This window comes from Paenibacillus sp. 79R4 (genome assembly GCF_013393165.1).
Taxonomy (GTDB): Bacteria; Bacillota; Bacilli; order Paenibacillales; family Paenibacillaceae; genus Fontibacillus.
This window is the reverse complement of sequence record NZ_QJOT01000002.1, coordinates 115,344-173,014: the sequence shown is the minus strand read 5'-3', so window position 1 is coordinate 173,014 and position 57,671 is coordinate 115,344. Positions and strand designations below refer to the sequence as shown.

General features: G+C 47.8%; 58 protein-coding genes and 2 pseudogenes (1 of these 60 only partly in view). 14 read left to right on the top strand and 46 right to left on the bottom strand.

Annotated elements, in window-relative coordinates:
* Positions 1-17: 17 nt before the first annotated feature.
* Positions 18-2,183, top strand: coding sequence for a YhgE/Pip domain-containing protein (locus tag DMN77_RS02785; RefSeq protein WP_179013411.1), 2,166 nt, complete (start codon positions 18-20; stop codon positions 2,181-2,183).
* A gap of 505 nt (positions 2,184-2,688) precedes the next feature.
* On the opposite strand, the gene DMN77_RS02780 is transcribed toward DMN77_RS02785, so the two are convergent.
* On the bottom strand, positions 2,689-2,904 hold the full coding sequence (locus tag DMN77_RS02780) for a hypothetical protein (RefSeq protein WP_068780840.1): 216 nt from the start codon (positions 2,902-2,904) through the stop codon (positions 2,689-2,691).
* Between the two features lie 530 nt (positions 2,905-3,434).
* Positions 3,435-5,981: an ATP-dependent helicase HrpB gene (gene hrpB, locus DMN77_RS02775; protein ID WP_306294230.1), complete on the bottom strand. Its 2,547-nt coding sequence runs from the start codon at positions 5,979-5,981 to the stop codon at positions 3,435-3,437.
* A gap of 403 nt (positions 5,982-6,384) precedes the next feature.
* Here hrpB and gluQRS point away from each other — a divergent pair, with 403 nt between their 5' ends.
* On the top strand, positions 6,385-7,347 hold the full coding sequence (gene gluQRS / locus DMN77_RS02770; protein ID WP_179013408.1) for a tRNA glutamyl-Q(34) synthetase GluQRS: 963 nt from the start codon (positions 6,385-6,387) through the stop codon (positions 7,345-7,347).
* 113 nt (positions 7,348-7,460) lie between these two features.
* Here the strand turns inward: gluQRS and DMN77_RS02765 are convergent, their stop codons facing one another.
* The 6 genes from DMN77_RS02765 to DMN77_RS02740 all read right to left on the bottom strand — a co-directional run bounded on the left by DMN77_RS02765 (position 7,461) and on the right by DMN77_RS02740 (position 11,870).
* Entirely contained in the window at positions 7,461-8,267 is an 807-nt protein-coding gene (locus tag DMN77_RS02765; protein ID WP_179013406.1) for an SDR family oxidoreductase, read from the bottom strand.
* 104 nt (positions 8,268-8,371) lie between these two features.
* Entirely contained in the window at positions 8,372-9,013 is a 642-nt protein-coding gene (locus DMN77_RS02760) for an ABC-2 transporter permease (protein ID WP_068780835.1), read from the bottom strand.
* On the bottom strand, positions 9,006-9,872 hold the full coding sequence (locus DMN77_RS02755; RefSeq protein WP_068780834.1) for an ABC transporter ATP-binding protein: 867 nt from the start codon (positions 9,870-9,872) through the stop codon (positions 9,006-9,008). The genes DMN77_RS02760 and DMN77_RS02755 overlap by 8 nt, the downstream gene beginning before the upstream one ends.
* Positions 9,869-10,255 (bottom strand): GntR family transcriptional regulator, encoded by a 387-nt coding sequence (locus DMN77_RS02750; protein WP_068780833.1) that lies wholly within the window; start codon positions 10,253-10,255, stop codon positions 9,869-9,871. The genes DMN77_RS02755 and DMN77_RS02750 overlap by 4 nt, the downstream gene beginning before the upstream one ends.
* 535 nt (positions 10,256-10,790) lie before the next feature.
* Positions 10,791-10,985: a hypothetical protein gene (locus DMN77_RS02745; RefSeq protein WP_068780832.1), complete on the bottom strand. Its 195-nt coding sequence runs from the start codon at positions 10,983-10,985 to the stop codon at positions 10,791-10,793.
* Positions 10,986-11,045: 60 nt separating this feature from the next.
* Positions 11,046-11,870: a hypothetical protein gene (locus tag DMN77_RS02740; protein ID WP_179013405.1), complete on the bottom strand. Its 825-nt coding sequence runs from the start codon at positions 11,868-11,870 to the stop codon at positions 11,046-11,048.
* A 335-nt stretch (positions 11,871-12,205) separates the two neighbouring features.
* Between DMN77_RS02740 and DMN77_RS02735 the strand changes: the two genes are divergently transcribed.
* Positions 12,206-12,445, top strand: coding sequence for a hypothetical protein (locus DMN77_RS02735; RefSeq protein WP_068780830.1), 240 nt, complete (start codon positions 12,206-12,208; stop codon positions 12,443-12,445).
* Positions 12,446-12,641: 196 nt separating this feature from the next.
* Here DMN77_RS02735 and DMN77_RS02730 read toward each other — a convergent pair whose 3' ends face one another.
* The gene (locus tag DMN77_RS02730; protein WP_179013403.1) at positions 12,642-13,007 is read right to left on the bottom strand and encodes an HAD family hydrolase; all 366 of its coding nucleotides are present in this window, start codon (positions 13,005-13,007) and stop codon (positions 12,642-12,644) included.
* Between the two features lie 164 nt (positions 13,008-13,171).
* Between DMN77_RS02730 and DMN77_RS02725 the strand changes: the two genes are divergently transcribed.
* Complete coding sequence (locus tag DMN77_RS02725; protein ID WP_068780828.1) at positions 13,172-13,723, top strand: TetR/AcrR family transcriptional regulator; 552 nt, start codon at positions 13,172-13,174, stop codon at positions 13,721-13,723.
* Positions 13,724-13,829: 106 nt separating this feature from the next.
* Here DMN77_RS02725 and DMN77_RS02720 read toward each other — a convergent pair whose 3' ends face one another.
* Positions 13,830-15,014 (bottom strand): MFS transporter, encoded by a 1,185-nt coding sequence (locus DMN77_RS02720; protein ID WP_179013402.1) that lies wholly within the window; start codon positions 15,012-15,014, stop codon positions 13,830-13,832.
* 454 nt (positions 15,015-15,468) lie between these two features.
* Positions 15,469-15,945 carry a DUF3939 domain-containing protein gene (locus DMN77_RS02715; protein ID WP_068780826.1) on the bottom strand — a complete coding sequence of 159 codons (477 nt, stop codon included), beginning with the start codon at positions 15,943-15,945 and terminating at the stop codon, positions 15,469-15,471.
* Positions 15,946-16,153: 208 nt separating this feature from the next.
* Between DMN77_RS02715 and DMN77_RS02710 the strand changes: the two genes are divergently transcribed.
* Positions 16,154-17,173 (top strand): YpdA family putative bacillithiol disulfide reductase, encoded by a 1,020-nt coding sequence (locus DMN77_RS02710; RefSeq protein ID WP_082790085.1) that lies wholly within the window; start codon positions 16,154-16,156, stop codon positions 17,171-17,173.
* A 318-nt stretch (positions 17,174-17,491) separates the two neighbouring features.
* Positions 17,492-17,944, top strand: a complete 453-nt coding sequence (locus tag DMN77_RS02705) for a DUF441 domain-containing protein (RefSeq protein WP_179013400.1) — start codon at positions 17,492-17,494, stop codon at positions 17,942-17,944.
* Positions 17,945-17,981: 37 nt separating this feature from the next.
* Here the strand turns inward: DMN77_RS02705 and DMN77_RS02700 are convergent, their stop codons facing one another.
* The 4 genes from DMN77_RS02700 to DMN77_RS02685 form a co-directional block, all read right to left on the bottom strand.
* Positions 17,982-18,653, bottom strand: a complete 672-nt coding sequence (locus DMN77_RS02700; RefSeq protein ID WP_179013399.1) for an HD domain-containing protein — start codon at positions 18,651-18,653, stop codon at positions 17,982-17,984.
* 60 nt (positions 18,654-18,713) lie between these two features.
* On the bottom strand, positions 18,714-20,462 hold the full coding sequence (locus tag DMN77_RS02695; protein WP_256872207.1) for an ABC transporter ATP-binding protein: 1,749 nt from the start codon (positions 20,460-20,462) through the stop codon (positions 18,714-18,716).
* Positions 20,463-21,285: 823 nt separating this feature from the next.
* Positions 21,286-21,489 carry a hypothetical protein gene (locus DMN77_RS02690; RefSeq protein ID WP_179013395.1) on the bottom strand — a complete coding sequence of 68 codons (204 nt, stop codon included), beginning with the start codon at positions 21,487-21,489 and terminating at the stop codon, positions 21,286-21,288.
* A gap of 153 nt (positions 21,490-21,642) precedes the next feature.
* Positions 21,643-22,584, bottom strand: a complete 942-nt coding sequence (locus DMN77_RS02685; protein ID WP_179013394.1) for a phosphotransferase family protein — start codon at positions 22,582-22,584, stop codon at positions 21,643-21,645.
* Between the two features lie 189 nt (positions 22,585-22,773).
* Here DMN77_RS02685 and DMN77_RS02680 point away from each other — a divergent pair, with 189 nt between their 5' ends.
* Positions 22,774-23,292 (top strand): ADP-heptose synthase, encoded by a 519-nt coding sequence (locus tag DMN77_RS02680; RefSeq protein WP_068780822.1) that lies wholly within the window; start codon positions 22,774-22,776, stop codon positions 23,290-23,292.
* A 79-nt stretch (positions 23,293-23,371) separates the two neighbouring features.
* Here DMN77_RS02680 and DMN77_RS02675 read toward each other — a convergent pair whose 3' ends face one another.
* The gene (locus DMN77_RS02675) at positions 23,372-23,671 is read right to left on the bottom strand and encodes a HesB/YadR/YfhF family protein (RefSeq protein WP_179013392.1); all 300 of its coding nucleotides are present in this window, start codon (positions 23,669-23,671) and stop codon (positions 23,372-23,374) included.
* A gap of 508 nt (positions 23,672-24,179) precedes the next feature.
* On the opposite strand from DMN77_RS02675, the gene DMN77_RS02670 reads away from it, so the two are divergent.
* Both DMN77_RS02670 and DMN77_RS02665 read left to right on the top strand, forming a co-directional pair.
* Positions 24,180-25,925: an ABC transporter ATP-binding protein gene (locus DMN77_RS02670; RefSeq protein ID WP_179013390.1), complete on the top strand. Its 1,746-nt coding sequence runs from the start codon at positions 24,180-24,182 to the stop codon at positions 25,923-25,925.
* A gap of 16 nt (positions 25,926-25,941) precedes the next feature.
* Positions 25,942-28,014, top strand: coding sequence for an ABC transporter ATP-binding protein (locus tag DMN77_RS02665; RefSeq protein ID WP_256872221.1), 2,073 nt, complete (start codon positions 25,942-25,944; stop codon positions 28,012-28,014).
* A 134-nt stretch (positions 28,015-28,148) separates the two neighbouring features.
* Here DMN77_RS02665 and DMN77_RS02660 read toward each other — a convergent pair whose 3' ends face one another.
* Both DMN77_RS02660 and DMN77_RS23725 read right to left on the bottom strand, forming a co-directional pair.
* On the bottom strand, positions 28,149-29,318 hold the full coding sequence (locus DMN77_RS02660; protein ID WP_256872206.1) for an MFS transporter: 1,170 nt from the start codon (positions 29,316-29,318) through the stop codon (positions 28,149-28,151).
* 6 nt (positions 29,319-29,324) lie between these two features.
* The gene (locus tag DMN77_RS23725; RefSeq protein ID WP_256872205.1) at positions 29,325-29,849 is read right to left on the bottom strand and encodes an MFS transporter; all 525 of its coding nucleotides are present in this window, start codon (positions 29,847-29,849) and stop codon (positions 29,325-29,327) included.
* A gap of 157 nt (positions 29,850-30,006) precedes the next feature.
* On the opposite strand from DMN77_RS23725, the gene DMN77_RS02655 reads away from it, so the two are divergent.
* A complete protein-coding gene (locus tag DMN77_RS02655; protein ID WP_068780817.1) occupies positions 30,007-30,624 on the top strand; it encodes a TetR/AcrR family transcriptional regulator in 618 nt (205 codons plus the stop codon).
* A gap of 78 nt (positions 30,625-30,702) precedes the next feature.
* On the opposite strand, the gene DMN77_RS02650 is transcribed toward DMN77_RS02655, so the two are convergent.
* The 3 genes from DMN77_RS02650 to DMN77_RS02640 form a co-directional block, all read right to left on the bottom strand.
* Positions 30,703-31,620: an S-layer homology domain-containing protein gene (locus tag DMN77_RS02650; protein WP_372775250.1), complete on the bottom strand. Its 918-nt coding sequence runs from the start codon at positions 31,618-31,620 to the stop codon at positions 30,703-30,705.
* Positions 31,621-31,889: 269 nt separating this feature from the next.
* Positions 31,890-32,027 carry a hypothetical protein gene (locus DMN77_RS02645; protein ID WP_157259352.1) on the bottom strand — a complete coding sequence of 46 codons (138 nt, stop codon included), beginning with the start codon at positions 32,025-32,027 and terminating at the stop codon, positions 31,890-31,892.
* A gap of 202 nt (positions 32,028-32,229) precedes the next feature.
* Positions 32,230-32,568, bottom strand: a complete 339-nt coding sequence (locus tag DMN77_RS02640) for a BC1872 family protein (protein ID WP_179013387.1) — start codon at positions 32,566-32,568, stop codon at positions 32,230-32,232.
* A 189-nt stretch (positions 32,569-32,757) separates the two neighbouring features.
* On the opposite strand from DMN77_RS02640, the gene DMN77_RS02635 reads away from it, so the two are divergent.
* Complete coding sequence (locus DMN77_RS02635; protein ID WP_179013386.1) at positions 32,758-33,414, top strand: CatB-related O-acetyltransferase; 657 nt, start codon at positions 32,758-32,760, stop codon at positions 33,412-33,414.
* A gap of 77 nt (positions 33,415-33,491) precedes the next feature.
* On the opposite strand, the gene DMN77_RS02630 is transcribed toward DMN77_RS02635, so the two are convergent.
* Positions 33,492-33,944: a hypothetical protein gene (locus DMN77_RS02630; protein ID WP_068780813.1), complete on the bottom strand. Its 453-nt coding sequence runs from the start codon at positions 33,942-33,944 to the stop codon at positions 33,492-33,494.
* Positions 33,945-34,075: 131 nt separating this feature from the next.
* A complete protein-coding gene (locus DMN77_RS02625) occupies positions 34,076-35,158 on the bottom strand; it encodes a CobW family GTP-binding protein (protein ID WP_179013384.1) in 1,083 nt (360 codons plus the stop codon).
* A 236-nt stretch (positions 35,159-35,394) separates the two neighbouring features.
* On the opposite strand from DMN77_RS02625, the gene DMN77_RS02620 reads away from it, so the two are divergent.
* Positions 35,395-35,910: a MogA/MoaB family molybdenum cofactor biosynthesis protein gene (locus tag DMN77_RS02620; RefSeq protein WP_068780812.1), complete on the top strand. Its 516-nt coding sequence runs from the start codon at positions 35,395-35,397 to the stop codon at positions 35,908-35,910.
* A 63-nt stretch (positions 35,911-35,973) separates the two neighbouring features.
* Here DMN77_RS02620 and DMN77_RS02615 read toward each other — a convergent pair whose 3' ends face one another.
* The 5 genes and pseudogenes from DMN77_RS02615 to DMN77_RS02595 all read right to left on the bottom strand — a co-directional run.
* Entirely contained in the window at positions 35,974-36,489 is a 516-nt protein-coding gene (locus DMN77_RS02615; RefSeq protein WP_068780811.1) for a hypothetical protein, read from the bottom strand.
* Positions 36,490-36,661: 172 nt separating this feature from the next.
* A pseudogene (fosB, locus tag DMN77_RS02610) lies at positions 36,662-37,098 on the bottom strand (metallothiol transferase FosB).
* Positions 37,099-37,147: 49 nt separating this feature from the next.
* Entirely contained in the window at positions 37,148-37,720 is a 573-nt protein-coding gene (locus DMN77_RS02605; RefSeq protein WP_068780809.1) for a histidine phosphatase family protein, read from the bottom strand.
* Between the two features lie 110 nt (positions 37,721-37,830).
* Positions 37,831-38,367 carry a GNAT family N-acetyltransferase gene (locus DMN77_RS02600; RefSeq protein WP_068780808.1) on the bottom strand — a complete coding sequence of 179 codons (537 nt, stop codon included), beginning with the start codon at positions 38,365-38,367 and terminating at the stop codon, positions 37,831-37,833.
* Between the two features lie 103 nt (positions 38,368-38,470).
* Positions 38,471-38,645, bottom strand: a pseudogene (locus tag DMN77_RS02595) (methyltransferase); the annotation flags it as partial.
* A gap of 81 nt (positions 38,646-38,726) precedes the next feature.
* Here DMN77_RS02595 and DMN77_RS02590 point away from each other — a divergent pair.
* A complete protein-coding gene (locus DMN77_RS02590; protein ID WP_068780807.1) occupies positions 38,727-39,671 on the top strand; it encodes an SDR family NAD(P)-dependent oxidoreductase in 945 nt (314 codons plus the stop codon).
* Positions 39,672-39,736: 65 nt separating this feature from the next.
* Here DMN77_RS02590 and DMN77_RS02585 read toward each other — a convergent pair whose 3' ends face one another.
* The 7 genes from DMN77_RS02585 to DMN77_RS02560 form a co-directional block, all read right to left on the bottom strand.
* Positions 39,737-40,600: a phosphotransferase family protein gene (locus tag DMN77_RS02585; protein ID WP_179013383.1), complete on the bottom strand. Its 864-nt coding sequence runs from the start codon at positions 40,598-40,600 to the stop codon at positions 39,737-39,739.
* Between the two features lie 116 nt (positions 40,601-40,716).
* Positions 40,717-40,845: a hypothetical protein gene (locus DMN77_RS23720; RefSeq protein ID WP_256872204.1), complete on the bottom strand. Its 129-nt coding sequence runs from the start codon at positions 40,843-40,845 to the stop codon at positions 40,717-40,719.
* A 154-nt stretch (positions 40,846-40,999) separates the two neighbouring features.
* Positions 41,000-41,548: a GNAT family N-acetyltransferase gene (locus DMN77_RS02580; protein ID WP_068780806.1), complete on the bottom strand. Its 549-nt coding sequence runs from the start codon at positions 41,546-41,548 to the stop codon at positions 41,000-41,002.
* Between the two features lie 20 nt (positions 41,549-41,568).
* On the bottom strand, positions 41,569-42,078 hold the full coding sequence (locus DMN77_RS02575; protein WP_068780805.1) for a DUF6886 family protein: 510 nt from the start codon (positions 42,076-42,078) through the stop codon (positions 41,569-41,571).
* A gap of 101 nt (positions 42,079-42,179) precedes the next feature.
* A complete protein-coding gene (locus DMN77_RS02570) occupies positions 42,180-42,572 on the bottom strand; it encodes a hypothetical protein (protein ID WP_068780804.1) in 393 nt (130 codons plus the stop codon).
* A 43-nt stretch (positions 42,573-42,615) separates the two neighbouring features.
* Positions 42,616-43,014, bottom strand: coding sequence for a GNAT family N-acetyltransferase (locus tag DMN77_RS02565; RefSeq protein WP_256872203.1), 399 nt, complete (start codon positions 43,012-43,014; stop codon positions 42,616-42,618).
* A 191-nt stretch (positions 43,015-43,205) separates the two neighbouring features.
* Positions 43,206-43,634: a hypothetical protein gene (locus tag DMN77_RS02560; RefSeq protein ID WP_179013381.1), complete on the bottom strand. Its 429-nt coding sequence runs from the start codon at positions 43,632-43,634 to the stop codon at positions 43,206-43,208.
* A 685-nt stretch (positions 43,635-44,319) separates the two neighbouring features.
* On the opposite strand from DMN77_RS02560, the gene DMN77_RS23715 reads away from it, so the two are divergent.
* Positions 44,320-44,451: a hypothetical protein gene (locus DMN77_RS23715; protein WP_256872202.1), complete on the top strand. Its 132-nt coding sequence runs from the start codon at positions 44,320-44,322 to the stop codon at positions 44,449-44,451.
* A 156-nt stretch (positions 44,452-44,607) separates the two neighbouring features.
* On the opposite strand, the gene DMN77_RS02555 is transcribed toward DMN77_RS23715, so the two are convergent.
* The 11 genes from DMN77_RS02555 to miaB form a co-directional block, all read right to left on the bottom strand.
* The gene (locus DMN77_RS02555; RefSeq protein WP_179013379.1) at positions 44,608-45,690 is read right to left on the bottom strand and encodes a Gfo/Idh/MocA family protein; all 1,083 of its coding nucleotides are present in this window, start codon (positions 45,688-45,690) and stop codon (positions 44,608-44,610) included.
* Positions 45,691-45,707: 17 nt separating this feature from the next.
* Positions 45,708-46,628: a helix-turn-helix domain-containing protein gene (locus DMN77_RS02550; protein ID WP_324254272.1), complete on the bottom strand. Its 921-nt coding sequence runs from the start codon at positions 46,626-46,628 to the stop codon at positions 45,708-45,710.
* A gap of 16 nt (positions 46,629-46,644) precedes the next feature.
* Positions 46,645-47,646 carry a Gfo/Idh/MocA family protein gene (locus DMN77_RS02545; RefSeq protein ID WP_179013376.1) on the bottom strand — a complete coding sequence of 334 codons (1,002 nt, stop codon included), beginning with the start codon at positions 47,644-47,646 and terminating at the stop codon, positions 46,645-46,647.
* Between the two features lie 419 nt (positions 47,647-48,065).
* Positions 48,066-49,064, bottom strand: coding sequence for an acrylyl-CoA reductase family protein (locus tag DMN77_RS02540; RefSeq protein WP_179013375.1), 999 nt, complete (start codon positions 49,062-49,064; stop codon positions 48,066-48,068).
* A gap of 172 nt (positions 49,065-49,236) precedes the next feature.
* Positions 49,237-51,543: a thiamine pyrophosphate-dependent enzyme gene (locus DMN77_RS02535; protein WP_179013373.1), complete on the bottom strand. Its 2,307-nt coding sequence runs from the start codon at positions 51,541-51,543 to the stop codon at positions 49,237-49,239.
* 27 nt (positions 51,544-51,570) lie between these two features.
* Entirely contained in the window at positions 51,571-52,578 is a 1,008-nt protein-coding gene (locus tag DMN77_RS02530) for a 2-oxoacid:acceptor oxidoreductase family protein (protein WP_068780797.1), read from the bottom strand.
* 513 nt (positions 52,579-53,091) lie between these two features.
* Positions 53,092-54,555 (bottom strand): nicotinate phosphoribosyltransferase, encoded by a 1,464-nt coding sequence (locus DMN77_RS02525; RefSeq protein ID WP_179013372.1) that lies wholly within the window; start codon positions 54,553-54,555, stop codon positions 53,092-53,094.
* A 111-nt stretch (positions 54,556-54,666) separates the two neighbouring features.
* A complete protein-coding gene (locus DMN77_RS02520) occupies positions 54,667-55,452 on the bottom strand; it encodes an NUDIX domain-containing protein (protein WP_068780795.1) in 786 nt (261 codons plus the stop codon).
* 478 nt (positions 55,453-55,930) lie between these two features.
* A complete protein-coding gene (locus DMN77_RS02515; RefSeq protein ID WP_068780794.1) occupies positions 55,931-56,323 on the bottom strand; it encodes a PaaI family thioesterase in 393 nt (130 codons plus the stop codon).
* A 105-nt stretch (positions 56,324-56,428) separates the two neighbouring features.
* Complete coding sequence (locus DMN77_RS02510) at positions 56,429-56,887, bottom strand: YlbF/YmcA family competence regulator (RefSeq protein WP_256872200.1); 459 nt, start codon at positions 56,885-56,887, stop codon at positions 56,429-56,431.
* A 71-nt stretch (positions 56,888-56,958) separates the two neighbouring features.
* Positions 56,959-57,671 carry the end of a tRNA (N6-isopentenyl adenosine(37)-C2)-methylthiotransferase MiaB gene (gene miaB / locus DMN77_RS02505; protein ID WP_179013370.1) on the bottom strand. The gene runs 841 nt beyond the window's last position, so 713 of the gene's 1,554 nt are visible here — the last part of the coding sequence; the start codon falls outside the window, past its right edge; its stop codon occupies positions 56,959-56,961.

Sequence of the window (57,671 nt, the reverse complement as noted above, 5' to 3'; positions counted from 1 at the left end):
CGAAAATGGAGATCGCTGTGAAAAAGATACTGTTCATCTATGGCTCAGACTTGCGTGGCATTGTTACCAATTGGGCTGCCGCCATCATCATATTAGGCTTAATCTTCCTCCCATCTCTGTACGCCTGGTTTAATATCGGTGCTTCCTGGGATCCTTATGGCCAGACCTCGGGAATCAAGATCGCCGTTGCAAATGAAGATACCGGAACTTCGATGCGCGGGCAATCCATTGCTCTAGGGGAAGAAATCGTCAACTCATTGCATGAGAACCACAACATTGGTTGGGTCTTCACCGACAGGGATAAAGCCATCCGCGGCTTAAAAAATGGAAAGTATTATGCTGTCATCATCATCCCGGCCCATTTCTCGGCTCGGATAGCAACGGTTCTTACCCCTAACCCCGAGAAGGCGGAAATTCAATACTATGTCAATGAGAAAATCAATGCTGTCGCGCCTAAAATCACGTCCAAAGGAGCTAGTTCCATCGTCAGTGAAGTCAGCCAAAATTTTGTGAAAACCGCCAATGGAACCATTTTTCGTATTTTCAATGAAATCGGGGTGGAATTAAGACAGGAGCTTCCTCTGATTAACAACGCCAGGCACCTCGCCTTTCAAATGGTCCAGCTGTTTCCGAAGATTAACGAAGCGGCAAATATCGCTGTAACGGATTTACAAAAAGGTCAGACCATTGTCACAAAAGTGCAAAAAGAACTTCCCTTTGTCGCCGACCTGGCCCAAAAAGGCGAAGGCCTGGTCAGCCAAACCTCCGATTTCCTTGCCCGTAGCAAGGACGCTGTTCAAGCTGCCGGTCCAGTGGCCAAGGAGACACTAGAGCAGCTTAAGCAGATGGCCGACCTGGCCGATCAGACAAGCAACACTTTGTTATCCGGCCTCGATGTAGCTGAAGACCTGGAGCCATTGCAGCTGCCGAAGCATTTAGAGACTGGCCTTACTGCAGCTGCTAAAGGCGCGGATTCATTTGGCAAGCTGCTAAGCCGGTTGCAGTCCATCGCTCCCAGCTCCAGACTCAGTGCAAAAATAGCTGAACTGGACCGCATTGCAGCGGATTTCAAACAGATGGCGCAGATCGTAAAGGATCTCTCCACAGCTGCAGGCCAAGGGAAAGATGTAATACGCCCCTTACTTGAAAAATTCAATGGTCTGGCCAAGGATGCATCCGGGCGTCTTGACGGGCTGATTGGCAGCTTCGACAGTACGATATTGCCTGCGATGACAGCCGCTCTTGAACAAGCACAAAAAGACGCCAACCATACAAAAGGTATTCTGTCGGAGGCTTTATCCGACTTGCCTGTCGTCAGCGGCATTATTAAGGATGCGCAGAAAGGACTCGTCGTGGCAACGACAGAAGCAAAGACCGTACGCGGACGCCTTCCGGAGGCGGAGCGCAAGCTCAAGGAAGTGACCGACCATATCACGGCCCTGGAGAAAAAAGGCTCGCTGGAGGATCTGATCAAGCTGCTGAATTTGAATTATGCCAAGGAGGGCGATTTTTTTGCCGAGCCAGTCATCTTGAAGGAAACCCGGATGTTCCCGATTCCGAATTATGGCTCAGCGATGTCTCCCTTCTTCACCACCTTGTCATTATGGGTCGGCGGCCTGCTGCTCGTCTCCATGCTTACCGTTGAAGTGCATAACAAGACCATTCACGGTGTTCCGCTACGCAGCTATCAAGAGTATTTTGGCCGCTTCTTCACCTTCTTGACGCTGGCATTGCTGCAATCGTTATTCGTCACAATGGGAGATCTGTGGATTCTAGGAACCTATGCCGCGGAGCCGCTTCAATTCATTCTGTTCGGGCTCTTAATCAGCGCGGTGTTTATGCTTATGATCTATACGCTGGTATCCGTATTCGGCAATGTCGGCAAAGCGATGGCCATCGTACTGCTCGTCCTGCAATTAGCCGGTTCGGGCGGTACCTTCCCCATTCAGGTTACACCGCCCTTCTTCCAGGCGATCTATCCTTATCTGCCCTTTACCTACGGAATCGGGCTGATGCGCGAGGCCGTTGGAGGTAGCGTAGCCGGCCTGATTACAAGGGATATCAGTATTCTGCTGATCTATGCCGGCCTATCACTCATCCTTGGGTTAGGACTCAAGCGGTTCGTGAACCGCACCTCCGCAAAATGGGTCAAAAAAGCCAAATCCGGACATTTAATTCATTAAAATCAGGAAGATGCCCGCCCATACAGGAACTACGCTGATAAATCCTGTTTGATTGGAATTGTACTGAAAATCGGATGTCTAAATTCAAACCAGCTGCCAAATCGTTATGCCAGGATTCAATTCAGACGCCCTCCTCTAGGATACTCCCGGTCGAAGCATTCATTTGCAGCATTTGTAGCAAGGCGCCGAGATCTTTGGTTTATCTCACTAACCCTTTAATGGGATAACCATATTCCATGTATTCGTTCCACTGAATTTGCCCTCTCACCAGAGGTAGCGGCATATAAATGAGCGGGAGCGCCAGCTTTGAACAAAAGGAAAGGTCTTTGGAAATTGCCCCTTGTTCTAATCGCTCCATCTCTTTTCGCACCGCGCGCAGCTCCCAGCGCGCGGTGCATTGCTACATGACGGCGGTCGGTCAAACCACATGCGCCCATAAGACTGATCGGGAATACGCTTTGGCTTGTCTCCCCCCCTCCATTCAAGCCCGTTTCCCCGAGAGAGCTTATACACCAACATGCCGCTCGCCGCACACATTACCTGTCATATGTTTGACAATCCTTTTGTACCCATCCTCCTCCTGCCAAATGATAACGGGCCCTCCAGATGGATTGTGATGGTGGAAAAATAGGCTCGTCTCTAAGCGGACCATGCAGACAATAAGGTCTTTCAGAATAATGATCGGCCCCATGCTGCACAGGGCCATAATCGCTAAAACCATGGCCAACATAACGCCTTGCTTGATATATCAAAAGAGCGGATCTCGACTCATCTATACAGGTGCCGGATTCGAGGTTAAATAGCTGGTGAAATAAACGGACCGCACATCCAGAATAGGGGCAGCAAGCCGTATCCAAGGGCCATTCCAGCGGCCATTACTTTTCCTGGCTATTTCAGAGTATTTCAGCATCCCCCGTCAGAGCTCGAAAAAAAATAAGTGATACCTAAGAACAATCATTAAGTCTATTGGGTCGCAATATACCTATGAAAAACAGCCTGTTGCATTAAGCTCAACAGGCTGTTTCCTATTAAGAAGGGCCATGCGGTGTACTCAAGTACATAGAAGCATCTTAACGAAACTGCATAACGTTATTCCCTCGAAAATACGAGGTTAGTAATTTTAACGAAACTACGTATCGTTATTGCCAACAAATCCAGGCCTTGAACGGCTTTTTTGGCAAAATAGCGATACCCTGTTTCGTTAAAATTTTTGGAGGCCGATTTTGGCGTAAATAGCGATATGGTGTTTCGTTAGCGTTTCCGATCAGGGCGGACCCTGCGAGTGGCGGTGGCTCCCAACGGATCATCCGGCCAATAGTGCTTCGGATAACGACCCTTCAGATCCTTTTTGATCTCGAAGTAGGTCCCGCTCCAGAAGCTGCGCAAATCCGAGGTCACCTGGACAGGACGGCTGGCGGGCGACAGCAGATGCAATGTAATCGGGATGCGTCCATAGCCGATACGCGGCGTCTCCATCATGCCGAAAACCTCCTGCAGACGGACTGAGACATAAGGCGCCTGCGGACCCTCGTATTGAACCGGTATTTTGGACCCGCTTGGAACGATCAAATGCGTTGGCGCTTCAGTCTGAAGCTCCTGCATGCGAGCCCAGCCGATCCGATTTTCCAGAATCGTATAAAGCGACAGGCTCTGGAGCTCCGAACGCTTGCGCATCCCGGTCACATATGGCGCTAGCCATTCATGCACATGACGAGCCAATGCCTCATCCGTCAGATCAGGCCAGGCAGGCTCAAGGCGGCGCAGGAACTCGACTCGCGCCTGCAGCTGCTTGGACTTGGCATTCCAGGGCAGCAGCGTATCGATTTGCTCCGCCACCGCACCAAGCAAAGCCTCTGTAATTCGCTCAGCGGTTGGATGCGGATCCGGCTTATCCTGCAGCAGGATGGCCCCTAATGTCAGACGCCGCCGTACCCGCACTGCCCCGGTATGTTCATCCCAATCCGCAAGAGCGCTCTCCTCCATCTGGTCGTGATAATACTCATATACATGCACCTCCGGCAGCGGAGCGGCTAGCAAAATACGGCCCTCCGCACCCTCGTCATCCACCTCTGCAATGGCAATAAACGGCTCGTCGCCGAGCAGTTGCCGGTTTCGGAATACCGCGCCCCGCCCCGAACGAAGCAGGTATCTTCCATCCGGACGCCGCCGAGCGATCCGGTCCGGATAAGCGTAAGAGACAAGCAGCCCGCAAAATGACAGCCAATCCCCGGTCTGCCCACGGATCATTCCGCTGCCAGACTGGATATCAGCGTTCATCTTATGAAGCTGCCGCTCCCATTGGCCGCTGACCTGCAGCAATCGCTGCAAGGCGTAGCGGTCCAGCTCGGCGCTAAGCGCTGCCCCGGGACGCGGGCTTCCCTCTTCGCCAGCGGCCATCACCAGCGATAGGCGCGTGCGCAAATCGCTGTCATTGGCGGCGGCCGACCCGCGGAAGAGGTCGCGCTCTTCGAGCAGCGCGGCCAGGCGGCAGGCCGCGCGGGAGAGCCCGAGCGAGACCCCGCGCAGCAGCATGTGGGCGAGCCGCGGATGCAATCCGAGCGAGACCATCTGCCGGCCGTGCGGCATAATCGCGCCGGCCGCCTCCGATGCGCCGGGCTGGCGCAGCAGCTTGGTCGCTTGGCGGTACTTCGCTGCCGGCGGCTCGTCCAGCCAGGGCAGTTCCCCCGGGCTGGCGCCCCAGGCAGCCAGCTCAAGGGCAAGCGGCGTCAGATCCGCTTCCAGCATTTCCGGCGGCGTGGCCGGCGCCAGCAGCCGATCCTCGGCCTCGCTCCAGAGGCGGTAGCACACGCCCGGAGCGAGGCGGCCCGCCGGGCCGCGGCGCTGGTCGGCCGAGTCGCGCGCCGCGCGCATCGTCGTGAGCCGGCTCATGCCGGTGCGCGGCGAGAACAACGCGGTACGCCGCAGGCCGCGGTCGATGACGACCGTGATCCCGGCCACGGTCAGACTTGACTGGGCGATGGACGTCGCCAATACGATCTTGCGCTTGCCCGCAGGGGGCGCAGCAATCGCTTGCTGCTGCTGATCCTGCGACAGCGCACCATAGAGCGGGGTGATCAGCACGTCGCTGCCCACCCGCTGTGCCTGCTCCAACGCGCTTTGTACACGACGGATCTCCCCGGCACCAGGCAGGAACACAAGCAGACTGCCCGACTGGGCATTTAAGGCCTGCAGAACGACGCGAGCCGCCGCCGCTTCCAGCGGTTCATTCTGCCGCGTTGGCGCGTGAATCGTCTCCACGGGATCCATGCTGCCTTGGCATTGAATCACTGGAGCGTCTTCAAGCAGGCCTGCTACGGCAGCGGCATCCAGCGTCGCTGACATGACCAGAATCCGTAAACCCACGCGCAGCAAGGAACGGCTCTGCATCGCCAGCGCCAATCCAAGATCCGCATGCAGACTTCGCTCATGAAATTCATCAAATATAATGAGTCCGATTCCGCTCAAACCCGGGTCATTCTGCAGCATTCTTGTCAGAATCCCCTCTGTCACAACGGTGATTCTGGTACGGGCGGACACCCGGCTCTCTGTACGGATGCGATAGCCCACCGTCTCTCCCACGGATTCGCCTAATTGCCGGGCCATATAGATGGCCGCAGAACGCGCGGCAAGCCGTCGGGGCTCCAGCATGATTATGCCCTGGCCATTCAGCCACACCTCATCCAACAGCGCCAGCGGCGTTCGCGTCGTTTTCCCCGCCCCAGGCTCCGCCGTCAAGACGGCACGTCCAGACTCTCGCAATTTCTCGATTAGTGTTGGCAACACCGTATCGATGGGCATCGGTTGTGAATTATGCATAAATAACTCCTGTATATTTTCTATTTGTGCTGACCAGTGAACACAAGAACATGTCCCTGCTCTCTATCCTGTAAATAGCGTATAGAATTCACTTGCGCTACGCAAGCTTTCATTCCTCATTCGCTGCAAAATACGCAAGGAACCATGATCGTTATTCAAGCCAAATTGAATCGGCTTGAATAACGTGGATTGTTTACTGAAAATGGGCATCCTGATTCCATAGTAATGAAGGAATTCAGATAGCACTTATTCACAGCTTGCCACGATAGAGTTATAATTGCTAGGAAAGTCTGGGTGCTTCAAATACATATGTAACCGTATAATCACCAGCAAATGATCTGAATGGTCTGAACAAGATTTACGAGTACGAGGAAGTGATTGGAAGATGAGACGAGGACGCTTTGCGCCGACTCCTTCAGGGGATATGCATCTTGGCAACGCCAAAATCGCCCTGCTATCCTGGCTGCAAATTCGTGCAGCTGGTGGACAATTTATTCTGCGAATTGAAGACATTGATATACAGCGCTCCCGACCGGAGATTACGGAGAGAATAATCGCCGACTTGAAATGGCTCGGGCTGGATTGGGATGAAGGCCCGGAGGCAGGCGGCGCCTATGGCCCTTATTGGCAAAGCGAGCGGCTCGAGCTGTACCATGAGGTTTTGGTCAAGCTGCAGGCGAAGCATTGCCTCTATCCTTGCTACTGCAGCCGCGCCGAGCTGCTGGCCGTGGCCGGCGCGCCGCATGGCCTCGCCTCCGAGGGCGTGGCTTACGCCGGGACCTGCCGCTTCCTGAGCGAAGCGGAGCGCATAGAAAAAGCCAAGAGCAAGACGCCTTCGCTGCGTTTTGCTCTTGGCGAGCATGCCACCTCCTTCGAGGATGGCATCTTTGGCCCACAATCGTTCCCGCCCGGCAGCGGCGGGGACTTCATCGTACGGCGAGCAGACGGAATGTATTCCTACCAGCTCGCCGTTACCATCGATGATTCCTTGATGGGCATCACCGATGTTCTGCGCGGCGCCGATCTGCTCGACTCCACGCCGCGCCAGCCCCAGCCCTTCCAGGCGCTGGAGCTGACCACGCCTACCTTCGCCCACGCACCGCTGCTGCTCGGCGAAGACGGACATCGCCTGGCCAAGCGGCATGGCGATCTCAGCATATCCGCGCTGCGCACGGCTGGCGCGAGACCAGAGGCGATCATCGGCTGGATCGCCTACATCTGCGGACTTAACAGCAAGCCGGAGCCCGCCCAGGCTAGCGAACTAATCAGCAGCTTCTCACTGCAGCAGGTTTCGAGGCAGCCTTTTATACTGACACAGCAAATCATCCGGCAGCTCCTGCCCTCCTGAACCCAGGAGTGACAGGGGCTATTTTGTTCAGCGCCTTATCACCTATATTCCCTAAAACCATGCACAGCAGCTTCACAAAATTGTATGCCGCTCCTGTGTTCCTATAGGGCAAGTTACAGCAAGGACTCCGCGCCATCAATCACAATGCGCGCCCCAGTAATATGCGAGGATTCATCGCTGGCCAGGAAAGCGACCAAGTCGGCTACTTGAGCAGGTTGACCCGGACCGTTCGCAAGCGGCTGCGAACCCTCCGGATATTTAACAGGAATCACGATCTCCTTCAGTTCTTCACGGACTTCCGTGGATGAATCAATATTCGTCGAAATAGCACCCGGACAGAGGACATTCACGCGGATTTTATATTTGGCCAGCTCCAGCGCCATCATCTTGGCAAAGGCAACCTGTCCCGCCTTGGTTGTACTGTATGCCGACATGCCAAAACCGGAGAAGCGGTCATTGCCATTGATCGAGCTCGTTATAATGATGCTTCCCCTGTCTTGCTGCTTCAAATAAGGTACGGTATGCTTGACGGTCAGGAAAGTACCGCCCAGATTAATGCTGATCGTCCTCTCCCAATCCTCGAAGCTTAGTTCCTCTACAGGCGCCAGTACACCATTAATGCCGGCATTTGCGAAGACGATATCAATCCCGCCAAAATGATCTGCTGCTTCCTTCACGGCTTGCTCGACTCTGACCGGATCAGCAACATCGACATCAAAAGCTCGTGAATGGCCGTGAATCACTTCATTAATATGTCGCTCTGTGCTGCGAGTACGCTCATCAATCAGATCAAAAAGCGCGACATTGGCTCCTTCCGCCGCTAGCTTCAACGCCGCAGCCCTGCCGATCCCGGAGCCCGCTCCGGTTATCAGCGCTGTTCTTCCACTAAATCTTCCGGACTTGCTCAGATCTTCCGTCATATGGAACACGCTCCTCATTATGATCATGTAACACAAACCAATAACCTCTGTTCATGCAAAAGTCCCTGTCACAAGATTACCCATAATGAGGGGCTATTTAATCATTATAAATCCCTTCTCTTGAAGATGGACAATGAGATTAGATAGGAAATGACGATGATCAGCAGTAATAAGCTTATCCCCAGCGCAATGCTCCCCACCTGATGGGTATTGACCCATGATGTGATCCGTTCAATGTCATTTTCGTCACCCGCAAGGCCCGATATGGCGACATTGCCTAGCATGACTAGCACCATCATAGCTATATTCAGCAGCTGCGCACCATGTATGCCAAGCCAATAATATAAAGGCAAATAGATACTCATCATCAGCAGCACCGAAGCCAGGCTTCCGGCTAATAGAACGTATTCATTAAATACAACCTCCGCGCTAAACTGCCTGATCCCGAAGCTGACGCCAAAGCTAATAATCTCCGCCAGGAAAATGGCCAGGACCGCGGACACATATTTGGCTAACACGATGATACTGCGTTTAATCGGCAGGGTGACCAGGAACTTTTGATTGCCCAGCCGCATATCGCTGCCAACTACGAGAATCAGCATCATTCCCGGGAAGAGGCCATACAGCATATTCGGATTATTCGTCGAGAACATGCCGGAGAACGCGAGTACATAAAGTGCGATAATCCACAGATAACGGCGCTGCAGAATGAAATCCTTGCGGACCAGATTGATAATATTAGACACGGACCTTCCTCTCCTTTACCGTAAAATACATAATATCCTCCAGGGTCGGCTGCTGATACATTACCGCATTGCCGAACATGGAGACCGCACTGCTGCGGTCGGCCGACAATCCTTCAAAGCCCAGGTCCGTCTCTTTGACTCCTACAAAGGCTTGACGCACATCATTATCCAACAGCTCCTTGCCGCCCTTGATAAGCACATACCGCTCCAAAATATCATCCTTCGTATCCGTAAATACGAGCCTTCCCCGATTCAAGAATGTCACATAGTCGGCGATCCGATCCAGATCCGTTGTAACATGAGTTGAGAACAGGATCGTCTTCTGCTCATCCAATATATATTCCGACAACAGCTCCAGCAATTCACGGCGGAACACCGGATCAAGCCCGGCTGTAGGTTCGTCCATAATAAGCAGCAAAGGATTGTGCGCCAGCGCGATTGCAATCGCATATTTCATCTTCATTCCTTTGGAGCAGTCCTTAATCTTCTTGCGCATCGGAAGCTCAAACTGATCCATGTACCTCTGGAAAGCCAGCTCATTCCAATCTTTATAAAATGGGGCTACCACCTTCTTCATCTGTTCCATACTCAGCCAGTCATAAAAAATATTCTCATCGGAAATATACCCGATCTGCTGCTTATATACTGCTTCCACCTTCCCCGTATCCTGCCCCAGTACCCGGATATCGCCCTGATCCGGCATTACAATCCCCATAATCATTTTAATAATCGTACTTTTCCCCGCTCCGTTCGGGCCGATCAGTCCGGTTATATATCCCTTCGGAACCTCAAACGTCACGTCCGACAGCTCATAGTTTTTATAGTTTTTGCCTATTCCCTGAACTTCAATTGCATTCATTCCTCTTTACCTCCCTCTTGATCTAACAGCCTGATCCATTCGATCAGCTCATCGGTGGACACGGAAATTTGATGAGCTCCATCCAGCAGCTCTCTGATCTGCTTCTCCAACTGTCTCATCTGCTGCTCACGGATAAATTCCTGGTTTCCTCCCGATACGAATGAGCCTTTGCCCACTACGGAGTCGATCAGTCCTTCCTGTTCCAGCTCGTCATACGCCCGCTTGGTTGTTATAACACTAATTTGCAAGTCCTTGGCCAGTTGGCGGATGGACGGAAGAGCGCTCCCCGGCGCAAGCTCCCCCTGCAAAATACCGCTGCGGATCTGTCTGACAATCTGCGAATATATGGGTTCTCCCGAAGAGTGGGACAATAAAATGTTCATGCTTCACCTTCTTCTAAAACAATATCGTTTTCGTCTTTAATGTATATATACAATATATACACTATAAACACTTTTTGCAACTTATTTCACTTATTGCTTCAAAACGCCCAAATAGAGGTTCTTCCTTAAGCAAACGATTTTGCTCAGGATCAACCTCTTAATATTTTCAAATCCAGCTTCACATTCGCGAGTAAATTCACGGTACCGGACATTAACTATTTAATGCATTTCAAGGAAAAGACAGGCCTAAATTTCATCGAAAAGGCAATGAGGTTCGCCTTCCGCGTGCAAATAAAAGGTTGGTATTTACCAGCCGGGCCATTCCTGAGTTCACCGATCAGACGGGGTGTTATTCAACTAGGCTCCTTTAACCGCATCTGCAAGAAATTTACCGGTGTTACCCTAGTGAATTCCAGCGGAGCTAGGAGCCAGATTGAAAGTCAGAATGAGTTCTAATCGATTCCAGCGGCAGCGGACACAGCAAAAAAGCCATCACCAAGGTGACAGCCTTTTGGATTAAACCTGTGTGTAGTCTCTAGCCTGCTGTTATAAACTGAAGGACTCCAACCATTATCATGGCTCCGGTTGCAATGATAAAGCCCGTTATAAACCATTTTACATAGTGGCTTGGCCGCGTTGGTTGGCTTCGATACTGCTCAAGCTCTCTTTCCAACCGCTCCACACGCTCGCGAAGATCGCGAACATCATCATCATTGTAAAATGAACTCATTATCTACTCCCCCTATGGTAACAGGTTATTCAACAATTCCCCGTGTGATTACGAAGCACTTTATGAAGCAGGCTCGGTCAGCCAATCCTTAATCATCTCCTGAATATTTCCCATCGAAGTAGGCGTTGCAATCAGCCAGTCCTCATCATGCTTCGCGCTTGATCGAATCAACCAATTTAAATGATGATTACTCATAAATTGTACGCATTGAACTTCCCAGGCATTATTATTCCATAAATAAAAGCGAAGCGAACCCTTGGAAGTATTAGACTTGATGCATCTCGCCAAAGCAATCAAGGCTTCCTGTTCATCTGTAGTATTCGAGAGTTGTTCTATCAATTCCTCTATATCCAGCTGTCTGGCCTCAGATAATATCTCATCAAATTGACTTCTGGACAACATTAGAGCCGGAAGCTCCCCAGGGTTCTGCAGCTTCTGCTCCGTGCAGCCAAATGAATGCACAAGCTCATTATTATCTATGTCCAAATAAGTTAATCGATATTGTCCTTCAGCTTTCCTGAGACATTCGATTCTTATAATTTTATCTTCATGTATATATAGAAACTCCTCATATTCCCGGCCGTCCAATATATACTGCAATAAATAAGCTTTCTTGGCCAGAAAAATATGGCCGAGCGTAATAAGCAGCTGGGCTGAAATTCGAAGCTCTCCATCTGTTCCGGGCATAAAATATCCTCTACGCTTCAGGGATTCTTTACCTTCATACCAGATTTGCTCTGCGGATTCGGATTCGCAGCATCGAAGCACGAAAGCCTCTGTATCTCGATCCGGCAAGCCTTTCTCCCCTAATAGATTAATCATGAAATATAATTCCATAGAGCTTAGGATGAATTCGCCCGGCAGATCTGATTCTACGGTGTCCATTTTCGCACCTCCTTTGTCATTATTTTCTATTTCATTCCACCTCAAAACAGCTGCACAAGAGCGGATAAACTCAGTTGTATCAACTATTTATAAGCAATTCAGGAATTCCCATATAGCAATCTACCATGTTATCAGTAACGGTTCAACTTATTTGACGCAACTTTCTTGAAAATGTTGTGCCTAGTATTTTTTTCTAGTATTATATAAGCAAATATGTATCATTGTCTTACAAGCGTCACAAAAAATTAATTGAAAAATAATGAAATATTAATGTATTTTTAAGCATTCTAACCTACAATGTGTAATATGAAACCACTGTATAGAGGTGATCTGGTATGAGAATCTTAATAAACTTTCAAAATGTTCAAGTTCCCGTATATTTTAATGCTGAGACGAAACAACCCATTCAACGTACATTAAAATTGCTGACAAGCGCTCTCGATAACAAATTGCGAAATGGCAAGAACGCCTTGAAGAAGTGCTTGAACTCCTTGATTAGTATCGAAATTGAAGGATCCGAAGCGATTCTGCATAGCAAGAGCGAATTTGACACTGTGGCACTCTCGCTCTATTAATATCAACATTACTTTACTAGACATAGAAAGACCCGTAAGCGCAATTCGCTTACGGGTCTTTCGTTGTTAAGGCTGGATTAGATTAGCTGCGAATCAACGGGATCAGCTCATTTAATTCATGAGTCTCCTGCCACGGCTTGCCCCCTGGCAGCTGCGCATCCCAACCATGCGCACGGCGAAGCCACACGCCTGGTGCCTATGTTTGCTGCACCCCTATATCATTTCGCGGATGATCGCCTGCGATGATCGTCTCCTCCGCCAATGTTCCCAACCGCTCCAGCGCAATCCTATAAATTTGCGGGTCCGGCTTCTTCATGTCGATATCCTTCGACACAAGGATCGTGCCAAAGAAGGGTCTCAAACCAAGCAGATCTATTTTGCCATGCTGAACCTCGCTTCTGCCATTGGTGATAATACCAAGCTTGAGGCCAAGCGCTTTGCATTGTTCCAGTGTCCGGACAGCATGGTTCATAGCTCTGGCATGCGTCATATCGTGTAATTCATAGTATCTCGTTAATCCGTCCAGATCCGGCCGTTTTACCCAGGGAAGCCTCTCGATCAACTCCCGGAAGAATCCCTGCTTGTCTTACAAGCTATTCAATTACAGCTAGGACAAAACCTCATTTCTGGAGGTGATTACTTTTTCATCGTTGTTTGATTAATCAACGTATGTTTATAATGAGGGATAGACTGCGATTATATTTGGGAAAGCTTGGTGAATGAATCATGTCTAAAGTAGATAGAAGGATAGCGAAAAGCCAAAAAGCCATTAAAAGTGCGGTTACTGAATTAATGTATACAAAGTCCTTTGATGACATTACTATACAAGATATTGCTGATGCCGCAGATGTGAATCGAGGAACCATTTATCTTCATTATACGGATAAATATGATTTGTTGGATAAACTGATCGAAGAACATATTAATGAATTACATGGTATCAGTGAAACATCATGTAAAATAGATTCTGTAGATGGAACCGCAGGCTGGTTCGCTTATTTTGAACAGAATTATGTGTTTTTCTCAGTAATGTTATGCAGTAAAGGAGCTCCTTTCTTTCGAAAACGATTCCTTGCGTTTGTGATTGAAGATATAAAAAATCGTCGGGAGATTAATACTATAGAGGGGCAAAACAAAGGTTTAAATGAAGAGGCTATTTATAATTTTGTTGGAGCAGGTTATGTACAACTTGTGGAGTGGTGGTTTAATAATGAAATGCCGTATCCACCGCATATTATGGAAAAACAACTCGATGTATTAATCGATAGAAATTTATAGAGTTTACTAACCAAACGATAAAGGGTATACGTAAAATTGTTACGCATACCCTTTATCATTTTGTTTTTTGCAAGTCTTTTTAGAGTTCAAATTGAGGTTTAAATAACTAATAGCCTTCTTTTTCATGTGAACGATTAAGTTTAAAGGAAATAATTGAAATAACTATAGCAATTGCGGCTGGAATGGACCCAATCCAACTGATTGCTACAACTGAAGGTCCATCCAGAACTATTCCTCCCATACCAGCACCCGCAGCAACACCAATGTGCACAAAAGAACTATTTAGACTTAGAATAATCCCAGCAGCCTCAGGAGTTATTGTAGCTAGGCTGGTATTCTGTACGGTTCCGAATGCCCAAGATACCATTGTCCAAATCATAAGCAGCATAATCCCGATCGTTACTGCAATGGGTCCGGAAGAGATTGAGAAAAGCGCAGATAATAGTATGAATATCAAAAACTGCATTACGATGGCAATAATAATTGTACGACCATAACCAATTCGATCCCCAATGGTTCCCCCAAATTTAGTTCCAATTAAGCAGCCAATTCCTAGAGCCAAGAAAATACCACTTATTATAAGTTCGCTCAAACCCATAACTGAAGACAAATATGGAGCCATATATGTGTTCAGCATTGAATATCCCGTAAAAACAAAGAAAGTAATTCCTAACGCTAGTGCAATTTTAGGTTGTTTCAAAAATGCGAGTTGCTGACGAAGAGGGGCCGGAGCTTCAGCTCTCGTAACAGGTATATTCTTAATAATCGCTAAAATCCCCATTAGATTTAAGATACCAATCCCCAAAAAGATAAGTTTCCAGTCGTATGCTGCCGCTATTACCCGGCCAATGGGTATGCCAAGTATAAGAGACGCACTGAATCCTGCAAAGATCGTAGCAATCGCTCCGCCCTGACGGTCAGGTGGGACTAAATTTGAGGATACAGTCATTGCGGTAATAACGAATCCTCCAGCTCCTATAGCAAGTATAACCCGCGAGACGACTAATAAGCTAAATCCAGGTAGTACAACTGTCATTAAACTTCCAATCACTATAAAAACAAGAGAAAGTATTAGCAGCCGACGACGCTCCATTTTTGCAGCGATCATCATAAAAACCGGAGTTCCAAATGCAAATCCAATTGAAAAAATAGTTATGAGTTGTCCTGCCGCGGCTACGGAAACATGAGTTGAATCAGCAACTTGATCCAGTATGCCAGCAATAACATATTCCGCTGTTCCCGCTAAAAACCCTAAAAAAGCTAACATGTAGATTTTTAATTTATTCCCCATATTTTTAATGACTCCTTTGATGTATTTAGTTGTTGAAGTGACGTTTTCTATATAGAACCGCCTTATTTGATAAGACTGGATGATCAGTGGTTTTGCAAACTGGTTTATCTAATAATTCATTTTAGCTTTCATATATATTTTAAAATACAAGTGCACTTTTATAGATTCACATCCAATAAACAACAACTGTTTATTATTATACGAAGTGAAAAAATTCTTGCAATAGTCAAATAATGAAGATTTGTACGTTATTGAACAATCTTTTTAAATGTGTTGACTATGCTAAGTTTTATCTGTGCAATCTATAATAAATGCCGGAATGTCCTATCCCTATTCTGCTTCATCTTTGGCCCCCAGTTAACCTCGGCATTGCTTATTTAGGTAAATGTACAATAAAAGAAGCGGAAGCCCGACACGCAGGCTTCCGCTTCTTTTTCAAGTTTATTCAATTGTATTACATGATCTCTTTGCGCCTGTGGGTTAGCAGCATTTCCTGGTCTGTAATATAGAGCGGAAAAGGCGGTAATTCCTTCAAATAATGCTGATCTCTCAGCAGGCGGACATCGACCTGATTATATTGCGAATTGCCCAGCACAGGAATTTTACCCCGTTCCTCTATATAATCATCTACAGCCACCTGAACGATGTCCAGATAATATGGAATTTCCCGATCTGCTTCTTCGAATATTTCGTAGGTCTCCCTTGATAGATAGAACTTCTGATCGCTCATTCCGCCCAAATATCTTGACAAACGCGATAATTCAAGGCTGCCATCCGGCAGCAGCAATGATTTCCGCGAAATACCCTTAGGCATATCAGCTTCGAATTGTAACACGGCCTTCTTGACCTGCTCCAGCGTCACATGGATCGCAGGCTTAGGTTCGGCAAGGGGGGGCTTGCGGCTATTTTTTCTTTTCCAAAATAGAGGCATAATTCTTTCCTCCCTTTACGCTTTATAATAGGAATGCGAATAAACAGAAAGCGTTTACACTTCTAGTGTATCCTTAATTTTATATTTTGAGCGCATTATATGGTAATTGTCACTTTATTGTCAATATTTTTCTTGAAAATGTATTCATTTTTGCACATCTGGATATTAGAGAACTTTTGCTGTAGGATGGATATGGTTTATTCTTTTAATGAATCGCCTATATTTTTATCGTTCTAGGAGGTATCTCATGCAGGATGTTATCATTATCGGAGCTGGCCCATGCGGACTTTCCGCTGCGATCGAATGTCAGCGCCGCGGATTACATACGCTGGTTCTGGAGAAGCATTGCCTTGTCCATTCGATTTTTTCTTATCCCACACATATGCAGTTCTTCAGTACAGCAGAGCTGCTGGAGATCGGCGATATGCCTTTTTCGACCCCGAATGAGAAGCCATTCCGGCATGAAGCCCTGGCTTACTATCGCAAAGTCAGCGAGCAGTATGAAGTCCCTATAGCTTCTTATGAGGAAGCAACCAAGATCGAGCGGCTGCCGGATGGTACTTTTAAAGTGCATTCGATTACCCGCAGCGGTGAGGTCTGGGAATATGAGACACGTTATGTCATTATCGCTACCGGATATTTCGATCATCCTAATATGCTTGGCATTCCTGGGGAAGATACAGATAAAGTATCCCATTATTTTCAGGAAGCCCATCCGTATACGGGGATGAAGGTGGCTATTATCGGAGGCAGCAACTCTGCCGTAGATGCAGCTATGGAGTTGTCCCGTGTCGGAGCAGAGATCACGATGGTTTACCGCGGGGATGAGTTGTCCTCATCCATTAAGCCTTGGGTGAAGCCGCTGTTTGAGAGTCTCGTTAACAAAGAGCGAATCCATCTGATGTTGTCCTCTCGCGTCATCGAGATTAAGGCTGCGGAGATTGTTGTGGAACTGAGCGATCATAGCCATGTCCATCTTCCTAATGATTTTGTGCTTGCCCTCACAGGCTTCCGTCCTGACCGCAAGCTGCTTCATGAGGCCGGCGTAGAGTTAACCGATGAGATGGAAAAACCAAAGTTTAATACGGAGACGATGGAGTCCAATGTCCCGGGGATCTATGTCGCAGGGGTTATTGCTTCAGGACGAAATGCCAATGAGGTATTTATCGAAACTGGACGCGGGCATGGGCGGATTATCGCCGAACATATCATGTCCTCCCTTGGGTGAGAATAACCTCATTCGCTTTGAGTCACGAAGTACCTCATGTAGCTATTCGACTTTGAATCTTGAATTCAGCCGGGATTAAGGACTAAGCAGATGGTAAGGATGTCATGTTTTCTCCGGAAACATCTGTTCCAGGTGCTCACGTACCAACTTCAAGTACATGCTTCCGAAGTCATCTTTACAAAAACGTGGAGCCCCGCTCCTTTCGTCCCCGGTGTCATCCAAGCGGAAGCGTTTTGGAAAATGCACATTGGAAGCCATATGGTTCGGTGTTGAAAAATCGGACTTTATGATCATGCATTTTATTAAGGAGAGCTTGCTATGAATCAGATTGATATGACTTCATTGCTACTGCTATTGATGGCAGCACTCGGAATTTTCAGCAACAATATGCCGATTACCGTCGCAATGATTGTTCTTCTTTTACTTCGGGTGTTGCATATCCAGTTCATGTTCCCTTGGCTGGAGAAATACGGACTTACGATCGGGATTATCGTATTGACGATCGGTGTAATGACTCCGGTCGCCAGCGGTAAACTTTCGCTGCAGACGCTCTTGTCCTCCTTCTTCAACTGGAAGTCGATCCTTGCCATCGGCGTTGGAATGCTTGTGGCCTGGTTAGGCGGGCGCGGTGCCGCCCTGATGGGAAATCAGCCGACGATCGTCGCCGGACTCCTGATTGTCACCGTCCTCGGCGTCGCCTTCTTCCGTGGCGTCCCCGTCGGCCCCCTCATTGCGGCGGGCATTCTATCGCTTCTGATCGGCAAAATGTAAATTTATAGCCTCTGCACTGGTGTGCTAGAGGCTTGTTCTATTCCTCTTCCCCTGACCATTCCCGATAGAAACGCTCTACATATTGCTCCATATAGGAATGTCTCTCTGCCGCGATTTGTTTCGCAGATTCGGTATTAATCAGGTTATTCAATTTAAGCAGCTTCTCATGAAAATGGTTGATCCCTGTGCTTTTCTCTTGCCTATACTGCTCCGCAGTCATCTCGCTTCGCGGCGAAATTTGCGGATCATGAATCGGATTCCCCTTCACCCCTGCATACAGGAAGGCTCTGGCAATAGCAATCGCTCCAATAGCATCGATCCGGTCGGCGTCCTGTACAACTTGCCCTTCCAAAGTACGCATCGGCGGGTTCTTGCCGGCATTGTAGGATAGGTTCGATATAATCTCTATAATATGCTCCTGATCAGCACCCTTAAAGTCATGCTCTGAGAGCCAAGCGCTGACCTTATCTTGTCCGGCCTGCTTCGAGACATTAAGCTTCTCGTCCGCCACATCATGGAGTAATGCTGCAACCGTGCAAATAAATTCATCGGCATTCTCAGCTCGGGCCAGACGCTTGGTCATTTGAACTACCCGCTGGATATGCCACCAATCATGTCCGGTCTGGTCATGCTCTAATTCCGCACGGGCAAACTGCTCGGCCTCCCGAATCAATTGTTCCTGAAGAGCGGACAACTCTTTATTTTCCATTATTCAAGCCCCTCTCACTGTGAAGAATCGCTTTGCTGGGAATATCCGCTATAAGTTTAACTAAACATTCAAATTTTGTATGCTGTACAGTTGTGAGTAGACGCCATCTTTGTGCATTAACTCTTCATGGGTTCCCCGTTCAGCGACTGTACCGTTCTTCATCACGATAATCTGATCCGCATGGGTAATCGTCGACAATCGATGGGCTACGATCAGGGTGGTTCTACTCTTGGACAATTGCTGCAACGCTTGCTGAATCAAGTGCTCGGACTCGAGGTCGAGCGCCGAGGTGGCTTCATCCAGAATAAGTATCGACGGGTCTTTCAAGAACACGCGGGCGATGGCAATCCGCTGCTTCTGGCCGCCCGACAGCTTCACCCCTCGTTCCCCGACTTCTGTATCATAGCCCTGAGTCAGGTTTATAATGAAATCATGGGCGTTCGCCGCCTTCGCCGCCGAAATGACAGCTTCCTCATCGGCCTCCGGGTTTCCAAGCATAATATTATCTCGGACTGTGCCGCTAAACAGAAAATTATCCTGCAGCACCATGCCAACCTTGCTTCGCAGGCTCTCCATCGTCCAATGGCGAACATCTTTGCCGCCAACGATTACCGATCCCTTCTGGATATCATAGAACCTTGGAATCAAGCCAACCAATGAAGATTTACCGCCGCCGCTCATCCCGACGAAAGCAACCGTTTGTCCCGGATTCACCTGCAGTGAAATATTTTTCAGTATCCAGCCGCCATGCTCTTGATATTTGAACCATACATTTCGAAAAGCGACAGCATGGCTGCCCGCCGGCAATTGCTCAGCATGCTGATCATCGGTCATATCATAAGGCTCGTCCAGCAATTCCAGCACACGCTCCCAGGATGCCGAAGCCTGAGTTAGAATCGTCGAGGAGTTGATCAGCCGCTTCAGAGGCGCATACAGACGATCCAGATAGCCGAAGAAAGCGACAAAGGTTCCTAGCGTCAAATGCCCCTGGATGACCTGATATCCCCCATAACCAATAACGAGCAGCGGAGCGATATCCGTCAACGTATTAATCACGGCGAAGGTCCAGGCATTCCAACGGCTATGGGCCATCGCCTTGTTCAGATATTTGCCGTTAATCGCTTCGAATTGCTTACGATCATGCTTCTCCAATGCAAAGCTGCGAATGACCGATATCCCTTGAATCCGCTCATGAAGATACGCCTGAATTCCGGCCAGAGCGGCTGAACGGTCTTTGGTCAATTTTTTGAGGCGTTTATAGAGAACTTTAACGGCGATCGCATAAAGAGGAAAAATGGAGATGGAAACCAGGGTCAACAGGGGATTCAAATAGAACATAAAGCCAAGCACAAACACCAGGGTGAACGTATCCAGCCAGACATTCATCATCCCGATCTCAACGATATTTTTCGTCTGCTCTGCGTCGTTAATGAAGCGGGAGATAATCTCTCCCACCTTTGTATTCTGATAGTATTTAAGTGATAAACGCTGCAAATGGCCGTACAGCTTATTGCGCAGGTCAAACAGTATTTTGGCCGTGATGAATTGCGCGAAATATTGCCGGGCATATTCCACCGGGCCGCGAACAATGACGAATAGCACGAAGGTAATCGCCAGTACAATCATCAGCTGCGACACTTTATGCTCGATATCCATGGCCCCGTTCATCAAAATATCGTCTACTACGTATTTTTGCACCAAGGGCAGCAATGATGGAATTCCAAATTTCAGTATCCCAATGATCAACGTCAAAATAATCCACTTCGTATACGGCTTTACAAACTTAAAATAGGCCTTCCAATACTTCAAATCATGCACATCCCTCATGTCGTTCTTTCTAGTATTAAATCTACTACTCTATCAAACTTTTTACCATACATACCGGCTCTCTGATTTAGAGCCAAATAAATCTGCCCCTAATTCCAACGGAACTGGGGACTGTTATTAGGGCGCAAAAGCCGCTCTCTGTGCACTCTAACGAAACTGGAGATCGCTATTGGGGCGCAAAAACGGTTCTGAATATTCTAACGAAACTGGGGATCGCTATTAGGGCAAATTTGGGGATAAAAGCTACTATTTCCTGCAAATAACGTTACAACGTTTCGTTAAATCTAAAAAGTGGTTAATTATGGGCAAATAACGTTCAGTAGTTTCGTTAGAAGTTTTGGAAGTCCCGGCTGGCCCTTCCGTCTTAACTTCTTTATAGCTTCGTATTGCTTCACATACACTAACAGACTTTTCACCATACGATTGGCCCTCTGAATTATTGCTAGATAGAACTGCCCCAAATTCGAACCAAACTGAGTACCGCTAGGGGACGTCAAAAGAGTTCTGTGCATTCTAACGAAACAAGGTACCGCTATCGGGACGCCAAATGGTTTTGAACATTTTAACGAAACTGGGGATCGCTATTGGGGCGCAAAAACGGTTCTGAATATTCTAACGAAACTGGGGATCGCTATTAGGGCAAATTTGGGGATAAACGCTACTATTTCCTGCAAATAACGTTACAACGTTTCGTTAAATCTAAAAAGTGGTTAATTATGGGCAAATAACGTTCGGTAGTTTCGTTAGAAGTTTTGGAAGCTCCGCGGCTGGCCTTTTTTCCCGTCACAGCTTCATAACTGCGCGCTTAATACTCCACATACTCTATTCCCAGCTTGGCTTTGCCCTTATCGGGCACGTCCTGGACGCCTTTACTGAGGTTTCGCGGCGGCCAGGAGGTATGGGTGATCAACTCTTGCAAGGGCTTGCCTCCGTTGTTGGCCCAATACTCCTTATTGCTCCACATACTCATTCCCGCCACAACAACTTCGCTCTTGTCGCTTCCACCCATTCAGTTCCCATCACAGCTTCGCCCTTATTGCTTCACGCACTCTTTTCCCACCACAACTTCGCCCTTGTCACTTTCACCCATTCAGTTCCCATCACATTTCGCCCTTATTGCTTCACGCACTCTTCTCCCAACCTACCTTCGCCCTTATCACATTCACGCTAGCTTGGCGGCCAGGCTCTCCGCATATTCATCAATCCGCTCTTTGATGATTTGTGTACTTAAACCGGTGAAGCCAAGGTCAATCCAGCCCTGATACACCTCGGGCGGCCCGCACAGGAAGTCGGTCAGACTGAGCATATCCCAATAGACATCTGCGACCTCCTCCGTACTGCTCGGACTGTTCAAATACGCTTCGAGAAAAGCGTCCGCGATCTCGACCCCGTGCAGCTGCACAAGATTCACACGGCAATGCCCCGTATCGATGCCCGCCGGGCCATAGCAAGAATTGACCCAATCTACAATTCCGCTTACTTTTCCGTTCTTCCACAGGATATTGGTCGGATGATAATCACGATGGATGAAGCGCGGTGTGTATACAGGGGCATCCCCTTGAACCCGCTTTATGATTTTCCCCCAGGCTTCTGGAGAACGGGTCCATTCCGGAATCTGGAGCGCATGGATATTATTGTACGTGAAATAGTTCCATCTCATCGGAATTGTATCCGCTTGATGCAGTCCAGCCAAAGCCCTCGCCAGTCCCTCTATCCAGCCTGGCAGCTCTCGAGGCTGCAGAATCACCTCACCCTCCAGCCGTGTCATCAATACGGAAGGAAGGCCGCAGCACTGACCTGTGAAATCACCGGCAATCCACTGCGGTGAAGGAACAGCTGCTTCATAAGCCCGAATCAAGGCCTGGGCTTCATGCTCGGCAAGATCCGGCTCGTGATCCAGCCATTCGCGATCCGTGAATTGTCGAAGCACGTATTCGAACTTCTCCCCTTGCCTCATCCCTTGTATCCCGTACACCGCCGAGGAAATGCCCCCCTTCAAGGCGTTGACCTGCTCGATCACGGAACCTGCTCCCGCCTGTTCCTGCAGCCATTGCATGGTGGCCCCTGACAACGAAAAAGCGGAGTTACTACTTGTAGAACTCATTACATCCTCCCCTTTGTTTCCGAGTTTTTTATGTGAAGACTGTATTTGCCCAGATAATAGTGATATACTCCTAATTATTATCAAATTATTGTCTTCGCGCCCCGCTGATAGAAGTGATGCAGAGAAGCAGGCCTATGAACAAGCCCTTTGCTGCTTATGGAGACAAGTTGCCGCATTAGGAGGAGAATCATGTCACGTAGATTTGTCATTGAAGCCGTGATGGTGGCGATTTACGGTGAATTGTTAATACCGTCTGCACCTGTGGAGTATATCGTTCCTTACAGTACCGTCATGGAACTGTATGAATTCCAGAACAGCCAGGAACCATTAATGCATGATCCTGCTGATGATCTCCATGTCAAACATAAAATCAATGAGCTTATCACTTATCTCGAAGAACCGCTCAATCGCAAAAAAATCGAACGCGCTCTAAGTATTCCCTGGTCCAAAAGTCCGTCCATTCTATTCGGCGACAATATTGTATGGACCATCGTCAACGCGGTCGATAACGAACGATTCGGCGACTTTCTCGATCCGATAGAGACTGAGATTATTCTTACCGCCGAACGGGAACAGGCCCCGATTCTATCTGACCAGCTTGAGCTCATTCGCCGCATTATTGAAGCGGAGATTCCTGTACAAGTGTTCGATATTGGAGATTTTGATTTTGCCATGGAGGACAATATATTCTATAACAAGCTTCGGTAAGCATGACGATAAGCACGATCTAACAAGGCCCGCCTAGAGCGGGCCTTGTATGTATATCCGTATTCCCCATCAGCGAGCGTTATTTGGAGTCAGCTGCCTCATATTCGTACTCAATATCGCCGGCGTCCGCATTATAAGTTACATTGAAATGATACCCTTCCAAATACCATAAATCACGCTCTTCCATGTAAAACTTGATCCCCCCGGCTTCAGTCTGCAATCCGGGAACCGTTAGATCATTAACTTCAATCCCAAGCGAAAATCCGGGATGCACCCCTCCGCCAGAACTATAACGAGGAAAAAATCGAATAGCTTGTCCTTCTTGCAAGTCCAGTTCTTGTTTAAACCACTCAGCAGCTTCATTTGTAATATTTAGCATAGCTTTTTTCCCTCCTATCAAGTTTATTGTAGATGAATCTGTCTACAAAGCCAAATGAAGATTTGATAAACCACTTCTCCAGCTCAAGGCGCCAAAAAATTTAAATTGACATCTTTGTAAAACCAGTGATAAAATCGTCAGAGTAATCGATTGAAATTATTACCAAACCAGAAAGGGTGAATCTCGGTGACTATCTTTAATGCTAATCCTGTATTGTTCCATACGGGGCAACATCAACTGAATACCGAAGCAGCCCTGCAGGTTCGAATAGATTAACTGGACCCCATTGTCTCATGATCAATGGATATAATCGAATTCGGTCATACCACATGCTGCTTCATCTATGAGCAGCGTTAGCGGTATATGCGGAGATCCTTAAGGCATATCGTCTACTGACGGTATGCCTTTTTGTTTGGTTTCCTCAACTGCAGATGCTAAATCATGCAAACTAAAAAGGCTGCCTTAATCACGAACTATGAGATTTTGAACGTAAGGAGGAAACCTGAACATGTTTTCTGTACTAAAAAATTTAGGATGGTTCTTCGGGCGGGAAAAAAAGCGCTACCTGATTGGAGTAACCTTCCTGATTCTCGTCGGCATTGTGGAGCTTGCTCCACCGCGCCTGCTTGGGAACGCCATTGATGAGATCGTCACCGGCTCTATTACCTGGGGCTCGCTAACCAAGTATATCTTGCTTATCCTCGGCGTATTGGCATTTATCTATATGGTTACCTATGTGTGGATGCACAAATTGTTTGGCGGCTCCAATCTGGTCGAACGGCTGCTGCGTACCCGCTTCATGAATCATTTGCTGCGGATGACGCCTCCGTTCTTTGAGCGCAGCCGTACGGGCGATCTGATGGCTCGGGCAACGAACGACCTGCGTGCCGTATCAACGACCGTTGGCTTTGGGATGCTGACCTTGACGGACTCCACGGCTTATCTAACCGTCATATTTGTCGCTATGGGAACGCTGATTAGCTGGAAGCTGACCCTAGCCGCCATCATCCCGCTGCCGTTCATTGCATTAGCGATGAAAATATACGGCAAGATCATTCACGAACGCTACACGCTGGCCCAGGACGCCTTCGGCGATATGAACGACCAGGTGTTGGAGTCGGTTGCCGGCATCCGCGCCATTCGCGCCTATGTTCAGGAACGTAATGACGAGAAAAGATTCGAAGATATTACAAATGATGTCTATAAGAAAAATCTGGCGGTTGCCAAGGTCGATGCTTATTTTGAACCGACGATCCGTTTGTTCGTTGGGCTGAGCTATGCGATCGGTCTTACCTACGGGATCTACCTTGTATTCCAAAATGAGCTGACCCTGGGCGATCTTGTCTCCTTTAATATGTACCTTGGGATGATGATCTGGCCGATGTTCGCGATTGGCGAACTAATCAACGTCATGCAACGCGGCGGAGCTTCGCTCGATCGGGTGAATGAGACATTGAATGTCAAGCCTGATGTACAGGACAGCGATAATCCGGTGCATGTAGGGTCGCCTGACAGTATACAAATTAAAAATGTGACCTTCCGGTACCCTACCTCTACGGTAAATAATCTTGAGCAGGTTGACCTGACGATCCGCCGCGGCGAGACGCTTGGTATCGTCGGTAGAACGGGCAGCGGCAAGTCGACCTTGCTAAAGCAGATACTGCATGAATATCCTCTTGGGGATGGGGATATCCGAATTTCCGGTGAACCGCTGCAGAATATCACCCTGGATCAGCTGCACGGCTGGATCGGTTATGTTCCTCAAGAACAGATTCTGTTCTCCAAGACAGTGCGGCAGAACATCCAGTTTGGCTTGCCGAATGCGCCGGATGAGCAAATTATGGAGGCCATACGCACCGCCGCCTTTGACCAGGATCTGGGAACCTTGTCCGATGGACTGGACACCCTTGTTGGCGAGAAGGGCGTGGCCCTCTCCGGCGGACAGAAACAACGCGTATCCCTGGCCAGAGCATTTATTGCCGAACCGGACATCCTGATCCTGGATGATGCCTTATCCGCAGTAGATGCCCGAACCGAAGCACGCATTATCGATAACATACGAAGCAAACGCTCCGGCAAGACAACACTGATCTCCACCCACCGCCTATCGGCTATTGAGCATGCGGATTGGATCGTTGTACTGGAGAAAGGACGAATCGTAGAGCAAGGCACCCATGAGACTCTGCTGCGAGAAGGCGGCTGGTACCTTGAGCAATACGAACGTCAACAGGTGGAATCAAGCTTGGACGACTAAGGAGGTATCCAAAGAATTGCACACCAATGTTGCTAAATCACTATTTAAATACGCCTTAACGGCTAAAAATACGTTTATACTCGCGCTTGTTATGCTGGCAATCGGTGTAGCCGCCGATTTGGCCGGTCCGTTCATCGCCCGCTCCATGATCGACGATCATATGCTTGCCATCGAACGGCCTTTCTTCGAGACAAACCATCCCGGCGGTTCGGAGACCGTTAAATTCGATGGCCGGTACTTTAAGCGCGGCGACCGGTTCTCGGAGGGAGAAGCAAAAGGAGATGAAGTACGTCTGCTTCAAGTAGGCACTTCCTTCATCTTCGTGGAGCAATCGATCGCAGATGTGACCGGCAAACGAAGCTATCAAGACGGTGCTCTATTGCTGAATAAGAATGGAGAAATTCAGCAGTATCCGGGACAGAAACTAAGCTCCTCCGAGCTGTTTGCCTTCTACAAGCCTGAGATGCCTGGAATTATCCAACTGGTCGGCTGGTATTTCGCCTTTCTGGCGATCTCCATCATGATGGAGTTTGGCAAAACATATTGGCTGCAGTCTTCTGCCAATAAAGTCATCCAGAAACTGCGCATTGATGTATATGCCCATATTCAGCGCCTTCCGGTACACTTTTTTGATAATTTGCCAGCCGGCAAGGTCGTGTCACGCGTTACAAATGATACCGAGGCAGTCAAGGACTTGTTCATCGCGGTATTATCCAATTTTTTCTCCGGGGTTATCAATATGCTCGGGGTCTATGTCGCCCTGTTCCTGCTTGATTTACGCCTGGGACTGATCTGCTTGTTCGTCGTCCCTGTCATTTGGGCCTGGGTTGTGCTGTACCGCAAATTCGCGACTAAATATAATACGATCATCCGCTCTCGTCTGAGCGAGATCAACGCCATCATCAACGAATCGATTCAGGGGATGTCGATCATTCGTATCTTCCGCCGTGAAGATCAGACGCGGGAAGAGTTCGAGAATCTGAATAATGATTATATGAAACATCAGAACAAAATGCTTAATCTTAATGCCCTTACCTCCCATAACCTGGTTAACGTAATTCGCAGCCTCTCCTTTGCCGTTGTATTATGGTTCTTCGGTTCGGAGCAGCTTAGCGGAGCCGGCATCATCTCGCTTGGCGTCCTCTATGCCTTCGTTGATGTTCTGGGACGGCTGTTCCAGCCGATCACGGGGATGGTCAACCAGCTCGCTGCGCTGGATTCCTCCATGGTATCTGCCGGAAGAGTGTTCACGCTTATGGATGAGCCGGGCGAAGAGGTAACAGACGGTTCGATGCCGCGTTATAAAGGGAATGTGGAATTTAAGGATGTATCATTCGCTTACAAACGCGATTACGTCTTGAAGGATATATCATTCGAGGCCAAGCAAGGTCAAACCGTTGCCCTCGTAGGCCATACCGGCTCCGGCAAGAGCTCGATCATCAACCTTCTGTTCCGCTTCTACGATCCGCAAAAAGGAATGATCACGATCGACGGGCAGCCTATCAAGGATCTGCCGAAGCAATGGATCAGACAGCATATGGGCATCGTACTGCAGGATCCTTATCTGTTCACGGGTACGATCGCTTCCAACGTCAGTCTCGGCGACAAGCATATCTCCCGGGAGCGGATAGAGAAAGCGCTGGAAGATGTCGGGGCCACGCGCATTCTGGCCCATCTTCCCAAGGGACTGGATGAGCCTGTCGTGGAGAAAGGCAGTACGTTATCCGCAGGCGAACGGCAGTTGATCTCCTTCGCTCGGGCGCTGGCCTTCGATCCGGCGATCCTGATTCTCGATGAAGCAACGGCTAACATTGATACCGAAACCGAAGCTCTCATTCAAGAGGCGCTGGAGGTGCTGAAGCGCGGACGCACGACCTTTATCATCGCGCACCGCCTATCGACCATTCGCAGTGCAGACCAGATTCTGCTGCTGCATCACGGCGAAATCGTCGAACGCGGCACGCACGACGAGCTTCTGGCCAAAGGCGGACGTTATTATCAGATGTACCGCCTGCAGCATGGGGCGGCTGACATACAGGCTCCCTCCTCCGCTCCCAGCGCTGCCTCATCAGCTTCGGCGATGGTGTAATGCTTTAGGGTGGTTTGACAGAATCAGAGCAAATGACGACTAAAACTATAGAAGAGCAAGCATTAAGGTTTACCCGCCTTGATGCTTGCTCTTTGTGTCTAAAATTAGCGAGAGAGATACTTTGAACGCTTATGCTATGCCACGTTCATCGTCGATCGATCAGCCGATTTGTCCGAATCTTTTTCTGCTCTGCGTTTATCGCTCATCCATGCAAATATAAGCCCCGGCAATAACATGAAGCTGGCGTAAATAAAGGATTTACGGAAGCCATTGACAGAAGCTTGCTTCAAATCCGCTCCGGCTGATGCAAGCAATAGCTTCACTTCCTTCATCTGATCGTCCTGAGCAGCAGCAAATATCTTTTGCTGCTCTGCATTAAGCTTGGCGGCCGCTGCCTCCACCCCCTGTATGATCTGACCAGACAACTCTGCCTCTTGTAACTCGCTGTCTGATCTGGTCTGCGCGCGGCTTGCCTGTTCTTCCACTACAGCAACGAAAACTTCTTTTACAACCGGCATTAGCCTCTGACTCTCTCTCACTTGCTCTAAAATCCGCACCTGCGCTGTTTGCATCTCCCCGATTATACTCTGCTGCAGCAGAGTAACGATGATGGCAACTCCCAATACGCTACCAATTGATTTAGTCATATTCATTACACCTGATGCAATACCGACCTTCTCTTCAGGCACATGACGTACTCCCGCCGACATTAGCGGAGCCAGTGTCAAGCCGAGACCCAGGCCAGCGATAAATAACCGAAGCAGCACAGCGCTTATTGGGGATTGGGCATCCAAGTTGCTCATAGCGTAGATGGCGCCGCAAATGATCGCAACCCCTGTCACTCCAAACCAGCGGCTACCATATTTATTGGATAATCCCCCTGAGACTGCGGAACTGATGATGGAGCCAGCAGCTAATATCGATAATACCAGACCTGCCTTTAATTCCGTCATTCCCATCTCTCTAGTCAGGAAAAAAGATGTCAGCAGGGTTAGGTTGGATAATGCCGCTCCAACTATAAATAGCGCTAATGAAGTGCCGTTAAACTCCTTGATTTTTAGCAACATCAACGGAAGCATCGGCTCCTTTCCCCGTGTCTGCAAATGGAAGAAAAAGGCGGTCAGTATCAGACCTGCGCCGAGTAAGGTATAAAATTCGGCAGAGTTCCAACCATAATCATTTGCTTTAACAAAGGCATAGGTGATACATAGCATACCGGCAGTAATGGAGAGCATGCCGCCATAATCTACCGACTTGCCTGCCATTTCATCCCGTGATTCTTTAATGAACAGAAGGGTCAGCAAGATGCTTCACAGACCTAGCGGAACATTAACATAGAATATCCATTGCCAATTCAGTTTTTCCGTTAAAATCCCACCCAGCGATGGCCCGCTGGCTGCGGCAAGTCCTGCAACCGCTCCCCATATACCGATGATTATCCCATGCTTTTCTTTTGGAAAAGTCGTCGTCGTCAATGGAATCGTTACAGGCACGATGATGGCTCCAGCTAATCCCTGGATTGCCCTGAACAATATCAGCATGCCAAGCGAGTTGGATAGCCCGGATAGCAAAGAAGACAACGTAAACAGGACTAATCCTAAAATAAATACTTTTTTGCGTCCGAACTGATCCGCCAGTCTGGACGCCGTCAAAATCAGTGCGGCAAAAGCCAAATTGTAACCATTCATCACCCAGGAAATTTGCGAAACCGTGCCACCGAAGTAACTTGTCATTTCAGGCAGAGCAATGTTAACTATCGTTGTATCAAGTAAGGCCATAAAATATCCTAACAAAATGGCTGAAAAAGCCAGTACAGCTCTAAATCGTGTATTCATCTCCCTCACCCTTTTACAAATATGAACTTAAGTTCGCTTTTTATTATATGAACTTTATTTCACATTTGTCAATAAAATTATGAACTATAGTTCATCTTTTGTTGACAGGCCTATTATTCTCACCTACAATCGTAATTACAAAGGGGGCAATGGAGAAGTGACCGATAATGAGAGCAAAATCCGGATACCGCGGCAAGAACGAAGCATCAAAACAAAAGAAGCCATTTTACAAGCAGCGTTGGAGCTTTTTTCCGAGAAAGGATATCATAATACCAACACGAAAGAGATCGCTGCTGCGGCGGGTGTATCCACCGGTAGCTTCTATTCCTATTACAAGGACAAACGCGACGTATTTTTGGATTCGCTTATTATTTATAACAATACTCTCATGGAGCGGATCGATACTTATCTTGACGGTGTTGACCTACATTCCATGGACAAGATTGATTTTATTCGGGAGGTTATCGATAGCCTTATTTTCTCTCACAAGGCGTTTACCAAGTTCCACAAAGAATTGGCCGTGATGTATAATTCAGATTCTGAAGTTCAAACGCTTATGGATACACAATTTGAACTCGGACGCCGGAAAACTCTCGATTACTTATTAATGAACCCTGAGGATCTCAAAGTGGACAATCTTGAAGCTGCTTCTGTCGTCGTCTTCGAGACACTGAACAGAGTCGTGGATATCATTGTCTTTTCTCCTCAAATTGTCGATGTCGAACTGCTAAAAACCGAGCTTGCGAAGATGCTCGTAGCTTATTTATATAAATAATGATCTGAAGCCTTGTTATAAATGCAAACAACGCAGCCCGACTCGGCTGCGCTGTTTGCATTTATGCTATCGAATTGTTTATTTCATAGGTTTAAGCTCCGTCGGTGAAGTGTCATGAACCAGCGCGACTTTATAGAAGCTGGAAATATAGGTTTCCGTTTTCGTCGTCGTAATAACCTGTGGATACATTTGCCCCGGCTTGGGAGAGAGCAGCTCATAATAAATGGTTGCTACCTGATCTTTGCCGAAGTCCACTTTGGTAACCGTAATCCCGTAACCTGGATTTGGCTGGTTCTCACGCTGTAGAATTACTTTGTTGATCTGATCATTCACTTTTTCCACACTATACGTGACTTCGTCCTGCATCGAATCATCCGCTTTCCCGTGATTATCTACAAACTCGCGACTGTTGTAGATCCATTTTGCTGCTTCTATTCGGGTGAGCGGCTGTTTGGGGTGGAATTTGCCCGCATCATCCAGCTTAGTAATCTTCATAAGCAGCAAAGCTTGAACACTGTTAAAATAACTTTTCGTCACTTCATCGGCATCCGCGATCTGAATAAGCATGGCGATGAGCGGATATTCACCGGTCGCATGGATCCCTTGCTGGAGCAGGAAGGCGAATTGTTCCCGTGTAAGCTCCTTGCTGACCGAGAAACCTTGTGGCCATACGATGCCATTGTCCGCCGCGATCGCCAGCGATTCATCATACCAATGCCAATTTTTAGCTTTGCTTTGCGAACTCGCCTGGTTCTCAGACTTAGCTTTCAATCCCAATGCCTGTACGATCATATGAACGCCCTGGGCCCCGGTCACCTTACCGAGCGGAATGAACTTATCCTTCGTCATCCCCTGGATCATTCCTCTGTCCTGCAGGGATTCAACCATTCGCGCATCGTCCCCCTGCACATCATTAAATGCCGATGCAGCAGGAACAAGCAGGAGCGACCCGGATAAAAATGCCGCAACAGCCAGATTTAATTTCTTCCTTCTCACGATAGATCACCTCTGCTCCAATAGACGTGCCTGGCCGCCAAATGTTGCACTATTTTTCCATAATTTATGATTGGACCTTTGCTCTATATATTGCTGCGACCTTTCTGCACACCCTGATTCAGCACAGAAAGTCCGCCATCTGCTGGTATATACAACAAACCCACCTACCGATCAAGGCAAGTGGGACAGTTCAAGATTTTCGGATTCTCACCCGCCGGACGGGAGGCACTATGTTCTTGCCGCATCAAGGCAAGTCTAATTTCATCAGACTATAGCTTCGACTTACGGGACGCACCTTTAGAGGCTTTTGCATCTTCATCAGCTGCAAATTCCGTATCAAGATTTGGAACACCTAATTTCTTTTTAACTTGCTTGGAGCTATGCTTCGCATTATCCTTCTTGTTCATCACATTACACCTCCTCAAGTCGCGTGCCTCGGCAATTATCCGAACGGTCTGTGATAACCACGTTTACTTCTTAAGTATTATGTGATGAACAGCTCCACCCTATGCTGTTTTTCCGCTTCTTTGCTCTTATTATCGGCCAGGATCTACGCCTTTTAGGTTCGATCTCCTGCGTCTTCTCTGCCTATCCTCCGCTTTGTCATCGCTACTCTTCCCCTAATACAGCTAACAAAGCGGCCTTACATATAGCACCTTCAGCAGTATCATCTACCACGTTAATACTCGTCTTTCCGTTCCTATAAAACGTTGCCTCCCACCGCTCTCCTTCATTGTTTAAAATAAATAGCCAGCCTTTCTCCTTCATTTCCTTTACAACATCGAATGCCGCATGAACATCTCTGCTGTAATCTCTCGGGGAAAAAGACGTATTGCCCCGCAACAATCTTCCGGGTCTATGCCTATCAGGCGGATACTCAAAAACCTCTAACGCCACGGCATAATTTAACCTTTCAAATTCAAAGTCCAGTATATCTTCAGGTGTCATGCTTCTCCCTCCTTTTCGATGACTTTCACTGCGTTTGACCAGCGGATCCTTCGTTTGTTAAAATCAGACTACAAACAGGAAAAGGATGAGGACGATGGTTCGTCGTTTGAAACGGTTTAAGAATGTAGCTATTGCACTAAGCTTCTAAGTAAAAAGGGATTCATACTACTTAGAAGCGAGGAAAAAATAATGAAACAACACCGATTTGACCATTGGTCTGAAATAAAGTATCTCAAGGAATTGGTCACCAACCCCATGATTACTGTAGGCGAATATTCATACTATTCCGGTTATTACGATCATCATGATTTTGAAGATGGCTGCGTAAGGTACCTATGGGGAGATGAAAAATCAAGAGCGTTATTTAATCCCGTCCAGGACTATGGTTGGCAGCTGGATAAGCTGATCATTGGAAATTACGTATGCATAGCAAGTGGTGTAATTATTTTAATGGGTGGCAATCACAATCATCATCCGGAGTGGATTACCGTGTATCCATTTGTAGAGCACATTGAAGCTTCATACAAACCTAAAGGGGATACAATCATTGAAAGTGACGCCTGGATTGGTATGAACGCCATGATTATGCCCGGTGTAACCATCGGTGAAGGTGCCATTGTTGCTGCAGGGTCGGTTGTTGCCAAGGATGTCCCACCCTATACCATCGTAGGCGGCAATCCTGCTAAGGAGATAAAGAAACGCTTTACCGACGAAGAAATCGAAAAGTTAAAAGAAATGCGCTGGTTCGATTGGAAACGTGAAAAAATTGAACAAGCCAGCCATATCTTATCAAGTTCTTCTATTCATCAATTGTACGACTTTTACCAAAGGGAAATAAAGAGTTAGCGTATAGTTCCAGCCCCTTCTTAATTAGTGATTAATAAGGGGCTGTTTTCTGTTAATACGGGTCATGCGGGTAAAAACTATTTATCCGGATCAATCTGATTGAATAACTGCTCTGCATATTGCTGCAGTCTGATCTCCATCATCCTGGCTTCCTCGCAAAAGATACGCAGCTCCTTAATCATCGCCTCTCTGCCCTGCTTGTCAAACGCTTCATGAATCCTAAGCTTAAAGTAATCATGCACGATATAATTGCGCTGCTTCCAGATGGCCTTCAGCTTCACCGACTCTTCGTCCGTAAAAGAAAAATGATGTTGAATTTCGTTCACCAATTGGCCAAGCGAACTGCTGAGCTTCTTGCGAAAGTTCTCGTTAAACTGTTCCGCGCTTTGCATATCTCCCTGCGACACCTTCATTACCATGATCAAATTGGCCAGCTGCTGCTCCAGTGCCTGTGAATAATATACCGCAAGCCCAAAATAGGTGAACAATTCCTTGGAATTCTCATCCCCCGGTACAAAATTCTCTTTCATAGCAACCTTCCCCCACAAAATTTCCTGTTATTGTCTTATTGTATCGCACCTATAACCGCTATACCAGAGCTACGAAAATGGGAAAATGCCAGGATTGACCCATCTGTTCAGCCCCCTGCTTGGACTGCCACTTAGGATTGCGCTGCTTGCTCCTCCAGGCTCTTAAGCCCCTCTGCAATTGCTGTCTTATCAAAGTGCTCGCCAATAAAGACAGCCACATCCGGCACATTTCCCTGCGGATTAATCTTCATAAAGTCTGCTTCCCGATAAGCGTATTGGAACATAAACCGGCTGGAAGTGTCGGAGAAATGCAAAATACCTTTGCCACGGTACACCTCTCTCGGCAATTCCTTAATGAATTTCTCAAAATCAACACTGTTCACTGGACCTGTAAAATAATGCGTATAGACTGTAACATGCTCGTGCGTGTGGTGGGCCGGATGGGACCCGTGATCATGGTGTTCATGATCAGGATGTTTATGATCATCAGCATGCGTATGGACATGATCCCTATCGTCTGCATGTTTGTCTCGCTCAAGACTATGTTCAATGGCTTGACCATCATCTCTACGAAGATGAGCATGCGTATCCGGACCTGCATCAACTTCACTTCGACTCAACAGCAGCTCGATATCCACCTCGCATTTCTCAGCTGTGATCACCTGGGCATAGGGATTGAGCCGCTGCAGCAAAGCTTGGAGTTCACGAAGCACATCGGCAGAGACAAGATCGGCTTTATTCAGAATCAGCCATGATCCACAGCGGATTTGTTCAATCATCAGACGATAGGTTTTCCCTTGCTGCGCTTCATACAAGGCGGCTAAGTGGGCTGCGTCCACCACAGTGATCATCGGAAGGATATCCAGCTTCAGCAGCAAGGATGATTCCGAGACCGCATCAAAAATCTCCATCGGGTTGGCCGCTCCCGTGGCTTCTATAATTACCACATCCGGCTGCTCCCCCTGGATCAACTCATAGAGCTGCATGCTTAGATCGCCACGAATCGTACAGCATATACAGCCGCCCAACATCTCCGCCATCGGTACCTCCGGGCCAATCAGCAGACCGTCCAGATTAACTTCACCAATCTCATTCATAATGACAGCCGGCTTAAGCCCTTCATCTTTCCATTTGGCAATCAAGTGCTGCAGCAGCGTGGTCTTCCCACTGCCCAAAAATCCCGATAATATGTAAATGGGCGTTGCTTTATTCATCTTTTTCATTCCTCGCTCTCTATAAAGAGTTGTTCAAAAAGCGCCTGGCTTCTTCCCACCGAAGCGTTATGATAACACAAACAGCGACCAACGCGCCCTATAAGAACTATTTTCCATGAATGCGAGTTTACACTATGCTATAGAATCACGCAACTTTCTGTGTTTAATACTTAATAAGAAGTTAAGGGAATATGATAAAATAGAAAGATAACATCACGTTAGAGAGGATAATTGATATGATACGATCAGTTGACGAACATCGAAGCCAAGCGCCGTCTCGCAAGAACTGCCTGATTATGACGGTGTCGGATACCCGGGATAAGAGTAATGACTACAGCGGACAATTTATTCAGGACCTGCTTGCAGCGAACGGATATAATGTTGTGGATTATACAATTGTCAAAGACGACTACGATGGAATCCGCCAATTGCTGCGGCAAGCCGCTGCACACCGAACTATCGATGTCGTCCTGCTCAGTGGCGGAACCGGGATCGCTCCAAAAGATATGACCTATGAAGCAGTACGCAGCTTGCTTAACAAAGAAATGCCCGGTTTTGGAGAGCTATTCCGCCATTTAAGCTTTATTGAAGATATCGGCTCTGCCGCTATCCTTAGCCGGGCGATCGCCGGAACGATCAGCAGTATGGCTGTCTTCTCCATCCCAGGCTCCCAGGCCGCTGTTAAGCTGGCGATGGAAAAGATCATTATTCCGGAGTTGCCGCATATTTTGAATGAAATTCATAAGAGATAGGCCTCTGCAAAAGAAATCCCCCTGCTAGGCGATAAACCGCCTGCCAGGGGGATTGTTATTAGTTTACAGCGAATTTTCATTGATCTGCTGTAATACCTGTTGGAAGACATTTTTGAGCTCAGCGCTATACTGGCTTTTCTTCTGCCCGCTTGAAGCATAGATCAAAGCTACCTTGCCCTTCGTCTCGATCACGTAGGCTTCATCCTTGGCCGTACCTGCACCATATACTTCAGATATTTCATTGATCCGATCCTGCTCGCTCGGATACACATTGAAAATCAGAAAATGCCGGGCATCGCCATTGATATAATAATTGTAGCTGATCCCTCCATTCAAGGCTTCCGCATACGTCTCATGGGTCAGTCTGATTCCTCGGCTGGCACACTCCGCCTGAAGCGATTTGAGAAGTGCGCTGTTCAATGTCGTTCCGCTAACCAATTGCCGATCATTTCCCTCTTGATAGCTCTTCATATTGTATCTGTCGAGTTCCTGCTTCACGATCTGCTGCGAACCTGAACCACACCCGCTAAGGAGCAGCACGGCCAGCAGTGTATTCAAGCCCCATGCCAGGCATCTCATCGGAGTAACCCCTTCCTCATCGAAAGCTAGTCAACTGTTGATGATGTTAGCATGGCTCATGTGCGCCCGCTTTATACCAGTTTTTCCCTAAGAGGGTTTCATAAAATTCGCATGGCTGTGAAGCAACTTTGAAAAAATTTTTAGCGTCGAAGCCTGAATTCACCGGGCCAAGTTATTTTTTCTTATCCGATTGTTCGTAAAATATCATATGCTCCTTCTCCGCCCTGTAATATTGTAAACGATCATGCAGGCTACCCGTATGGAATTCAAACATAGACCATCGGGATCGAGGAAATATATCGAGCGTTTGTCCTGCTCATCCCGCTCCCGACCGGGAAGCAATGTTACATCCAATGCGGTCAGCCTGGATATCAGCAGCTCAAAATCGGACTCTTCTATTGTAAAAGCAATGTGAGTATAAGTCCGTTCGGTCGTGTTACGCTCAACCTCCTCTTGATTCAAGGCAATCCATATCCCATTCACATCGAAGTAGGCCAGCTTTCTTCCCTTTACCAATATTCGGGCTTCGAATACCTTTTCATAAAACTCAATCGATCTATCCAGATCCGAGACAGAAAAGCATAAATGATTAATGCCTTGAATTTTCATAACATAACAAACTCCTTCAAGCTCTGAATTCCGTCCATGGGATTCGCCTTCAATCCTTCCACAACTTCGCAACTTGAATGAATCGCGTTCCTTGGAACTCCATTTTATAAATGTCCGGCTTCTTTGTCTCCATAAAGAAATCCCAGCCATACTCCGGATCAAAATAATTCATCATCAGAGTCATAACGTTACCATGTGTACCGATAACGATTTTCCTCCCCCGATGCTGTTCAAGCAAATCAAACAGTACAGGAACAGCTCTCTGCTGACAAGCCTTGCTCGATTCGCCCCCAGGCAGAGCATATTCCGGGTCGGAGAACATATTTTGCATTTCAGTCATAAACTGCTCATCCCCGATCAGATAGCTATCATCGGCAAACTGTCTCTCCCTGAGGTCTTCATAGGTCACGATCGGCAAATTCAGCTTCCCGGCCAACCCCTCCACGGTTAACACCGCTCTCGCATACGGGCTGGAGACGATCATATCGATACCTTCATCCTGCAGCAGCTCTGTCACCCGCCTGCACTTCAGCTCACCATCAGGACTCAATCCTCTTATTCTCTCTTCACCAGCCGTATAAGGCGACTCTGCGTGCCGTACCATATATATCGTCGTTAACATAAGTTGCCTCCTTCCAGCTGATCGCTGTTCATTTAATATTCTAGCTCATCCGTAACATTCTAAGTTGTTCATATCCTCCAAGTTTTTAGCCTCTATCAGAGCGCAACTTTCTATTTGCTATTATCAAAAGTAAACACCAGTTTCTTTCCGTCATCCGAAGTCTCCATAATCTGCTCCAGATACGAATTGGACGCATAATTTCTCAACGTTTTTCTCCAAAAGGCCTGCGCTCTCTTGTTGCTGTCCGTCGGATTCGTCTGCAGTTCCCAAGTGCCGGAATGAAGATGAAAGACCTGTATGGCGGCTGCTTCAGCAACCCCCTGACCACGGAAGGAACGCAAAATGAAAAATTCATTTAAATAAAATTCAGTTCCATGTGGTGTATAAGGCGGTGTCGCTACAAGCGCGAACCCTGCTGGAATATCTTCCACAGTGACGAGATAAGGGATTAGAATCGACGGCTTCTCCCACCAAATATCAAAAACTTTATTCTGATCATGCAGTGTCAACGTATCGTCCGTCTCAAAGACGCCGTATTGGTTCGGTCTCCATCCCCAGATTTCGGACAGATCATGCAGATACAATGGATATAGATTATTAATAATAAATTTCGTATTCTGACCGGTTAAGCTAATAGATACTTTCATGCCTTTATCGCCTCCGCTTCTGAGCTTAGCTTCTAGAATATGTGACTACAAGCCGGAGAATAACTATAGTTGTTCTTTACTGCTGCCCAACGGGTGCTCTTTATAAGAGCTTTAGCCCTAAATAACCATAACCGTAGCCGAAGTCAATCATCTTCACCGGTTGATCGATCCTCCAGACGATTTTTACTAGAAACTCCAGATAATCATCGTTATAGTAAAGACAACGAACGAGTATTGTGCAAATATTCAACCTGACTGTCCCAATAATACTCACTCATATATCGGCACCTATATTCATTATTGCTACTAAATTCACATATATTGATATTGTGCTAATCCTAGAAACGAGGAGGAGAAACATGAGAGATCGTATGGTGGTGATCATTAGCGGTGCCAACTCCGGGATTGGCAGAGCAGCCGCCTCTAGGTTTGCTTCCGCAGGGTTTCATGTAGTAATGGCCTGTCGCGATTTAAGTGCAAGTCGCAGCGTACAACAGGAGATTATCGAAAAGAGCGGAAACGATAACGTAAGCCTGTTGGAACTGGATCTCGCTTCCTTGTCATCCATCCGTCATTTCTGCTCCACTTTCCGGCAAACCTTTGACCAACTGGATGTATTAATCCATAATGCGGCCTACCTGAAACATGGTGTAAAAACCTATCAACTTAGCCCCGATCAGATTGAGCTTTCCTTCGCCACAAACTTAATTGGCCCCTACTTAATGACAAAGCTATTAATGGAGCCGCTTCGCAAATCATCGGATGCCCGGATCCTTCATGCCTGCAGCACGAACATCAAGCACTTCTTCGATCCCAAGCGAAAAATCGAGTTTGACAATCTTCAAGGCGAATTCAAAGATAAGCGTCCTTATAGCACCTATAAAATGTACGGCGATTCAAAGATGGCGTTATTTATGATGACGAAAAGATTGGCCGAGGAACTTAAACCCGATCACATCCAGGTCAATGCGCTGCAAATTCCTGCTACCCAAATATCCAAACGGACCATAGATAACCTATCACCGATCTGGCGGACTCTCGCAGTACTCCAAAACCTGTTTAATCCCTTACCGGATGAAGTAGCGGAGTGCTATTATCAAATTTGTACGGCCGAGAAATATGCAAATCTGTCCGGGCATCTTTTTAATAAGCAAGGTGAGGTTATTTTGCCAGGTCTAAGCAAGCCTGATCCCCTCACACAAGCCAAGCAAATCTTCGGTTCCACTTATTATCCTGCCTATGCGGATGATCCTGATACCATTCAACAAGTATGGGAGCTATGTACAAAATGGGCCCAGCATTAGGATACAGGTGTGCAGGCCCAAGTCAGACCACCGGGAGATCGGAAGGAAAAACCGATCAACTAGTTCTATGCCAGCAAGTCTTCAGGTAGATACGGATTGTTTTTGAGGATACTGCGTGCTCTTGTTAATATTCCTCTACCCTTGGATAGCTCTGGAGCTATACGGGATAGCAGAATCCATCTCAGGCAAGCCAATGCCTCGAAAAGCTCAAAGTCATCCGCAGCAAACGCCCCCTCATCCATAAATAAGGATTGATAGGTCGAACCGTTACGTTCACCTGCATATACCTTCATTAATAATATCGACCAAGCAGCATCATATCTGGAGTCGCCTAGCTGTATATTGGTCCAGTCGATAATGGAATACTTTCCATTCAAGTACAAAATATTGCCCAAATTATAATCTCCATGAATCATACAATTCTGACGCATATTCACTTTTGGGACAAGCTGCTCAAGTAAAAGCTTGATATCCTCATGCTTCTCAATAAGCGGAAAGAAATAACGGACAAAATCATATTGAGGAAGCGAAAGCCCTTTCAATTCTGAAATGGGGAAACGATGTATCTCGATCAGATTACGGACAAGCGTCGACAATATCGATTTATTTAGCTTTTGGAGAGGCTGCCCATCATAAGGGGTCAGTAAAACCGGATTCCCTTCCAAATCCAGTCCATAGCCCAACGGCTGTGACACGGCTATCCCTTGAGCAGATAAAATCCGCAAGAGATAATATTGTAAGCCCACATCCGACTTGGATTCCCGGTTCCACACCTTAAGCACAGCATGATTATCAGCTACGCTTATTTTTACGACCTCTGCCTCTAATCCGGAAATCAGGGAGGCCATCGTATAAGCGCTACCGGGAGTCAATAGAGCATCTACAAAAGATCCCCCCTCCTGCCAACGGATCTCACTTATCTCGATCATCACACTTCACATCCTTTTTTATTTCTACAGCCTGGCATGATGATAGAATTCGCCATGAACCTCAAGCGTTCCTACCTTTCTGAATCCGGTCTGCTCTAACAGATTGATCTCCATGACTAATCCTTCAATCTTACTGTCTCGGATGGCGACTCCATTCCCTCATCGATCATCTCGGTATGCACAATCTCTCCCTGCGAATGATAGGCAAACAGATCAAACTTCTTCCCTTGATTCTCATCCAGCAAAGTGTAAAATAGCTAAATTGCGCATTTACCTCAAAAACCTCAGCCTGCCGGTTCAAGTCCAGTTACATCATCCTTAACTACCATGCTTGAAATTTGGGGATTCAATATGATTCCGTAAACCATTGGAAAAGGTGAGCTGAATTCAGTCCCCCTCCTATGATAACGCAGATTCCGCCGTATATTCGATCAACCAGCAATCCCTTAATTGCCCTTCATGCAGTTCATGCTGCTTGAGCAGCTTCTTCTTGATGAATCCGCACTGTTCATAACAAGCGAGAGCCCTGTCGTTCCAGGCTTGCGGATCCATGACCACTTTATCCGCTTTACGCTGATGGATCAAATAATCCCGCATCGAACGGACCAGCTTCTTACCAATGCCCCTATTCCAATACCTTGGCTCACCAATAAATTGATCCGTTCCGTAGATGCTCCCGTCCGTATCGGTGTACCCGTATTCCCGCCTGGAATCCTTCTCAAGCGGATAGAACTGGATGTAGCCGATCGCTTGGCCTTCATATTCAACAATACATCGCGTCTCGTCATCTTTCAGATAGAACCGTTCCCTAACCATTTTAAGATCATGGGGCCGATCACGTCCCTCATAGTATTGCAGCACTTCCGGATTAGACAGCCAGTCTGCAAGAAGCTGCAGATCCGCCTCTTTAATCGAACGGACTGTGATTTTATCATTTTTATAGATCATTGCTAACCCCCAGTTGTTTCTCATGATCTGGCATTCCGCAGACGTATCATTGAAAAATCCGTAACTGTAGAAGCAAGAATAGCCGCCTTCAAAGGATGAAGATTCGGAGTGAAGCGCAGTTCGATCTCATAAGACAAGAGCCGCTCCAGCAAATCCTGGACGGGTTCGATGCGAAGTGGCCTTACCGTCTCTCTGGAGATATAGTATCCGGCATTCTCATCCATCAGCTCAAATCCGTCATCTGCAAAGCAGTATTTGTATATCCGGGCCTGCTTGATCCGCTCCAGCCAACCGCTCTCCACAGCAATGATTGTATTTGCCGCCGCTTGCGAGAAAAATTTTGCTTGGTCAGCTTCGCTAACCCTTGGGGAATTTGCATATATAATGCGAGGGCATTCTCTGGGAAAAAGGTAATTAATCAAATGCTTCTCGTCCATCGCCCATACGACCGGCGGCAAATCCGGCCAAGCCTCAGCTTTTCTGGGAACAAATACTTCGATATTCCTCTCCTCACTGACATGATAAAGCAAATGATCCCGCTCCTTGCCCAAAAATGAGATTGAAGAAATGCTTGATATAGATCATGGAGGCATCGCTTGCTTTCATACATTCTGGGGCCTAATGAATTTAATCATCGCATAACTCCTTCAGAGATCAGCCACGTTTTGGCTTCTTCAGGGTCCATATAAAATGAAATACTCATCTTCAGCTTTGCTTTCCTAATTCCCCTCTGCAGCCGCCAACGATGAAAGCCCGACAATCCGACAATCGACAACTTATCGATATGACTGCTTAAATAGATAATATTTTGGATAAATGCGCTGCAGACATCCGGAGTAAACGAGGTCTTATCAAAATCAACCCATATTTTCAGACGCCTGTTGATACGTACGATAAATTCTTCTTCTTTCCGCATTAGCTGCAGCAGCGCCTGTTCATCCTTGTATTTGTTCCCATATTTGAGACAGTGAATCTCTCCCCCTTTATAATAATAAGGAAATGTCGAGCCACCCGGAGACTTCATCAATATCACTCCTTCTCTTGGAACGATCGCTTGCAACGCACCTTTATAAACCCATACCTTTTAACATCAACTCATGATCCTTCGATAAAATACATTGAAATCGTTCAACGCCAGGGTATTTTTCTCCTAGACTATGAATTTCGAACCCCACCTTACTGTAAAATCCCACTGCATCCCGATCCGTCTCGGCGATGATTTTAACTGGATGATAGCTTTGCCGATATTCATAGATTAACTTTGTACCTAATCCATGCCTGCGGTATTGGGGGTTAATGGCGATATGCTTCAGCTCCACCACCTCTTCGGAACATGGAACAATGCCTATCAATCCAACGAGCCGCTGATGAATCACAGCACCATACAGTCCTCTGCTATCATCCATTAAATAACGATCGAGTTCTCGAGATATTCGTTCGTCATCCGGCCACATACATTCAGCCAATAATGACCTCAACTCGTTACGATCACGATATGTTTTTAAATTTAACAAAACCTTCACCTACAAGATTTTAACTCGATCTGATAGGGTTCTGATTGGAGGTTTATCCTATCGTTTTTCCCGCTGCCGGTAAGGTGGAACTCAGCCTGGGCTACAATCGAATATATGCCAGGCCGCTCAAGCATGATTTCATTTTATTTCGTGCTGATATGTCCACCTCCATCATAGCTGTACTTGCTGTTTGGCTCAAGGAGGACTCCGATGCCAATGTCATTTATCGTATATGTTCCCCTGTCGATCGGTACTTCGACGCCATCAGGCGTATAGATAACATACGTAAACATCGCCGCCCCATGCAAAATCTCTACCTTTTTATCACTATGATTGCATAGCAAACCTTCAACCTCAAACGGTTCATTCGCTTGTAAATCCGATGGAATAACCATCTCCACGCTGAACATAGACTCAACCTTATCCGGATTACGCTGCTGTACGTAGGGAGGGGCCGTTGAGCCTGTGGGGTTAACGGAATTTGACGATAAGTTCTTCGCGCTGCCACATCCCGAAAGAATCACTCCTGCAACTACAAATACTAGCAATAAACGGAGATTGTTCTTTCCCATCTTCCCACTCCTTAAGCTAGAGATCTCTTCTATTCTTCTCGGCAATGTAAATGTCCAGAGCCTTGATTCCCCGATGCGTCAGCTTAATGGACAGGATAAGGCAATAAACACCTAACACCGCGATCAAAACAAAAAATACGATTATAAAAATAGGGAGTATCCATCCCAAAATCGTTGTAGAAGTATCCATCATACTTCCCCCTCTTTCAATCCAAATATGGTCGTCACTCGATTTGATTTTCAATATTGTACCATATTTTCCTGTACACCTCTGTGTATTCAGTTCTAAGGAAACACGGTATCGCTATTGGGACGAAAATAGGCTTAATCTATATCTAACGAAACTGGGTATCGCTATTGGACATAAAATAGCCTAAACGGCTTATTTTTGCCCAAATAACGATATGGTGTTTCGTTAAATTCTAGTTCGCCCTGTTTTGACCCATATAACGCTTCCCAGTTTCATTAGCGGACAAACCACTGCATTCCAAGTTCGATTTCATATACTCTCTCAGAGGCCGATTGGTTAGGGCCCCAATTCAAGCATCTGCACGTCTGCTTGTGTACAAGTGGCGACGGCGGATGGTGTGGGATTCGGAGTATAGGCCGTATGATAAGCGGGATGGAGGTCAGGAGCAAGGTTCGTACCGTGGGTGGTAGGGAAGCCGGAGTATAAGTATGGTGGATGACATGGAGTCTGGAGCAGGGTGTGTATGGTGAAATGGTGTGGGATTGGGAGCATGGGGTATTCGCTGGGCGGTTTGGGGCCAAGAGTATGGTGCGTACAATGTGTAGTATGAAAACCCAAACCTGGTAGCGTATATGGTGAGGGGTATGAATCAGAGCATAGAGCGTACGGTGGGCGGTATGGAATTCGGAGCATACTTTTGGATGGCAGTCGGCCATACACATACACGCAAAAAAAGAACGCACCGCTGCTTTAGCGATGCGTTCCTACTATAATGTAATGCTTCTAGTTCATGTATACGGCCTTGCCAGTACGTGCCGATTCGTAAATCGCCTCAAGGATCTCCGAGACTACACAGGCCTGTTCCGGCGTAACGACCGGCTCAAGATCCTGATCGATCGCTTCAATCCACTTTCTCATTTCAACGTCGGAGGCATTTTCGGCTTTGCCGTCATAGAAAGCTACCCCGCCGGAGCTAAGTTCGATCTCATTGGTGTACAGGCGGCTATATTTCTCTCCATTAATGCGCAAACCGCCCTTCATATCCGCGCCGGCTTCCGTTCCGCTGAGGCTGCATTTTGCTTCATCCACTTCAAGCGAGTTGAGCGCCCAGCTGGATTCGAGCATGACCGTAGCGCCGTTCTCCATCACGATCATCCCAAATGCCGAATCCTCAACCGTAAATTTCTCAGGGTCCCAAGGTCCCCAAGCATTTGCCGCATTCTCACGCTTGGCAAGTTCATGATATTTTGTGCCGAGAACGACCTTTGGCTTGTAATTGTCCATCATCCACAACGTCAAATCAAGCGCGTGGGTGCCGATATCGATCAATGGGCCTCCGCCCTGCTTCTCTTCGTCCAGGAATACGCCCCAAGTGGGTACCGCTCTTCTGCGAATCGCGTGCGCCTTGGCAAAATAAATATCCCCAAGCTCTCCTTCCTCGCACAGCTTCTTCATATACCAGCTGTCTGCCCGGAAGCGGTTGTTGTAGCCAATCGTCAGCTTCTTTCCGCTGCGCTTCGCGGCTTCAACCATTCTTCTTGCATCGGCCGCAGTCTTCGCCATCGGCTTCTCGCACATCACATGATGACCGCTATCCAGAGCTGCGATGGAAATCTCAGCATGAGCGTCATTTGGGGTCAGAACATGAACGATGTCCAGCTGCTCTTCAGCCAGCATCTTTTTATAATCTGCATAAACCTTCGCTTCTGCTGTCCCGAATTTGGCCGCAGCTTCCTCCGCCCGCTCAGGAATAATATCGCAGAAAGCGACCATTTCCACATTCTCCAGCTTGCTCAGGCTAGGCATATGCTTGCCGTTGGCGATACCGCCACAACCTACGATTCCAAACCGATATACTTTACTCATATATACTCACCCTATTCTTAGTTAATAGCTTGCTTCCACTTGCGATAAGCTGCGGGAGTCATGCCGAAGCGCCTGCGGAATACGGAATGCAGATAGGTCGCATTCGAGAAGCCCTCGGTCTGGGCGACCTGCTCTATCGGCATGCTGCTCTCCTCCAGTCTGCGGCACACAGCTCGCAGTCTAATGTCTTCCACTATTTTACTAAATGGACGGCTCTCATCCATGCTTCTGAACACCCTCTGCAATTGCCGGGCACTAATATTCAGCTTCTCGGCTACATTGTCCAAGGTCAAATTGTTCGTATAGTTTGCTTCAATATACTGGATAGCATAATGATAGCGATGCTCCAGCATATCGCGGATCGGCGCCTCGGCTCCGGTATCGCCCGAGTCCCAAGCCCGGGCTGCCTTCAGCAGAATGCTGATCACAGACTGCTTAATCGATGTGTAGAACCCCCGATACTTCCTATCGGCCGCTTCATAGGCCTCAAGGAAGCATTGCATCGCATTATGCGTATCCAACGTCGGCTTGAGCGGAAAATGGCGCAGCTTCTCGATGCATTCCTCCGCTTCAGCCGCCTCCCATGGGTCCACGTCATTCTTAAATCTGGGGACAATATCGACATGGAGGCATAATTCATCCATCGCCTCTTCCGGCGATGCCTCCTGATAGTGCATTACGCCGGGCCCCGTTAAATAGAACATGCCTTCAGCCAAGGTGAAAGGGGTATCCTCCAGAATAACTGCCCCCTTGCCCCTGGGGATGAAATGGAATTCAAACTCAGCGTGATTGTGAAAGTCAACAAATCTCCCGGCATCAAACGACGTTAAATGAAATCGGAGAACACGAATTTCATAATGCCCCCAAGAGACGATGATCTCCAATCTCTCCATCATGTCCTTCTTCCCGAACATGACTTCATACGGAAATGAATTCACCAGCCTGGGCTCCATCTTACTCGCCTAGCTGCACGGGCTGCACTACACGGCCTTCCTTCGCCGAGCGATTTGCCGCCTCCATCAATCTGGTCAACTCCAGAGCTATGCTGACATTCTCATCAGCCTGGGTATCCTTCTGAATATGCTGCACCCACTGCTCAAACGCGCTCTCGCGACGGTTTCCGGTGGACCGTTCATGCCAAGCTTCCCCAAGCTGTTCACGGTTGCTTCTGATCAACAGCGTCTCATCCGGCGTTCCATACATCAGCGTCCCTTCTGTGCCATGAACCTCGATCGAAAATGGAGAATGGCTATTTACAAACCCCGCCTCAACGATACCGATCGCTCCCGATGCTGTGTACAGGCTAACAGCGGCGTTATCCTCCACTTCTTTGCCTGTAATATAGCCGAAGTTCGCGCTTACGCCAGTAATCTCCTGGCCCAGGAACAGGCGCGTCAAATACATCGGATGACAGCCGAGATCGATTAACGCTCCGCCAGCACATTGCTGCAAATTATAGAAGTGCTCCGGCAACCAGCCGGCTATAGCGCCGTTATGAGATAGACGAACACGCACATAAGTGATCTGACCTAACAAGCCCTGCTTCAAAATATCCTGAATAGCCAGCGTATAACCATCATTCAAGCGAGGCAGTGAAACCGTCAGCTTCACTTCATTACGCTTGATCTCTTTCAAAATTCGTTCCGCTTCCTCAACGGTCGGAGCCAGCACTTTCTCAGTGAAAATATGCTTGCCCGCATTTGCAGCAGCGGTAATGATGTCTTCATGTCTATCGGTTGGAGCATCTACAATGACTGCATCGATGTCCGGGTTGGCCAACATCTCATCAAGCTTCGCATAATAGGGAACCCCTAGTTGTTCAGCCGCTTCCCGGCCGCGCACCTCATTGTCATCCCAAACTGCTGTGATTGCTGTGTCTGGGTGCTCCTGGGCTTGACGCGTGTAATCCCAAGCATGGACATGCCAGTAACTAACCTTGCCTATTCGAATCGTCATCTATTCCAGCCTCCCAAGTATATATAATTTCCTGACATCTAGTTATTAAGTTACCACAATAAATCGTTGTTTTTTAGTCAAAGTATACGACAATTATATATAATATCACGACAAAGGTACAACTATATCCTAACAACGCTGCACGGTATAAAAAACAGATCAGAGGGACTTTTCCCCTGATCTGTTAGCTTCACTTGCTTCTAGAGGTTGTTCAAAAAATCTACTTCAAATCACGGAGTGAATCAGGAAGCAAGCTCGACATCGAATCTTGGATTCAGCCAGGCCTTCCGCTGCTCTCGCACCCAAAACGTACGCTCCGCTCCTCATGCCCTGGATTCATCCAACCTTCTTGCAGCAAACTAGCCTTTTTGAACGCTCATTTCTATCCCTGCTATATTATCTAACCCTGAAGCCTTTAATTACTTTATAAGATTAATAACCTGTCTTCCCACGGCCTGTCCGGCGAGAACGGTCGTCAATGCCTCTGATACCCGCTCGAGCGGAAGTTCAGTGATCCCTTCAGCGAGCGCCGTCTCCGGCTTCCACTCAGCAGCTAGCTGCTGCCACAATTTTGAGCGCAGCGGCATCGGACATAACACCGAATCGATACCAAGCAGATTCACCCCGCGCAGGATGAACGGGAATACCGTAGTATCAATTTTATTACCTCCAGTTAAGCCGGAGATGGCAACCGAACCGCCGTATTTGATCTTCTTTAGTACTTCACCTGTCACCGTGCCACCCACAGGATCAACGACAGCAGCCCATTGTTCTTTGGACAGCGGCCCTTTCCCGCCAGCCGTGGCTTCCTCACGGCTAATGACCTCAGCGGCGCCTAGCGCACGCAATTTCTCACGGGCCTGTGCTTTTCCTGTGACGGCAATAACATGGTAACCAAGCTTGCCTAGAATGGATACCGCCATGCTTCCAACGCCCCCGGAAGAGCCAAGCACTACAACCGGCCCCCAGTCAGGCGAGAGCCCGTTCGCAATCAACCGCTCGACCGATAAGGCCGCTGTGAAGCCAGCCGTCCCAATAGCCATCGTCTCCATAGGGGTCAACCCCTCAGGCACCTTTACCAGCCAATCCCCAGGTATACGGGCGATATCCGCCAATCCTCCGTCCTGGCTCACACCAAGTCCGTAACCGGTGCACAGCACAAGGTCGCCGGGCTGATAACGGCTGTCGCTCGACTCCAGCACTTCACCAGCCAGATCGATTCCCGGAGTGATCGGGTAGCTTCGTACTATTTTCCCATCCGGAATGCTGGCCAGTCCATCCTTATAATTGACACTCGAATAGTGAACCCGAATCGTTACGTCCCCATCCGGAAGGTCCGCAATCCGGATCGTCTCTATCCCCGTCCGAAATCCCCGTTCGTCCTGATTCACTCGAAAAGCTCTATAGGCTTGCTCCATCTTATACTCCTCCTTAGATCTATCTTGGTAAAGGCCATCTATCAGTCGTAATCATTTATTTCTATTTTACAACAATAAAAGCTGGAGATTGAAATCTACCCACTCATTGTGGCATATTTCAATCTCCAGCTCCATGCTTTACTTCATATTAACTATAGAATAATTCCCGTTGCTACAGGAGAGGATTCTCATGCTTCGCCTTCAGAATCTGCCAGCGACGATCCACTTCCTGTTCGAATCCAGCTAACGCTTCGGCATTTTCAGGCTTAAGCAGATGGCGCGTCTTGCCCATCGTCTTCAGCCAATCCGTAAGCGGAACCCGTTTGTTCTTCTCCTCAGGATCATAAGTTATCGTTGTCTGTCCATGCTCGACCTCATACAACGGGAAGAAGCAGGAGTTTACCGCAGCATCCACGATGTTGGTACCTTCATCATCCGGGGAGATCCAGTTCAACGGGCAGGCGATTAGAATCTTGCCATAGACGAGTCCTTCATTTTGTGCATACCACTGTGCTTTGGCAGCCTTCTTCACCAGATCCTGCGGGTACGCTTCACTGCCGGTAAATACATAAGGGATATTCGTCGCCGCCATAATTTGCGCCGTATCTTTATGATGGAATACCTTCCCCTTCTGCACCGAACCGATATTCGAAGTCGAAGTACGATGTCCGAGCGGTGTCGAGTAGGAGAGCTGGGCACCTGTATTCATATAACCTTCATTATCATATTCGACAATGATCATGCGATGTCCGCGCAATGCTGCGCCAATCGCCGGCCCCATGCCGATATCCATCCCGCCGTCGCCAGTAACCATCACGAAGGTGAAATCATCCTGCAGTCCAAATTCATCCAGCTCGCCTCTGCGCTTGCGCTCCCAGAACATCTCGACTACGCCGGATAGCGTCGCTGCCCCGTTCTGGAACAGATTGTGGATGTAGGTAGCCTTATGCGACGAATACGGGTAGCCCGTGGTGACCACCATCGCACAGCCTGTATGGAACAACGCTACGATATCGCCCTCAATCCCTTTGAAGAACAACTCCAGGCCCGAGAATATACCGCAGCCGGGACAAGCGCCATGCCCAGGGGCAATCCGTTTCGGCTTCTTCGTCAAGGCACGCAGCGGTGGAATCCGTACGCCAAGCTTACCGGTCTCTTCGTTCACTTTTACCTGAATCAGACCAGTCTTCAAATCCTCGAATTTCATCGGCTTCAATACGCGTTGGGGCTCTTTGCTATTATCCCCAGGGGTATGTCCGTAGTAATCAAATGGAACTTCCACTTTATTATGCTTAGCCGCTTCAATCGCCAGTTCGAACAGCTTATGTCCGTCTTCAGCATAGAACTCTTTGCCGCCAAGGCCGTAAATACGACTGATCACTTTCGTTGAGTGATTGCCGTAAGTAAACAAAGCCGCCTTGATCTCATTCACCATATTACCGCCATGGGCACCAAAGGAATCAGCGCGGTCGCCAACCGTAATTGCCTTGACATTCTTGAGCGCTTCAGCAATTTGCCTCTGCGGGAACGGACGAATCATATTCGGTGCGATGGAACCCGCCTTGATGCCTTGCGCCCGCAGCTCGTCAACGACGTCCTTAATGATCTCGGAAGCTGAATTCATGAGGAATACAGCTACCTCGGCATCCTCCATCCGGTACGTATCAAGCATTTGGTATTTGCGGCCGGTAAGCTCCGCATATTCGCCAGCGATTCTCTCAAACACTTTCTCGGCGTTATACATCGCTTCCGATTGCTGGTATTTGTTATTGATATAATCCGGTTCATTCATGTAAGGCCCAACCGTAATCGGATGGTTGCGGTCCAGCGTGTCCGGGAAGCCTGCCGGTGGACGCTCACCTACAAAGTTCAATACATCCTTACTATGTGCGAAGGTGCGAACCCGCCGTTTTTGGTGGGACGTGAAATAGCCGTCCGAAGCAACCAGAACAGGCAATCTGACCTCCGGATCCTCGGCAAGCTTAAGCGCCAGAATATTCATATCATAGACAGCCTGCGGATCGCGGCACATCAGAATAGGCCAGCCTGTGTTCAAGGCAAAATACAAATCCGAATGGTCGCCATGAATATCGAGCGGGCCGGATATAGAACGGCAGACCAAGTTCATGACCATCGGGAAGCGGGTGCCGGATTGCACGTTCATTTGCTCCAGCATATACATATAACCGTTCGCACTCGTAGCATTAAAGACACGACCGCCTGCCGTGGATGCGCCATAGCAGATACCGGCCGAGCTATGCTCGCCATCTGATGGGATCAGCTTGATATCATGCTGTCCGTTCGCCTTCATCAAATCCAGAAATTGAGCCACTTCTGTCGATGGAGAGATTGGAAAATACCCCATGATATGATAATTAATCTGATGGGCGGCATACGCTGCCATCTCATTGCCGGATTCATAGACAATCCGTTCTTCCACCTTGGCTAATCTCTGTTCCTTCTCCATATTGATTGCCATCAATGTTACCGCCTTTCTGTTTCAGATTTATTGAATGGCCAGGTCGAATAAATGCGGAACGCGATGCTCCTCTGCATAACCTTCTTCTTCACGAGCTTTGGAGAGTGCGTCTGTAGGACAAGCATGAATACATTTCAGGCAGCCTTTGCAATATTGATAGTCGATACCCTTCAGGAACATCTGGGGTCTGCCCTTCTTATCCGGGAGTTCTTCCCAGACGAAGCAATTATCAGGACATACATTATCGCACTGGGCGCAATGAATACAGGAAGCCGCCTCGAAATGGGGCATCATCCCTGAACGGGAAATGCTCAAGTCCTTCAAAATACTATTGCCCGGATTTGAGATAATACCTCCGATAGGTTGCGTCTCGTAGCCAAGCACCGGCGTGTCCATCCGTACAAATTCCGGCATGCTTGCTCCTTCCGGAAGATCGAACGTCTCGAACGTTACCTCCTGATAGCCTCGCTCAAAAGTAGCCAAAGCCGGTGCAACCGTCTGCGGATACTTCTTCTCCAGCGACTTGCGGATAACATCCTTCATCGTCTGCGGATCAAGGAATGGACAAAGTCTGAACATAGCCCCCAGCATGGCCATATTTACGCGGTTTTTCTCTTCGAGCGCGATGCCCGTAGCATCAACCACTGCGATCGTTCCGCCGATTAATTTCATTTTCTCTTTTAGCTCTTTGGGTGTTTTCGTTGAATTCACGAGGACCGTGCTATCTTCATATATACCGCTAATTACATTTACGGTTTTGGCCAGCGCCTCCTGAAAAATTCCGACAATATGCGGACGCTCTACCGGTGAGGTATCACGGATCGGAGTATCCAGATCACAGAAGCGGATATGCGCCTTAACCGCCGATCCCTTCTTCTCCGAACCATAAGACGAGAAGCTGACTCCGTTGAAGCCCGCTCCTTCTACGCCAGCCTCCGCCAGCATTTTGCCAGCCAGATTAGCGCCTAATCCCCCAATGGATTCCAGACGAATCTCAAAAAATCCAAGCTTGTTCTTTTTCGGTAACTGTGCCACGTCATAGCTCCCTTCTTCGCAAATGCGAGATCATAACGACGTTAATCAGTAATTAATTTGATAAAAAATAGACCTTACTTAATTTTTCAATCTATCATAGAAGCAGTGTGACGAATGTAACAAATGTCATATGGACAATCTCATTTAGAGCTTTTTACTTGGATTGTCACAAAATTTAAGTATTGTCGAATTTCGTCACTGTTTGTGTCTAAAATTAAGGGCTCAAAAAGGCCCGTTTTCAGTAACGAAGTCCCGCAGTACTGCAGCACCGAAACACCAAATTGATGCTTCGGACCTGCGTCTTTTTGCATTCAGTTGGATGAAGCTAGAGCCGGAAGCGAGGAACTCCACGTTTTCGCAGAAAACGACTTCGGAAACTATCCTTGTTGGGGTACAAGAGCAGCTAATCTCTAAAAAAATCGATTTTTGCGCTTTCCCGAGAAATAATTTTATTGCACGCAAAAAAGACTGCCGCAAGCGAACGCCTGCAAGCAGTCCTGGTCTATAAATAGATTATTCCTCTATAACCTCATGTACGCTAAGCCGTTCCTCAATCATTCTCTGCCGAAGCTCCCATGCCTCCTGGCTTAATCTGACACGATAGATTTCTGGATTTAATTTGCGCAAATATTCCGGCCAGAACATGTCAACCTGCTCTTTATGGTAGGCTTTGATCTCCTCCAAAGTAGGCATATCATAAACTAATTCCCCCTGCTCAAAAATCGGTTGCAGCATCGGGATTGCCTCATAATCTTTCACGGACTTCTTAATATAAGGATGCACAGGATCGAACAGCCGCAAATTGCCGCCTGTCCGGGCCTGCTGTTCATGCGGGAAGCAAACGTAGTCGGCGATGCACTTGCAGCTCTCCTTGCTGACAATCCGCAGCACATCCTTCTTGCCTGGAGAAGTTACCTTCTCCGGATTGCCGGAGATCTTGATCGTTGGCTCCATCACGCCATTATACTCGCGCTCCACCAGCTTATACACCCCGCCTAGCGCCGGCTGGTCCGCTGCTGTTATGAGCTGTGTTCCGACTCCCCAGGAATCGATTCTCGCCCCTTGTGCCTTCAGGTTAAAGATCGTATTCTCGTCCAAGTCGTTGGAGGCGACAATCTTCACATAAGGAAGTCCAGCATCATCCAGCATCCTGCGGGCCTTAATAGACAGATAGGCAAGGTCGCCGCTATCAATACGGATGCTGCCGAGACGTTTGCCGGCTTCCTCAAGCTTATGTGCCGTCTTGATGGCATTTGGCACACCGCTCTCCAGCGTATCGAACGTATCAACTAACAGCGATACCTGATCCGGCAGCGCCTTGGCATAGATATCAAATGCCTCTTCCTCGGAATCGAAAATCTGGACCCAGGAATGCGCGTGCGTCCCTTTGGTCGGGATTCCAAATACTTTGCCGGCCAACAGGTTTGATGTTGCATCAAATCCCGAGATATATGTGGCCCTCGCTCCCCAGATCGCCGCATCGGCTTCCTGAGCACGGCGCGTTCCGAACTCCATCAAGATATCATGCTCAGCCACTCGCTTAATGCGCGATGCCTTGGTCGCGATCAACGTCTGGAAGTTCATGAAGTTAAGCAGCGCCGTCTCCACAAGCTGAGTCTCCATAATGGTGCCTTCCACACGAATCAAAGGCTCATTCGGGAAGCACAAAGCCCCCTCTTTAAAGGAATAGATATTGCCGCTAAAGCGGAAGCTGCGCAGCAGGTCCAGGAATTCCGGCTGATAATTCTCCTCCTGCGTTGCCAAATAGCTGAGGTCCTCTTCCGTAAATTTCAAACCGGATATATAGTTTACAATCCGTTCCAACCCCGCAAATACCGCATATCCATTCCCGAACGGCAACTTGCGAAAGTAAGCTTCGAATACGGTTTGCTTCAGATGGGTACCATTCAGCCAGTGTGCATAGATCATATTGATTTGATACTTATCCGTATGTAACGCCATATCTGTACAGTACATGGTCCTCGCCCTCTCTATCCATCCTGATGACAAAAAAGAGGCAGCAGGTAATCCCCTCTGCCCTATTCATAAATGAGGCCAAAATCCGGCCGAGCTACTTAAATACTTACTCTATGTGTAAATCGATAACTGAGGTGTAAAATCCGTAAATCGATAGAGCTGTGCCGGACGCTGGGAATACTGGTTGGACAACATCGGCTTGCCGTTTTCGTCGCGAACCTCTTCCAGAATGCCCTGCCTGCTCCGTGTGGAAGTAATTTTACGAATAAAATTGAGCTCTGCAAAATCAGGTACCACCGTCTGAATCACCTGATAAAGCTCGCCCAGCGTAAAATGGGGGGGCAGGAACTGCTTGGCAATGGTTGTATGCAGCATCTGCTGCTGGATTCTTAAATAGGCATCCTGCAATATTTCACGATGGTCAAAAGCCAGCTGCAGCTCTTCAAGCGCCTCGCGCACCGGAAACAGCCCCACTTCCTGGGCATCATCCGCAGCTTGCCGCTTCTCGATCACCCATTCCTCAACCAGGGCGAAGAAAGCGTGTGAAATAATCCACCCGCGCGGGTCGCGGCCTGGCTTACTGTATACGCCGAGATATTCCAGATGATGTCCGTCAACCCCGGTCTCTTCCTTCAGTTCTCTTCTCGCCGTCTCGTACAGCGATTCATCCTCCTGGCAAAATCCGCCCGGCAATGCCCATGCCCCCGCAAACGGCCAGCTTCTTCTGCGAATCAGCATGACCTTCAGATCAAACCTTGGCAAAGATTTGGTCGAGGCCTTTCTCTCCTGACGGGTCAAAGTAAACATCACGATATCCGCCGGAATTCCGTCCGGAGTGCGATATTTCTTAACCTCCATCACACCCTTGGTCCTCTCTTGCTCTTGTTCTTTACTCATCACGATTCACCATCACCACATCAGTCATAATGATAACGCCCTTAAGTTCATTCAAAGGTCCCCTTTTGATTACGCAAGTAACCCCAAGAAGCAGTAACCCAACATCGAATCCTGAATTCAGCCGAGCACATGCATATGCTTGCCGGATTATGTTTCCTCTGCAAACATCTCAGATGCTCATGTAAAAACTTTAAGCACATGCTTCCGAAGTCGTTTCTGTGAAAACCTGTAGCTCCGCTTGTCCCTAACATCAACCGGGCGAAGCTTAATGGAAAAACGCACTTCGGAAGCATCCGCTTTGATGCTGAAAACCCAACCGTTGGAGCACTTACTAGAACCTATTATTATATAACATTCTACCCTAAGGACGAAAAATGCAATAAAAGAAAATACAGTTTCCTTATTAATCTTATTAATCAATAATAGGGTTAATCACATGTGTTTGCCTGCCATAATCTGTCCCGTCGTTTATCTTCGCTCACTCGCGAGGCAAACGGAAAGTACCGGTAGCCACGCAGCAAAGCTCATCATTGCAGTCACGCACTTCTGCACGGCAGGTCATCGTACGGAAAGTCTCGTGTACAGGATAAGCATAGGTTTTGATGGCCCCTGCTTTAGCTGCATGCAGGAAATTAACATTCAAATGTGTCGTAACCCCAAGGCGTCCCTTAATCGCGCCAACCAGGGTTCCCATTGCTTGATCCATCAGCGAGGACAAAACCCCTCCATGCACGATGCCAACATAGTTTAAATGCTTCTCCTGGATCTCCAGCTCGAGCTCCACACATTCCTTATCAATCTGGTTGAATTTCATACCCAAATCGCCTGAGAAGCTCATTTGCTCCTTCAGCATAATTTCTGACCAATCCATGAATCGCTACCTCCTTATTTTCTAGGCCATCTTCTCTTCAAGGCGCCGATTCAGCAATCAATAAAAAGGTGCGGAAGCATACTTCCGCACCGACTAATTACGTCATTAATCTCCATAGCCGGAAGTCGTTGCCGGCTCTTCGCTTCCTGTCTCTACATTTACCTTCTGTGACACAGTATCGCTTATTACCGAAATGACAAGCTGCAGCAAATAGTTGATATCACTCTGGCTTTGCTGAAAATCAGTAACGAGTGGAATATTGTCTAATTCATCCTGCAATGCTGAAATTTCAGCTTCGATCTTATCCACCATTGCTTTGTTCTGAAAGCTTTCGAAGGCAACGATTTCCTTCTGCTTCTTCTTAATGGTGCTAATTAAACTTTGCACCTTATCATGCCTCTGAATTTTTTGCTCGGCTTTCTTAAATTGCTGAACTTCCTCGCTAGTGCCGATCAAGGCGGCCAATTCCTTCGCTTTTGCCATAATATCTTCGCGAATTACCGTATCCCGGGAATCAAACTTTGGAATCCCGCAATCGGTTTGCTGTTGATGTTGCTGCGTCAAGGTTTTCCCTCCTCATCATATGCTTTCGGTTAGTAGAGTTCTTATTCGTTCGGGCGGTTTCCATCGCCTAATCAAGACACGGAAGTAATGCTCTCCGGTAAGATATTCCCCTTAATATACCAGGTCATCGGCTCGGTGATTTCTACCATGACGAATTTGCCAATCAAATCGGTGCTTCCTTCAAAATGAACGAGCTTGTTCGTTCTTGTTCGGCCGGAGAGGATATTCGAATTCCGCTTGCTCTCCCCTTCGACCAATACTTCAACAATTTCACCACGAAGCGCATCATTAAACTTGCGGCTGTATTCGTTGATCGTCTCATTCAACCGCTGCAGTCGCTGCTTCTTCACTTCCATCGGTACATTATCTTCCATGACCGCTGCCGGTGTGCCTTCCCGCGGCGAATATATAAATGTAAATGCCGAATCAAAACCGACTTCACGAACCAAGGACAACGTCTCCTCGAACTGCTCATCCGTCTCCCCCGGGAAGCCAACGATGATGTCTGTTGTCAGCACTACATTAGGTATTGCAGCCTTAATCTTCGCAGCGAGCTCCAAATAGCTCTCGCGCGTATATTTGCGGCTCATTTTCTTCAGAACAGCGCTGCTGCCCGACTGTACCGGAAGGTGAATATGCTCCACCAAATTGCCGCCCTTCGCCAATACTTCAATCAGATGATCATCGAAATCGCGCGGATGTGAGGTCGTAAAGCGAATGCGCGGAATATTGATCTTATGGATGTCATCCATTAAATCCCCGAATCGGTAATCGATATCGGTAA

Bases quoted from the DNA above. Each gene is read 5' to 3' on its own strand.
- DMN77_RS02635 (WP_179013386.1), top strand. From the start codon at position 32,758: ATGAAACAACACCGATTTGACCATTGGTCTGAAATAAAGTATCTCAAG.
- DMN77_RS02615 (WP_068780811.1), bottom strand. From the start codon at position 36,489: ATGAGATGCCTGGCATGGGGCTTGAATACACTGCTGGCCGTGCTGCTC.
- DMN77_RS02765 (WP_179013406.1), bottom strand. From the start codon at position 8,267: ATGACGGAAGATCTGAGCAAGTCCGGAAGATTTAGTGGAAGAACAGCG.
- DMN77_RS02545 (WP_179013376.1), bottom strand. From the start codon at position 47,646: ATGACGATTCGAATAGGCAAGGTTAGTTACTGGCATGTCCATGCTTGG.
- DMN77_RS02755 (WP_068780834.1), bottom strand. From the start codon at position 9,872: ATGAATGCAATTGAAGTTCAGGGAATAGGCAAAAACTATAAAAACTAT.
- gluQRS (WP_179013408.1), top strand. From the start codon at position 6,385: ATGAGACGAGGACGCTTTGCGCCGACTCCTTCAGGGGATATGCATCTT.
- DMN77_RS02560 (WP_179013381.1), bottom strand. From the start codon at position 43,634: ATGGGAAAGAACAATCTCCGTTTATTGCTAGTATTTGTAGTTGCAGGA.
- DMN77_RS02700 (WP_179013399.1), bottom strand. From the start codon at position 18,653: ATGGAAAATAAAGAGTTGTCCGCTCTTCAGGAACAATTGATTCGGGAG.
- DMN77_RS02675 (WP_179013392.1), bottom strand. From the start codon at position 23,671: ATGCTAAATATTACAAATGAAGCTGCTGAGTGGTTTAAACAAGAACTG.
- DMN77_RS02725 (WP_068780828.1), top strand. From the start codon at position 13,172: ATGTCTAAAGTAGATAGAAGGATAGCGAAAAGCCAAAAAGCCATTAAA.
- DMN77_RS02570 (WP_068780804.1), bottom strand. From the start codon at position 42,572: ATGAAGTCTCCGGGTGGCTCGACATTTCCTTATTATTATAAAGGGGGA.
- DMN77_RS02715 (WP_068780826.1), bottom strand. From the start codon at position 15,945: ATGCCTCTATTTTGGAAAAGAAAAAATAGCCGCAAGCCCCCCCTTGCC.
- DMN77_RS02555 (WP_179013379.1), bottom strand. From the start codon at position 45,690: ATGAGTAAAGTATATCGGTTTGGAATCGTAGGTTGTGGCGGTATCGCC.
- DMN77_RS02625 (WP_179013384.1), bottom strand. From the start codon at position 35,158: ATGAATAAAGCAACGCCCATTTACATATTATCGGGATTTTTGGGCAGT.
- DMN77_RS02670 (WP_179013390.1), top strand. From the start codon at position 24,180: ATGTTTTCTGTACTAAAAAATTTAGGATGGTTCTTCGGGCGGGAAAAA.
- hrpB (WP_306294230.1), bottom strand. From the start codon at position 5,981: ATGCCCATCGATACGGTGTTGCCAACACTAATCGAGAAATTGCGAGAG.
- DMN77_RS02745 (WP_068780832.1), bottom strand. From the start codon at position 10,985: ATGAGTTCATTTTACAATGATGATGATGTTCGCGATCTTCGCGAGCGT.
- DMN77_RS02515 (WP_068780794.1), bottom strand. From the start codon at position 56,323: ATGGATTGGTCAGAAATTATGCTGAAGGAGCAAATGAGCTTCTCAGGC.
- DMN77_RS02640 (WP_179013387.1), bottom strand. From the start codon at position 32,568: ATGACACCTGAAGATATACTGGACTTTGAATTTGAAAGGTTAAATTAT.
- DMN77_RS02525 (WP_179013372.1), bottom strand. From the start codon at position 54,555: ATGTACTGTACAGATATGGCGTTACATACGGATAAGTATCAAATCAAT.
- DMN77_RS02600 (WP_068780808.1), bottom strand. From the start codon at position 38,367: ATGAAAGTATCTATTAGCTTAACCGGTCAGAATACGAAATTTATTATT.
- DMN77_RS23715 (WP_256872202.1), top strand. From the start codon at position 44,320: ATGACATGGAGTCTGGAGCAGGGTGTGTATGGTGAAATGGTGTGGGAT.
- DMN77_RS02780 (WP_068780840.1), bottom strand. From the start codon at position 2,904: ATGGTTTTAGCGATTATGGCCCTGTGCAGCATGGGGCCGATCATTATT.
- DMN77_RS02520 (WP_068780795.1), bottom strand. From the start codon at position 55,452: ATGAGTAAAGAACAAGAGCAAGAGAGGACCAAGGGTGTGATGGAGGTT.
- DMN77_RS02645 (WP_157259352.1), bottom strand. From the start codon at position 32,027: ATGAACAAGAAGGATAATGCGAAGCATAGCTCCAAGCAAGTTAAAAAG.
- DMN77_RS23725 (WP_256872205.1), bottom strand. From the start codon at position 29,849: ATGAATACACGATTTAGAGCTGTACTGGCTTTTTCAGCCATTTTGTTA.
- DMN77_RS02535 (WP_179013373.1), bottom strand. From the start codon at position 51,543: ATGGCAATCAATATGGAGAAGGAACAGAGATTAGCCAAGGTGGAAGAA.
- DMN77_RS02630 (WP_068780813.1), bottom strand. From the start codon at position 33,944: ATGAAAGAGAATTTTGTACCGGGGGATGAGAATTCCAAGGAATTGTTC.
- DMN77_RS02605 (WP_068780809.1), bottom strand. From the start codon at position 37,720: ATGTTAACGACGATATATATGGTACGGCACGCAGAGTCGCCTTATACG.
- DMN77_RS02580 (WP_068780806.1), bottom strand. From the start codon at position 41,548: ATGATCTATAAAAATGATAAAATCACAGTCCGTTCGATTAAAGAGGCG.
- DMN77_RS02680 (WP_068780822.1), top strand. From the start codon at position 22,774: ATGTCACGTAGATTTGTCATTGAAGCCGTGATGGTGGCGATTTACGGT.
- DMN77_RS02735 (WP_068780830.1), top strand. From the start codon at position 12,206: ATGAGAATCTTAATAAACTTTCAAAATGTTCAAGTTCCCGTATATTTT.
- DMN77_RS02620 (WP_068780812.1), top strand. From the start codon at position 35,395: ATGATACGATCAGTTGACGAACATCGAAGCCAAGCGCCGTCTCGCAAG.
- DMN77_RS02590 (WP_068780807.1), top strand. From the start codon at position 38,727: ATGAGAGATCGTATGGTGGTGATCATTAGCGGTGCCAACTCCGGGATT.
- DMN77_RS02720 (WP_179013402.1), bottom strand. From the start codon at position 15,014: ATGGGGAATAAATTAAAAATCTACATGTTAGCTTTTTTAGGGTTTTTA.
- DMN77_RS02540 (WP_179013375.1), bottom strand. From the start codon at position 49,064: ATGGAGCAAGCCTATAGAGCTTTTCGAGTGAATCAGGACGAACGGGGA.
- DMN77_RS02685 (WP_179013394.1), bottom strand. From the start codon at position 22,584: ATGAGTTCTACAAGTAGTAACTCCGCTTTTTCGTTGTCAGGGGCCACC.
- DMN77_RS02710 (WP_082790085.1), top strand. From the start codon at position 16,154: ATGAATCGCCTATATTTTTATCGTTCTAGGAGGTATCTCATGCAGGAT.
- DMN77_RS02585 (WP_179013383.1), bottom strand. From the start codon at position 40,600: ATGATCGAGATAAGTGAGATCCGTTGGCAGGAGGGGGGATCTTTTGTA.
- DMN77_RS02690 (WP_179013395.1), bottom strand. From the start codon at position 21,489: ATGGGTGGAAGCGACAAGAGCGAAGTTGTTGTGGCGGGAATGAGTATG.
- DMN77_RS02740 (WP_179013405.1), bottom strand. From the start codon at position 11,870: ATGGACACCGTAGAATCAGATCTGCCGGGCGAATTCATCCTAAGCTCT.
- DMN77_RS02705 (WP_179013400.1), top strand. From the start codon at position 17,492: ATGAATCAGATTGATATGACTTCATTGCTACTGCTATTGATGGCAGCA.
- DMN77_RS02750 (WP_068780833.1), bottom strand. From the start codon at position 10,255: ATGAACATTTTATTGTCCCACTCTTCGGGAGAACCCATATATTCGCAG.